Origin of the sequence: Acaryochloris sp. 'Moss Beach', from assembly GCF_021497025.1 — a bacterium.
GTDB lineage: Bacteria > Cyanobacteriota > Cyanobacteriia > Thermosynechococcales > Thermosynechococcaceae > Acaryochloris > Acaryochloris marina_A.
This window is the reverse complement of record NZ_CP071721.1, coordinates 115,343-173,013: the sequence shown is the minus strand read 5'-3', so window position 1 is coordinate 173,013 and position 57,671 is coordinate 115,343. Positions and strand designations below refer to the sequence as shown.

At 45.4% G+C, this 57,671-nt stretch carries 45 protein-coding genes and 1 pseudogene (2 of these 46 running past the window's edge); 34 read left to right on the top strand and 12 right to left on the bottom strand.

Annotated features, from left to right (window positions below):
* Positions 1-1,009, top strand: the 3' end of a protein-coding gene (locus tag HRE53_RS31500) for a hypothetical protein (protein WP_235112337.1). 2,795 nt of this gene lie to the left of the window's left edge; 1,009 of the gene's 3,804 nt are visible here — the last part of the coding sequence; its start codon lies off the left edge, out of view; it ends in the stop codon at positions 1,007-1,009.
* A gap of 1,127 nt (positions 1,010-2,136) precedes the next feature.
* A complete protein-coding gene (locus tag HRE53_RS31495) occupies positions 2,137-3,681 on the top strand; it encodes a peroxidase family protein (protein ID WP_315876835.1) in 1,545 nt (514 codons plus the stop codon).
* A 175-nt stretch (positions 3,682-3,856) separates the two neighbouring features.
* Here HRE53_RS31495 and HRE53_RS31490 read toward each other — a convergent pair whose 3' ends face one another.
* Both HRE53_RS31490 and HRE53_RS31485 read right to left on the bottom strand, forming a co-directional pair.
* The gene (locus tag HRE53_RS31490; RefSeq protein WP_235112335.1) at positions 3,857-4,477 is read right to left on the bottom strand and encodes a hypothetical protein; all 621 of its coding nucleotides are present in this window, start codon (positions 4,475-4,477) and stop codon (positions 3,857-3,859) included.
* Between the two features lie 601 nt (positions 4,478-5,078).
* A complete protein-coding gene (locus HRE53_RS31485) occupies positions 5,079-6,725 on the bottom strand; it encodes a chlorophyllase/cutinase-like alpha/beta fold protein (RefSeq protein ID WP_235112333.1) in 1,647 nt (548 codons plus the stop codon).
* Between the two features lie 408 nt (positions 6,726-7,133).
* On the opposite strand from HRE53_RS31485, the gene HRE53_RS31480 reads away from it, so the two are divergent.
* The 5 genes from HRE53_RS31480 (at position 7,134) to HRE53_RS31460 (ending at position 14,886) form a co-directional block, all read left to right on the top strand.
* Positions 7,134-7,610, top strand: a complete 477-nt coding sequence (locus tag HRE53_RS31480; protein ID WP_235112331.1) for a hypothetical protein — start codon at positions 7,134-7,136, stop codon at positions 7,608-7,610.
* A 103-nt stretch (positions 7,611-7,713) separates the two neighbouring features.
* Positions 7,714-8,358 (top strand): pentapeptide repeat-containing protein, encoded by a 645-nt coding sequence (locus HRE53_RS31475; RefSeq protein WP_235112330.1) that lies wholly within the window; start codon positions 7,714-7,716, stop codon positions 8,356-8,358.
* 226 nt (positions 8,359-8,584) lie between these two features.
* Positions 8,585-10,030 carry an NAD(P)/FAD-dependent oxidoreductase gene (locus HRE53_RS31470; RefSeq protein ID WP_235112329.1) on the top strand — a complete coding sequence of 482 codons (1,446 nt, stop codon included), beginning with the start codon at positions 8,585-8,587 and terminating at the stop codon, positions 10,028-10,030.
* 84 nt (positions 10,031-10,114) lie between these two features.
* Positions 10,115-12,502: a filamentous hemagglutinin N-terminal domain-containing protein gene (locus HRE53_RS31465; protein ID WP_235112328.1), complete on the top strand. Its 2,388-nt coding sequence runs from the start codon at positions 10,115-10,117 to the stop codon at positions 12,500-12,502.
* Complete coding sequence (locus HRE53_RS31460) at positions 12,499-14,886, top strand: CHAT domain-containing protein (RefSeq protein WP_235112327.1); 2,388 nt, start codon at positions 12,499-12,501, stop codon at positions 14,884-14,886. Before HRE53_RS31465 ends, HRE53_RS31460 begins: the two co-directional genes overlap by 4 nt.
* Here HRE53_RS31460 and HRE53_RS31455 read toward each other — a convergent pair.
* The 3 genes from HRE53_RS31455 to HRE53_RS31445 all read right to left on the bottom strand — a co-directional run bounded on the left by HRE53_RS31455 (position 14,850) and on the right by HRE53_RS31445 (position 18,331).
* Positions 14,850-15,638 carry a hypothetical protein gene (locus HRE53_RS31455; RefSeq protein ID WP_235112324.1) on the bottom strand — a complete coding sequence of 263 codons (789 nt, stop codon included), beginning with the start codon at positions 15,636-15,638 and terminating at the stop codon, positions 14,850-14,852. The genes HRE53_RS31460 and HRE53_RS31455 overlap by 37 nt on opposite strands.
* 180 nt (positions 15,639-15,818) lie before the next feature.
* Entirely contained in the window at positions 15,819-17,537 is a 1,719-nt protein-coding gene (locus HRE53_RS31450) for a protein kinase domain-containing protein (protein WP_396133517.1), read from the bottom strand.
* Between the two features lie 2 nt (positions 17,538-17,539).
* Positions 17,540-18,331, bottom strand: coding sequence for a hypothetical protein (locus HRE53_RS31445; protein ID WP_396133516.1), 792 nt, complete (start codon positions 18,329-18,331; stop codon positions 17,540-17,542).
* Positions 18,332-18,390: 59 nt separating this feature from the next.
* Between HRE53_RS31445 and HRE53_RS31440 the strand changes: the two genes are divergently transcribed.
* Positions 18,391-18,555 carry a hypothetical protein gene (locus HRE53_RS31440; RefSeq protein WP_235112476.1) on the top strand — a complete coding sequence of 55 codons (165 nt, stop codon included), beginning with the start codon at positions 18,391-18,393 and terminating at the stop codon, positions 18,553-18,555.
* A 129-nt stretch (positions 18,556-18,684) separates the two neighbouring features.
* Here the strand turns inward: HRE53_RS31440 and HRE53_RS31435 are convergent, their stop codons facing one another.
* Together HRE53_RS31435 and HRE53_RS31430 are read right to left on the bottom strand one after the other, a co-directional pair.
* Positions 18,685-18,897, bottom strand: coding sequence for a hypothetical protein (locus HRE53_RS31435; RefSeq protein ID WP_235112319.1), 213 nt, complete (start codon positions 18,895-18,897; stop codon positions 18,685-18,687).
* A gap of 700 nt (positions 18,898-19,597) precedes the next feature.
* Positions 19,598-19,768 carry a ribbon-helix-helix domain-containing protein gene (locus HRE53_RS31430; RefSeq protein ID WP_235112318.1) on the bottom strand — a complete coding sequence of 57 codons (171 nt, stop codon included), beginning with the start codon at positions 19,766-19,768 and terminating at the stop codon, positions 19,598-19,600.
* 666 nt (positions 19,769-20,434) lie between these two features.
* On the opposite strand from HRE53_RS31430, the gene HRE53_RS31425 reads away from it, so the two are divergent.
* The 19 genes from HRE53_RS31425 (at position 20,435) to HRE53_RS31335 (ending at position 47,474) form a co-directional block, all read left to right on the top strand.
* Positions 20,435-21,781, top strand: coding sequence for a sigma-70 family RNA polymerase sigma factor (locus tag HRE53_RS31425; RefSeq protein ID WP_235112317.1), 1,347 nt, complete (start codon positions 20,435-20,437; stop codon positions 21,779-21,781).
* 494 nt (positions 21,782-22,275) lie between these two features.
* Positions 22,276-25,509 (top strand): plasmid replication protein, CyRepA1 family, encoded by a 3,234-nt coding sequence (locus tag HRE53_RS31420; RefSeq protein ID WP_235112316.1) that lies wholly within the window; start codon positions 22,276-22,278, stop codon positions 25,507-25,509.
* Entirely contained in the window at positions 25,451-26,056 is a 606-nt protein-coding gene (locus HRE53_RS31415) for a hypothetical protein (protein ID WP_235112315.1), read from the top strand. Before HRE53_RS31420 ends, HRE53_RS31415 begins: the two co-directional genes overlap by 59 nt.
* A 238-nt stretch (positions 26,057-26,294) precedes the next feature.
* A complete protein-coding gene (locus tag HRE53_RS31410) occupies positions 26,295-27,458 on the top strand; it encodes a DUF4157 domain-containing protein (RefSeq protein ID WP_235112313.1) in 1,164 nt (387 codons plus the stop codon).
* A 127-nt stretch (positions 27,459-27,585) separates the two neighbouring features.
* The gene (locus HRE53_RS31405) at positions 27,586-28,473 is read left to right on the top strand and encodes a hypothetical protein (protein WP_235112312.1); all 888 of its coding nucleotides are present in this window, start codon (positions 27,586-27,588) and stop codon (positions 28,471-28,473) included.
* 708 nt (positions 28,474-29,181) lie between these two features.
* A complete protein-coding gene (locus HRE53_RS31400) occupies positions 29,182-30,888 on the top strand; it encodes a sigma-70 family RNA polymerase sigma factor (protein ID WP_235112311.1) in 1,707 nt (568 codons plus the stop codon).
* Complete coding sequence (locus HRE53_RS31395) at positions 30,878-31,141, top strand: hypothetical protein (RefSeq protein WP_235112310.1); 264 nt, start codon at positions 30,878-30,880, stop codon at positions 31,139-31,141. The genes HRE53_RS31400 and HRE53_RS31395 overlap by 11 nt, the downstream gene beginning before the upstream one ends.
* Positions 31,134-31,604, top strand: a complete 471-nt coding sequence (locus HRE53_RS31390) for a hypothetical protein (RefSeq protein WP_235112309.1) — start codon at positions 31,134-31,136, stop codon at positions 31,602-31,604. The genes HRE53_RS31395 and HRE53_RS31390 overlap by 8 nt, the downstream gene beginning before the upstream one ends.
* Complete coding sequence (locus HRE53_RS31385; RefSeq protein WP_235112308.1) at positions 31,605-34,790, top strand: hypothetical protein; 3,186 nt, start codon at positions 31,605-31,607, stop codon at positions 34,788-34,790.
* Positions 34,723-36,009, top strand: a complete 1,287-nt coding sequence (locus tag HRE53_RS31380) for a hypothetical protein (RefSeq protein WP_235112307.1) — start codon at positions 34,723-34,725, stop codon at positions 36,007-36,009. The genes HRE53_RS31385 and HRE53_RS31380 overlap by 68 nt, the downstream gene beginning before the upstream one ends.
* A complete protein-coding gene (locus HRE53_RS31375) occupies positions 36,010-37,308 on the top strand; it encodes a hypothetical protein (RefSeq protein WP_235112306.1) in 1,299 nt (432 codons plus the stop codon).
* Positions 37,309-37,343: 35 nt separating this feature from the next.
* Positions 37,344-37,856, top strand: coding sequence for a hypothetical protein (locus HRE53_RS31370; RefSeq protein WP_235112304.1), 513 nt, complete (start codon positions 37,344-37,346; stop codon positions 37,854-37,856).
* Between the two features lie 2 nt (positions 37,857-37,858).
* On the top strand, positions 37,859-38,563 hold the full coding sequence (locus HRE53_RS31365; RefSeq protein ID WP_235112303.1) for a hypothetical protein: 705 nt from the start codon (positions 37,859-37,861) through the stop codon (positions 38,561-38,563).
* Positions 38,560-39,903, top strand: a complete 1,344-nt coding sequence (locus tag HRE53_RS31360) for a hypothetical protein (protein ID WP_235112302.1) — start codon at positions 38,560-38,562, stop codon at positions 39,901-39,903. The genes HRE53_RS31365 and HRE53_RS31360 overlap by 4 nt, the downstream gene beginning before the upstream one ends.
* Before the next feature lie 90 nt (positions 39,904-39,993).
* Entirely contained in the window at positions 39,994-43,278 is a 3,285-nt protein-coding gene (locus HRE53_RS31355; protein ID WP_235112301.1) for a D-alanyl-D-alanine carboxypeptidase family protein, read from the top strand.
* 35 nt (positions 43,279-43,313) lie between these two features.
* Positions 43,314-43,661, top strand: coding sequence for a hypothetical protein (locus HRE53_RS31350; RefSeq protein WP_235112299.1), 348 nt, complete (start codon positions 43,314-43,316; stop codon positions 43,659-43,661).
* A 35-nt stretch (positions 43,662-43,696) separates the two neighbouring features.
* On the top strand, positions 43,697-45,499 hold the full coding sequence (locus HRE53_RS31345; RefSeq protein ID WP_235112294.1) for a type IV secretory system conjugative DNA transfer family protein: 1,803 nt from the start codon (positions 43,697-43,699) through the stop codon (positions 45,497-45,499).
* On the top strand, positions 45,492-46,004 hold the full coding sequence (locus HRE53_RS31340; RefSeq protein WP_235112282.1) for a hypothetical protein: 513 nt from the start codon (positions 45,492-45,494) through the stop codon (positions 46,002-46,004). The genes HRE53_RS31345 and HRE53_RS31340 overlap by 8 nt, the downstream gene beginning before the upstream one ends.
* A 48-nt stretch (positions 46,005-46,052) precedes the next feature.
* Entirely contained in the window at positions 46,053-47,474 is a 1,422-nt protein-coding gene (locus HRE53_RS31335; RefSeq protein ID WP_235112281.1) for a hypothetical protein, read from the top strand.
* A gap of 185 nt (positions 47,475-47,659) precedes the next feature.
* Here the strand turns inward: HRE53_RS31335 and HRE53_RS35440 are convergent, their stop codons facing one another.
* From HRE53_RS35440 to HRE53_RS31320, 4 genes are all read right to left on the bottom strand, one after another.
* The gene (locus tag HRE53_RS35440; protein ID WP_396133515.1) at positions 47,660-47,800 is read right to left on the bottom strand and encodes an alpha/beta fold hydrolase; all 141 of its coding nucleotides are present in this window, start codon (positions 47,798-47,800) and stop codon (positions 47,660-47,662) included.
* 22 nt (positions 47,801-47,822) lie between these two features.
* A complete protein-coding gene (locus tag HRE53_RS31330) occupies positions 47,823-48,509 on the bottom strand; it encodes an alpha/beta hydrolase (protein WP_315876828.1) in 687 nt (228 codons plus the stop codon).
* A 563-nt stretch (positions 48,510-49,072) separates the two neighbouring features.
* Positions 49,073-49,609: a hypothetical protein gene (locus tag HRE53_RS31325; RefSeq protein WP_235112280.1), complete on the bottom strand. Its 537-nt coding sequence runs from the start codon at positions 49,607-49,609 to the stop codon at positions 49,073-49,075.
* Positions 49,554-50,177 carry a hypothetical protein gene (locus HRE53_RS31320; RefSeq protein ID WP_235112279.1) on the bottom strand — a complete coding sequence of 208 codons (624 nt, stop codon included), beginning with the start codon at positions 50,175-50,177 and terminating at the stop codon, positions 49,554-49,556. The genes HRE53_RS31325 and HRE53_RS31320 overlap by 56 nt, the downstream gene beginning before the upstream one ends.
* A 588-nt stretch (positions 50,178-50,765) precedes the next feature.
* Here HRE53_RS31320 and HRE53_RS31315 point away from each other — a divergent pair.
* From HRE53_RS31315 to HRE53_RS31285, 7 genes and pseudogenes are all read left to right on the top strand, one after another.
* Positions 50,766-51,071 (top strand): annotated as a pseudogene (locus HRE53_RS31315) (glycosyltransferase family A protein); the annotation flags it as partial.
* 120 nt (positions 51,072-51,191) lie between these two features.
* Positions 51,192-51,617, top strand: a complete 426-nt coding sequence (locus HRE53_RS31310; RefSeq protein ID WP_235112276.1) for a hypothetical protein — start codon at positions 51,192-51,194, stop codon at positions 51,615-51,617.
* A gap of 4 nt (positions 51,618-51,621) precedes the next feature.
* Positions 51,622-52,110: a hypothetical protein gene (locus tag HRE53_RS31305; RefSeq protein ID WP_235112275.1), complete on the top strand. Its 489-nt coding sequence runs from the start codon at positions 51,622-51,624 to the stop codon at positions 52,108-52,110.
* The gene (locus HRE53_RS31300) at positions 52,100-53,596 is read left to right on the top strand and encodes a bifunctional 5,10-methylenetetrahydrofolate dehydrogenase/5,10-methenyltetrahydrofolate cyclohydrolase (protein WP_235112274.1); all 1,497 of its coding nucleotides are present in this window, start codon (positions 52,100-52,102) and stop codon (positions 53,594-53,596) included. Before HRE53_RS31305 ends, HRE53_RS31300 begins: the two co-directional genes overlap by 11 nt.
* Entirely contained in the window at positions 53,593-53,805 is a 213-nt protein-coding gene (locus HRE53_RS31295) for a hypothetical protein (protein WP_235112273.1), read from the top strand. The genes HRE53_RS31300 and HRE53_RS31295 overlap by 4 nt, the downstream gene beginning before the upstream one ends.
* A 4-nt stretch (positions 53,806-53,809) precedes the next feature.
* A complete protein-coding gene (locus HRE53_RS31290) occupies positions 53,810-54,298 on the top strand; it encodes a hypothetical protein (protein WP_235112272.1) in 489 nt (162 codons plus the stop codon).
* Positions 54,288-55,781: a bifunctional 5,10-methylenetetrahydrofolate dehydrogenase/5,10-methenyltetrahydrofolate cyclohydrolase gene (locus tag HRE53_RS31285; protein ID WP_235112270.1), complete on the top strand. Its 1,494-nt coding sequence runs from the start codon at positions 54,288-54,290 to the stop codon at positions 55,779-55,781. Before HRE53_RS31290 ends, HRE53_RS31285 begins: the two co-directional genes overlap by 11 nt.
* Positions 55,782-55,921: 140 nt before the next feature.
* Here the strand turns inward: HRE53_RS31285 and mobF are convergent, their stop codons facing one another.
* Positions 55,922-57,671, bottom strand: the 3' portion of a protein-coding gene (mobF, locus tag HRE53_RS31280) for a MobF family relaxase (protein ID WP_235112268.1). Its footprint extends 2,063 nt past the window's final position; 1,750 of the gene's 3,813 nt are visible here — the last part of the coding sequence; the start codon falls outside the window, past its right edge — the gene reads right to left on this strand; the stop codon is at positions 55,922-55,924.

Sequence of the window (57,671 nt, the reverse complement as noted above, 5' to 3'; positions counted from 1 at the left end):
CTTGGCACCTTGGCTGGCCCGCTTTGTGAAGCTTTCAGTAAAAGAATTACAGATGATTGCCAATCTCCACTGGATCGTAGCCAGCGGGTTGGCTTCCTTGGCGTTGGTCGCTGGATTAAGTTCTGGCATGGAGGCGTTGTGGATTGGGATGACTACTGGCTTAAGCAGCTATGCCTTTATCCACGGACGTAAGCGCGAGGACTGGATCTACGCGGGTATTCTAGAGGTGAGTGTGGCACTAAGCTATGGGCTTTATCTTACGGTTCCCCTGCTGTTATTGCAGCACTGGGGGGCAGCAATGGCCTGCCTCTTAGCCGCTGGCTTTTATCAACAGCCTTGGTCTATGTGGGGCTGGTCTAAACGACCCTGGCGACGGACGGCCCTAGTCTTACCTCTGGGGGCAACTTTAACCACTGCAAATGCAGTTCTGATTCCCACTCTGCTGACAGTGGGAGCATTTTATGCCTGGATAGCGATGCAGGAACGGCAACCCCGATTCAGCTATATCAGCTTATGCTTGGCGGACTGGGCCATCTGGCGGCTTCTTGGACTTTACCAGTTCCAGGGACCATTTACGATCGCCTGTCTTGTCGGAGGTTCTCTCCTATATCTAGCCCAGCTTGATCCTATCTTTAATGCAGACACTGCCCGCAACCAGCGCCATTCACTGCGGATGCTGGCCACGGGCTTGATGTGCTTAAGTGCGCTATCTGAATCCGATGCTCAATTGCTGTGGGGATTTGCAGCTGCGGGCTTCTTCTTACTGTTGATTTTGGCTGGTCTAATCCTTCGGGTACGAGCTTTTGCCTATGTGGGTAGCTTATTTTTCGTCCTTAAGGTGGTGCGTCAGTTCTGGCTATTCGTTGCCGATCAGTCTTTCTTGCTGTGGGCCATCGGGATTGTTGTGGGGCTGCTGTTTATTTGGGTGGCAGCGACCTTTGAAGCTCGTCGATCTCATATGACAGCACTCCTAAACTATTGGGTTGATGAACTGAGATCATGGGCTTAATGGCTGAGGAGTAGGGGAATTCAACAAACTTATGGTGGAAGGGATGGTATGGTTCAACTCCCAAGAGACCAAGGCAAAATTTCTTAATAAAATAAATCTTTAAAACTATTGTCCTGAATGGATTTCAAGGAATTTTGTAGAACTAATAATGTTGCCCTGGTTTGAACTTTTTTTTACTCGCAGTGATTACTAAATGCTTGGATGTTCCGTTGGCCAAGGTCAGAGAAGCCTGTCTACTTCATCGTAAACAAACCACCTCCGATGCCTACTGGAAAAAGTGGAATCAATTACATCATGGACTTTCTGGAAAATTTCATTCATTGATGGAGGCTATGAAAATCGGTCAGAAGTGAACCGTCAGCCAATTCGGTTACGGCTGATGAGATAGAAGAAGCTGATTCAGCGGGAGTTGACCCAGCTTCAGAAAGTATATTGCTGTAAATAAACTAAGCATCAAGTTTTAGGATAGCGACCAATGACTACTGGTTCTGCCAAAATCGCTCCTCCTCCCATAGAGCAATTACAAGCGCTAGTGCTGTTGGAAAGATGATGTGATGCTGCCATTGAGCTGGAAAGGTAGCATCGAAATAGAGATTCCTCACAAATCTGATGGGGAAATACTGATTTTAATTCTTCGAGTATTGAGGGCAGAAAAAGCCCAAAATATTCGATACACAGATAATAGGGTCAGATTTAGTGGTGGGCAATTTCGATGGGCTCGTAAATCTAATCGGCTAAGAATAATGGAAGCGGTCTAAAACAGAACAACACTTTTTGTTAAGCCAAAATCTTTGGAACACCTTTTAATTTAGCCTTCCAAGAGTTCTTATTAAGATGAAATTGTTACCTAAACAGCTCAGATATTAGACAGTGCAAAATAGACAGACACATCGCCCGCAAATAGCCCTGAATTAAATTTACATATCAATTCATATGCTAAACGGTGACTGTCCCATAAGTTGTTAGATAGAGATGAGAGCAATTACTAAAGAGATTGCCTAAATTTAGTTAGTAAGAATGGGAGAACCGTGTTGAGAAATACCTCCAATGATGGATTTATGAATCGGTTAGAACTTTTCTTGCTAACCAATTTTTCATTGATATGGCGATTAATTCAGCGCTGTCCAGTGCTTACACGTTGGGTTAATCGTTTTTTAACCAATCTCACCGTATATAAAGTTGCGACCCGGCCCTATCCGTTTAGTCTAATGACTCTGGAGGAATATATTCCAGGTACATTTGAATATGATCCATCCACAAAAGAACTAATTCCAGATATCCCAGAAAGACCCAAAAAGATAGACACTTATACGTCTTGGGATTCGTTAAGCGATCGCACTTATAGCAGCCGCCACCTCCGACCTGAACCCGAGTTCAATCGAGATCCAGCTTTACCCACCCCAGAAGATCTCTCTGATCTCTTTCGCAAACAAGACGGCCAAACGATTCTCTCAGAGAAGTCAACGCTTTTGTTTCCCTACTGGGCACAGTGGTTTACCGATGGCTTTTTACGAACCGATCGAAGGAATCGCTTAAAAAATACTTCTAACCACCTGATTGATCTCGCACCAGTTTACGGGTTGAATCGAAAAACAACTCATTTATTGAGGAAGTTTGAAGGGGGTAAGCTCAAAAGCCAGTGGATAAACAACGAAGAATATCCTCTCTTTGTCTATGAAGATGCGAAAAATAACATCTTTAAAAAAGAATTTGAGGGTCTATATAAACCACTAAATCAGGAGCTTAATCAGCCTAAGGAACTAAAAGAAAAGATGTTTGCCATGGGCGTAGAAAGGGCCAACGTGCAAATTGGCTACGTCATGCTCAACGTTATTTGTTTACGGGAGCACAACCGAATCTGTGACCAGCTAATGAAAGCCTGTCCTAGCTGGGATGATGAAAGACTGTTTCAAACAGCGAGAAACATCTTAATCGTGACGATTATGAAAATCGTCATCGAAGATTATGTAAACCACATTACGCCGTACCATTTCAATGTGATTCTCGATCCACAAGCATTTCCCAATGAGAAATGGTACCGTCAAAACTGGATGTCGATTGAGTTTAACTTTGTGTATCGCTGGCACAGCTCCCTGCCAGAGACCATACAGTACAATGGCGCACCTATCGGCACTAAAGAAACACTCTGGAATAATCAGTTGATTCTAGATAGTGACATCGGGACGCTCTTACAGGAAACATCTGCCCAGCCCGCTAGCAAAATAGGCCTGTTTAATACACCTGACTTTTTGATTGAACCGGCTGAAGTCCCAACCATTGAGCTTAGCCGTAAAGTGCAACTGGCGAGCTACAACGACTATCGAGAAGCCTACCAGTTTCCCAGAGTGACACAATTTGATCAAATCACAGGGAACCCCCGAACACAGGAACGATTGCAACAGCTGTACGGAGATGTAAATAAAGTAGAGCTATACGTGGGGCTCTTCGCAGAAGATACGCCCAGTAATTCACTATTAGGGCCACTGGCGACCCGAGTCATTGCGATAGATGCCCTAACCCACGTACTCACCAGTCCACTGCTGGCTGAGAATGTATACAATGAGCACACTTTCTCTCCCGTCGGCTGGAAGATTATTCATGAAACCAAAACGCTTTCAGACTTAGTCAACCGCAACGTCTCATCAAAAGGTAATATTAGCTTCTATCTTTAACACTGGATATTGGGTTGTTAGATATCCACAACAATGCGGCCACTGCCTGATACGCTTCATCAACAGTCCCCCATCTGCAACTGAATCACATACCTTCAATCCTAAACCGAAGGAAATATTTCTTTCGGTAGAAATCTAAATAGAAAAGACTTACCTAATCTTGAATACAGCTCACTCACCCCCAAGCCCTACTCACCCGTTCCCTCTCCAACCACACCCCGATCATCTCCTCGATCCGCTCAATGGTCTCCCCTGGCCGTAGACTCAACACCTGCAACACATCGAACGTTTCCTCTAATTCCAGCGCACACTCGAAACAGAACTCAGGAGTTGCAAACGAAATTCTGATAAATGGTATACCGCTGCCTTCGATGGTGATCCAAAACTTCCCTGAGCCGCTTTTGGAAACCGTCAGATACTCTAGCTGACCCTTTTGCTTGGTCTGCTCAATCAGATTCTTTTGACGCTTCTCAAGTGCGTGGAATTTGGACTCAAAATCTCTGGATACTCTGGGGGGTCGGACTCTTCCTGGTGCTTGCCGAGCTGAATACCCTCGCTGAGTTCTCCGTGTGTCGGTGGGTTCTCTGCGGTCGTATTTGGGGGTGGGTTCAGTGGTGCGATCATCGTCTTCAGGCTGTGGAGTCGCCTTGCGCTTCACTGGCAGATCATCTTTCCGGTCGATAGTCGGGAATAATGACTTATCTGGGTATGCAGGGGTTGCTTCGGTGTTTGTCGAGGGTTTCACCGGGAGGTCGGCTGGTGGCTTGGGCTTCAGGGAAATGAGTTGGGGAGGCATTGCAGATATCCAGTGCTAAGGCTGGTTTAGTGTAGCTTTTGGGGATATGGTCTGGGGGGATTTCAGGGGAAAGCTTAATTTTGGGATGGGGGGTTGTTCTTCGGTTAAATTGATTGGAAGAACCTCGCTAGGCGTAATTTTCCAAGTATTATATATTCAGTGAAGGTATCACAAAAAACTAGATTATTAATTATCATCAGCGAAGATAATCAGGTATGAAATTATTTGTTCTGGGGGATTGGATTTAGCCTTGTCTTTATCCCACTACTCTCTGACTTTGCCCATACTAAGCCTCAACTCTCACCGATTGAGACTAATCGGTTAAGGAGGGATGCGGCTAGCACTTTGAGATTCCCTAAAGAACGTGAGCAGCTAGAGTTTTACAATCCACCAAGTGAGCCAGTATTAACGATTATCCCAGCCGAGCCAGATTCTTATAAATGCACGACCAAGACTGGTTACACTGGCTATAGCTATAGCATTAAAAACGATGACGGGACTCAAGGAACTAAATGTATTTCCCGCCAGGAAAACTACGAATTACTTTTGAAACAGATAAAAAAAGAAGCAGTAATAGAAAACAAAATTCATCATCTGTACTTTAAGGTACAACAGTATCTAAAATACTCGATTGATCAGGCATGAAAAGATTTGAAGAATAATCAGTGATTACATCAACATTAGTATCGATCTGATCACCCGCTCCACTAAAGACAAAATCAATGGCTACCGGATCTGCCAACACAGTTGCCCTCAAAAATAGTGCGCTCCATGTACCTATTGTGTCAATCGAAATATGTTGAGGAATAGTTTGAGCGATGGGATCTTGAATGATTGGCGGAACATCTGCAGGAGTACTTGCAGGATTGTTAGGCATATTGATATCAGTGATACCAAAATGATTGGCTCCTGCAACAGAAACAAGTGCTTTAGGAGGATTCACAATCTGTTCGTAGGTCGAAATTGTATTAACAGGTAAGGCTCGACCATCATTTTTACCGAGGATCAATCCTGTGGGGATGGTCCCGTTATCAATTGGAGAGAAGGAGCCATCGAAAAAATTTCTGAGGTTGGTGCCATAAAAAACAGCTCCTACTAATTCTTCTGGTTGTTCAAATTCTCCAAAAGGACAGGGATCGGTGCAGCCCCCTTGGACTGCATTTAGTCCTGCCTGTCCCCCAAGCGAATGGCCTAACAACACCAGTTGTTCTGGATTAACCACTTCTGCGGCGGGAGAGGCAACAGGATCTTGAATGAAGTCCAACACTTCATTGATTTGTTGCAATTCCGAGAAATAGCCTGTGATAGTAGGTGCGGGCGGCGGCGGCGTGAACGAATTTAAATTGTTAGGAACTACGACTACAAAACCGTAACTAGCAACAACTTCGGCATATTTTTCGTAGTTTGATTTATCGACATTAGCTCCCTGAAGGAACAAAGCCACAGGTAAAGACTTGGCAGGTGGAGATGAAGGTGATCTAACGGGGACAAAAACATCAACAACGTCCCCACTAGATGGAATCACGGTTTCTATCTGCTCAACTTCTGAGAACAGGGGAGCAGGCAGGTAGGAAAGGGTATCTACGGCAACTTGCTGACCTGAAAACTCTAAGTACTCGATCCCTTTGAGGATATGAGTCTCACTAGCACCAATCACCTGAAACTGATCGGGGTTTCCTTTTAAGATGAAATCGCTGAGTGATCCCTGATACTGGACTGTATCATCGCCCGAACCTCCCACGATTGTGTCTGCGCCCGGACTGGCTATAAAGACATCATTTCCTAATCCACCAAAGATCCAATCATCTCCATTGCCTCCATAAATTATGTCTGCTCCTCTTCCCCCAAGTAGAGAGTCGTGATCGTCTCCACCATCCAGGGTGTCATCGCCCGCATTGCCCAATATAAGATCTGCACCTTCATCTCCACTCAGGAAGTCATTTCCCCAGTTACCAGATAGTCGATCATCTCCAGCTCCACCATCCAGGGTGTCATCGCCACTATTGCCAAAAAGCTTATCCTGGCCTTGCCCGCCATTAATGCGATCGCTGCCAGCAAGGCCAAAGATGGTATCGTTTCCAGCTAGACCATCTATGTCGTCTGCTGCCTTGGTTCCAAATAGAAGATCTCGATCAGGAGTTCCTAAAATATCATTGAAAGCAGGCTGAGGAATATCGCCTGTTAAGGTTTCGGAAAGATTATCCCCACGTATGTAGAAGTTCTTTAAATCAACAAGGGACATGCTCATTGCTATCTCTCTGAATAGTTTTTTAGTAGTACGAGAAATCGATTTGAATAAAATCTGAAGAAATTAATATTCGTGAAAAATTAATGGGTTTCTAGAAATTCATTGAATAAAGTCCAATTCCTTTACTAAGCTACCAACTTAAGGTAAGAAAGATAGGCCATTCAATTCATGAAAAATATCGCTGTAGTACATACCAGTTTGGAGCCTGTGGCTATTAGTACTAAAATTTTGAGTCTATGAACTTAACCAGCTTAAGCCAACATCCCCTCATCAAGAAAGTACATTGAAGATTGGGATTGCATCCAGTAAAACGAAGTATTCAGAAATATAGTGCGTAAATGATATCAATTTCTTGTAGTTGTAGAGAAGTACTTTTAGCGTTTTGAGCAGATGCCCAAGAAAAATAGATTGACTACCCCTCTCTTCATCCTTCTAGCAACACTCCTGTCAATTGGCTATGGTTTTGGCGTTCAAGGTCAAGCCTTACCCTTCACTACTGAGATGGATTTTAGTGCAATTCAATTGCAATTCCTACGAGGGTGGCTAATTTTAGCCTGGATTACCGGAATTTTACTGCCAATTATTTTGCTCATTCAGGCTCGAAAGCAAGCTCAATCAAGGGCATTTTGGGGGGTATACCTAGCAGTTTTATTTATTCAGATATTCTCTGAAGGTTTCCTGCGTCGATGGTTGGTGCCGAGTGTTGTTGTCCCTATTGGCTTTTTCTACTCAGCTTTTCGATTGTGGCAACTCTTTGATGCTTTTGGTAGGTTAACTTTGACTCGCTTCACAAAGCTTGCCTTTCGTATTGTGGCGTTGTTCTGGGCCGCTAATTTAGTAATGCTCTCAGTTTTGTCTTTTCCGACAATCTTTAAGGGGTTCTAAGTAATTCAAAAACTCCGATTTATAGTGATTATGGTGGCTAGATGCGGAAATTTGCCTATGAGAGTTTGCATTGCTGGATTAGAGAGAAGTCAAAGGTCAATCTATGGATTTTAACGTATTAGAGATTTTGCAATCTGGGCCAGATGATTGGAATCAATGGCGAAAAAGCCATCCTAGCTCTTTAGTAGAACTTATCGGTGCTGATCTAAGAAATGCTGATCTCTGCTACATAGAGCTTGAGGCTGCTGATCTCAGCTTTGCAAACTTCAGTGATGCAAACCTCAGCTTTGCAAACTTCTCAAACGCAAACCTACGCCTAGCCAGCCTTAAAGATGCCCAACTCATTAGTACTAACTTCATTGGGGCTGACCTTAGCGGGGCTGATCTTAAGGGAGCAAATTTAACTAAGACCAATATTTCTGAATCTACCAAGATGGATCCAAAGTGGAGACTGGTTTATCAAATTGTGAATCGTGGAGGCCAAGAGAGCAACATGAGTGGTGCTGATCTTGCTGGTGCCAATCTGATTGATGCAAACCTCAGTCAAGCCAACCTCAGTAATTCAAGTTTGATAGGTGCCAATCTTTGCGGTGCCAACCTGATTGATGCCAATCTATCTGGTGCGTTACTTATCGGTGCCGATCTGACGGGTACGGATCTTACAAATGCAGACCTTACAAATGCCAAGCTCAGAAATGCCACGATCACGAAGGCGACAAAGATTGATATGCAATGGCTTCGGGCTTAAATCTAAAAACTTGACCTCATCAGTAGCAATAAATGGGTACAAGTTTAAAACTAGAAATCTCATTAAGACAGAGGAAATACAGGATCTCAATATCGATCCCTAAAAGATGGTAAGGTACACCATACATGAGGTTTAAGGATTTTTGCTAATATCTCTGGCTCAATTAGCAACTCCTGATTTTATATCGTTTTTCGAGAATTCCCCCTAAAAATTTAATTGGACAACCATGACAGCAAGTAGTGGTTCAAATTCTGCACGGAAAATTTATGATGTTGTGATCGTAGGGGCGGGTCCAGTGGGCTTAGCTGCTGCAGTCGGCCTCCAAAAGAGAGGCGTCAACAATATCCTAATTCTTGAGCAGGCCCGAGAATTTCGGAAGGTTGGGCAAGTGATTGATGTGCTACCCAACGGATTAAGAGCTATAAAGTATATTGATTCTGAAGCTTACACGAAAATCAAAGACATTGCAGTCAATGTCATTAAACCCAGTGAAGAACCCGAAAATTCCTCACCTCCAAGTCGTTGGAGACAACTAAATCTAAAGGGTGAAACCACCCGTTCCACCCCCACTGATTATCAAAGCTGGTTAGATCGCTATGGTGAGGGACGAGCAGCAGTGCTTTGGTTTGGCCTGCAAACGGCACTAAGAAGCCTACTCCCCAAGAATCTTGTCCAAATTAATCATCGCTGTGTTTGTGTTGAAGAAGAAATAGGATGCGTCAGGATTGACACACTTTCTGATACCAGGTTTTCAGCCAATCCCTTTGCATTTTGGGATATGGCACCATCAAATGGAAATACTGATAAATCGACTCAAGAACATCACGGATCAGATTGCAAATCCATCTACGCCAAGTTAGTTATTGCCGCAGATGGTATCAATTCAGCGATTCGCCCAGTTCTATACAAGAAAATTGGATTAAGTAAATGGGGGAAACCTCAATATTCTGGTTTTTTAGCTCTTGGATCAGAGATTGAAAATGTTCCAAGTTCTATTCTTGATGAATTAGTTAGCACCTATATCCAAGGAGATCATTTTGTCACAGTTAATAACAACTCTAAGGAGAATGATTTATCTGCATCGAAAATGCTGCGTATAATCTTAATTCGTCGATCAAAAAATTCGATTAGCTATCTATTTTTTGCTCCAATAAGAGAAGAAAATTGGCAAGATAAGTCACCGACTGAAATTCTTAAGACAGGGATCGAAGCGCTTGAAAGTGCTGAATTTCCATCTGTGTTTACAGAGCTATTAAGTTTGACAAACGTTGAGAAACTAACTCATCGCCCGCTTTTTATCTACCCCACTTGCCATGATGACATTCAACTGCCTTGGAGTAATGGGCGCATTGTTTTAGCTGGGGATGCTGCTCATGCGATGCCTCCCTTTGTCGCACAAGGAGTTAACCAAGGATTTGAGGATGTGGCTGTCCTCGTGACGTTCATAGATCGATTGATAAAAGAGCATGGCTTGGAGGACGAACATGAGATCGATAAGGTTTTTGCAAATTATGGGCAACTTCGCAGATCTTTTGTTCAACAGATCCAAGCAGCAGCAATGGACAATAATCAATGGTCTCAACAGCAATGGGATGAATTTAATACTGTTGTTTATGGCCGCAAATATCCCTCTGCAGTTACTCTCGGTGAGCAAGAAGCGCTTGCAGTTTAGTTCCGTGATTGAGCGAGATATTTTAATGCTGAAGTAGGTATCACACAAAGAATGTTAAATCAGTTGATCCGAAGAACTAGCCCTTTGGCTCTATCTCTAAGTTTGTTTAATGCATCATTGGCATTTGCTCAAGTTAATCCAGATAGGACAGTTAATTCTCAAGCTGTTATCCAAGGAAATACCATCAAAATTGATGGAGGAAAGGCTAAAGGCAAAAACCTCTTTCACAGCTTCCAAAATTTTTCTGTTTCTACGGGTAAGACAGCATTCTTTAATAATCAAACGAGTATCGCCAATATTATCAGTCGTGTGACGGGTAATTCTGCTTCAGTCATTGACGGCACCTTCAAGACGAATGGTGAAGCCAATCTATTTTTTCTCAACCCTAATGGGATAGTTTTTGGAAAGAATGCTCGATTAGATATCGGTGGCTCATTCTTGGGGACTACAGCCGAAAGTATTGAGTTTGCTGATGGTTCTCGATTTAGTGCAACTACTCCGCAAAGCTCCAACCTATTAACGATATCAGCGCCGATTGGGATTGAACTCGGCCAGAATTCAGGCGAGATCCGTGTAAATAACAGCGGCCATCAAATCTCTTCTGCATTTTTTACACCCACATCTAAAGATGGCAATCCGGTTGGCCTTGAAGTTAAACCCGGAAAAACTTTGGCTTTAATAGGTAGTGAAGTTTCCCTTGATGGCGGGATAGTCTCTGCCCCTAGCGGTCGATTAGAGGTTGGAAGCGTTCAGCAAGGCCAGGTTTCTTTTAATATCAGCCGCCCTCAATGGACATTTGATTACAATCCAGTTACTACCTTTGGCGACATTACTTTAACAAACCATTCATTGTTGGATGCTAGCGGGCAAGGTGGAGCGTCCTTGGGCATATTTGGAAGACGTATTCTGTTTCAAAACCATTCATTGGCTTTAATACTGAATCAAGGTGTAATCCCTGACAAAGAAATAAGAGTGGAAGCTTCAGAATCAATCATTGTTAGAGATGTTTCATTGCTTAACAAGATACCAACAGGAATCTATTCTGCGACACTTAATTTTGGTTCAGGCGCACCATTAACCCTCATTGCTCCGTCCATACTCATTAGAGATGGAGGACTCATAGATACACTGACCTTTTCTCCAGGAGAAGGAGGGAGCATAACGGTTGAAACGAGTGACTTGCTCCAGGTTGATGGAACGTCACCCGTCAACCCCCAAAGTATGACATCAATCAACTCGATCTCTTTTGGCCCAGGAGCAGCAGGTAATGTTGACGTTAGCACCTCTAAATTAGCCATAAGCAATGCAGGTCGTTTATCTTCCATTACTTTTGGGGAGGGTGCGGGTGGAGATCTCTCAATCAAGGCAGATTCCATAGAACTCTTTGGCTTTGAGCCGATATTTCAGCAAGGGTCTGTACTTCAGGCAAGTACGCTCGGGAGCGGAAATGCTGGAAGTCTGACCATAGATACATCCACGCTAGTTATTACTGATAGTGGTGCAGTTAGCGTGACTACGCTTAATGCTGGAAACGGTGGCAATTTGACTATAAATGCCAGAGATTATATTGAAATCGATGGGGATGGGCCAGATACGAGGAGAGAAACTATTATTACTGCAGAAGCCTTTCAAATTGACCCGTTAATTCAACCTTTTTTCGGTATACCCTCTGTCCCAAGTGGAGATGCCGGGAGTATAACCATTAAAACGCCTCGTCTATCTCTTAAAAATGATGCTCAGGTGTCCGTTCGTAACGAGGGGACGGGCAATGCCGGAGAACTAAAAATTTTTGCTAACACTATCAGCCTTGAAAACAAGAGTTCGATTACCGCCACGACCTTGGGTGGTGATGGGGGAAATATTGTGTTCGATTCGGATTTTATTCTGCTGAGGGACAGTGTAATAACGGCCTCAGCGTCACAAAAAGGCACAGGAGGGAATATCATTGCCCAAACGGATTTATTTGTCGCTCTGGGAGAAAGTACTCTGACGGCAGAAGCTGAACAAAATCTCGGCGGCAATATTTTTATCACATCTAAGGCCGTTTTCTTTGGCCCAGAGGTTGACCTCAGTGTGTCCTCTGATGCAGGTCTACAACTAGACGGCAATATCAGGATTGAAGTTGAGGAAACGAATATAGGGGATACCGCTGATCTAGAGACTGATATTGAGACATCCCCTGAACTCGTCTCAGCTTGCAACCCAAGCCAAGGGCGCAGCTCCTTTGTGGTCCTGGGGCCAGGAAACCTAAAGGCAAAAGCTCATCATCTCGCTACCACTGATGTACTGTGGAATGCTTCTCAGATGGAGTTGGCGTCTAACTCCGAGGACAGTCAGACCGATCCAGATCTCCCCATCCTGCAAGAGGCTATCGGCTGGGAAAAGATTGATGGAAAGATTGTCCTAATCGCGGAACATCAAGACCAAACGACTCAAATTGCATCCCAACCTGCAACCTGTAACAAGACATGAAACTCAACACTTATCTCAGTCTGCTTTTATTGATTCTTGTTCCATCACAAGCCACCGCTGTCACCTCCTCCCCTAGAATCCAGCAAGGAGACAGTCTTGTTCAAGAAGGATTGCAATATCTCAATACCAATCAACCTCAAAAAGCTTTACAGCGTTTTCAGGATGCAGAATCAGTCTATGAAGATGCCCAGCACCCCAACGGCTTTAACGGTGCTGTGATCAACCAAGGCATTGCTCTAAAGCGGCTGGGACAATATTACCGGGCTTGTTCCGTTCTAACTGAAGTCCTAACCTTAAACCGCGAAATTTGCCAGAGACAGCCAAGTAACTCCCTCTCCATTCCAGACTTGGATGAGCTAGGCTTGGCACCAGAACAACAACTTGCTGCCCTTCAAAACTTGGGCAACAATCTTCAACTGCTTGGACAGCTTGAGTCCTCCGTTACGGTTCTCAAGCAGGCTACAACCGTAGATCCAACCCACCCTGATATTATCCTCAGTCTCGCCAATAGCTACCAATCCCAATACAAAGATGCGATCAATAAACTGTCGATATCCATTGATCCAACCAGTGAAGCGACGGCCACTAATACGGCCCAGGAAAAGGCTTTAGAAGCGATTTCCTTATACACAAGCCTTGACTCTAGACCGTCTCATCGGGTTCATGCTCAACTGAATAGCCTGCAACTGATTCAACATCTCGGCAAAATAAATTCGTCTAGTTTACGCCCTGTTTATCAGCAATCCCAACACCTCATCAAGCCGTACATTAGTAATCTAACCTCAACTGATTTCGGCCAATTTCATGAGGTGGATGCGGTCAATCTTGAACTTAAATTGAGTGGCTTACTGAACGACCTAGGAATGACTGGAGAGGCATTTCATCATGCTAGATCAGCCCTTGCTAAAGCCAATATCTTGCAAGATTCCAGTTTGAGATCCCAAGCGTTTGGAACTCTCGGGAAAATTTATCTGGGAGTCGATCAGCTCAAAGACGCAAAGAAAGTATTTAGTAAAGCACTGAAACTTGCTCAATCTTCCAATGACGATAGCCTTGCCTATCAATGGTCTTGGCAACTCGCGCAGATATACCAACAATCGGGCCAGAGAACTCATGCGATCGCAGCTTACGATACAACAATCACACACCTGAATCAGGTGCGAACGATGTTGATCTCCGCGAGTTCAGATCTTCAGTTCAGCTATAAGAGCAGCGTTGAACCCGTCTACCAGGAATACATTAAGCTCCTGTTGTCTTCACCTTCGCCAAATTTGCAGCTTGTCTTGGATGCTCACCAACAGCTTCAAGTCGCTGAGCTGGAGAACTATCTCAAATGCGGGAAGCTCGTAGCTCAGTCTAGTGAACAGCAGGCGTCCTATACTGCCACAATCCATATTTTGGATCTCAATGGTCAAATTGAAATCATTGCTCAAACTCCAGAGGGCATCTTTCGTCACCAACCTGATTCAAGCATCGTTCAGCAGGAGTTATTTAAACTCCTAACCCTCTTTGATGGGGATTCCGTAGAAGAAATTTCTGAAGCCCATTTTTTGAGGAATGCACAGATCCTCTACAGTGAGCTAATTGCTCCCCTCAGTGAACATCTACCCCCTACAGGTGATTTACTCTTTGTCCTCGATAGCAGGTTTCAAAATCTACCCTTAAGTCTGCTACATGATGGTCAGGGGTATTTAATCCAGAATTACAGCGTCACGAACTCCCTAAATACCTATCTCCAAACAAGTCAACCCAGGAGCATAGATTCACTCAAAGTTTTGTTTGCAGGGCTTTCTCAAGACGCTCCTAGCCTAAACAAGCCAAATGTTCCAAGTGGTCTGCCCGCATTACCTGAAGTGGAAGATGAGCTGCGGGAAGTTCAAAAGCTCTCTCAAAAGGTCACTTCCTTAATCAACAGTGATTTCACAACAGATCGTTTGAAAACAGCGATCAACCAAGAGACACCCATCGTCCATATTGCTAGCCATGGACAATTTAGCTCAGATCCCCAGAAAACCTTTCTTTTGGCCTACGACGAACCGATTAATGCTCAAAGGCTTCACGATTTAATCAACCAGAAAAGTGAACTAGGGCAAGCCACACTAGAATTACTCATTCTCAGTGCTTGCGAGACCGCTAAGGGGGATAGGCGATCTGCACTGGGTATTACTGGTTTAGCTATTCAAGCGGGTTCAAAAAACACCCTAGCGTCTCTTTGGTTAGCGGAGTCACGAGCAACGACTGAACTGATTACAGCGTTTTATCAGGGCCTGAAGGAGGGGCGATCTAAAGCTCAAGCACTGCAACAAGCTCAGTTAAAACTATTGGAGTCCAACGATTACTGGCACCCTTATTTTTGGGGTAACTTCATACTGGTAGGGAGTTGAGCCTCGTCCGCTCTGGGTGCCAGCTCAGGTTGTCCGACTTGGGTATAGCGATCAACGAGCAATCGATTAAGTTGGTAGTTACTCTGTCCCCTGTCTCGTAAGCTTTGTAGAATCCCAATCGATTCACCCAGTAGTTTGTACGACATATAAACAGCATCTAACTCTTTCGCTGCCTCGACTGGAGATAGGGAAAGTTGGTGAATTGCCGTAACTGCTTCATATACTAGGCTGATTTCTTCTTCATACAGGAGATTGAGTTTTGCCCGATCTGAACCAATGATTTTCCCGTTCTGATAAGCGTAAACCGTCACATAATAAGCTTTGCCATACTCTAATGCAGGCCAGCTTTTTGGATAGTTTAGACGGTGCCCTGAACTCACCCTCTGCTTCCAATTGCCGTTAGGGCCTTTAAGGGTCACTTCATAGTGGGTGCTTCCCTTCACTGGTTTCCATGCAAAATTAGGGCGAAGTTGCATGATCATGGTCCCTAAAGGCTGGACAATGCTTAATTTCCCTTCTTTGTCCGTTGTTCCCCGTGACTTTAAGTATTTTAAGCGGCCTTTACGCTGAAGTCTTTTCGGCCCTGAAGAACAGAGACGGCCTACTTCCCCCTCTTTACCCTTTGAAAGGGATTTGCCATTGTGGCATACAACAAGCGGTTGTTCGCCTGCAATCGGGCGAACCTGATCACCAGGGCAGAGCAAACGTCCCTTAGCATGGCGTTGATCACCGGAAGAGATGATGCGTGCCACCGTTGTAAGGCATCGGTTCGCCTGGGACGGAGTTTCCCCAGTTTCGGCATGAGAAGTTTCAGATATTCTACAAAAAGAGAATAATATGAAAAAATGCTATGAAGGTTTTTTTAAAATGCACTCATTTAATATAAAAAGTTTTTAAATAAATTTTTATACATCTTGCTGAATTTAATATTATCATTCCAGGCGATCAACGAATTCTTGTTTCCAAGTCCAAACTTCTGGTAATTCAGAACTTAAGAACAAACACAATTGTAAATTCGATTTAGATGGCAAATTCAATTGATTCTTAGCCTTAGCGAGTAGACATTGGGTGCTAGCTTCATTTGCCTCTATTTCAACGCTATTTTCTAGGTTGAAGACCGCTTTATTGTATTGTTCCAGTTGGAAATATGCCCATCCTAGGTTTTTGTACAAGGATGCTTTATTCTGAATATTCTCGACTTTTTTGAGTGCTGGAGAGATACTTTTTACAGCTTGCTGTGGTTGATCGTCTAGAATATCTAACCTTGCCACGTTGTTAATAGCAGCGACAAATTCTCCCTGGCTAACCTCAATTGATTTCTGATAATAGAAACGCGCTTCCGTGAAGTCTTGAGCATCATCATAGATGCTGGCTATGTTATAAAAAATTACTTCATTGTTCGGCTCAATCTTGAGCGCTTTTTTGAAGTTTTCAATAGCGCAAGGGTATTTTTTCAATACTTGACAGACTGCTGCCAGGTTGTTGTAGGCCGCATAATCGCCGGGATCAAACTTGATTGCCAGTTCATAGTTCTGCTGTGCTGCCTCTAGATTATTCGCCCCTTCGCTTTCACCAGCTATCCTGAAAAAATATCTGGATAGACCTATCCTCCCTCCTTGAAATACACCAGCAACAAATAGAACTGCCAGTACCACCGCACTGATCTTGAATGGAACAGATTTGACACGGCGATACCATTTGATCCTTTTAGGAAGCTGATCAAGTTGATCTAATATATCTCCCGTTGTTTTTGGCCGTTTCTTGGGTGAAAGAGCCATCAATTTATCAATAAAGTCGGCTAAGGGGGGATCAATATGGGGGGCTTTCCCCCTCCAAAGCAGCCTCTTGTTTTCCCCATCTAGAGGAATATCGAATAAATCTAGTCCCGTAACTAGGGTTACAAATGTGCGGCCCACCGCATAGAAGTCAGATTGCGGAATAGCACGTCCATTAACCTGTTCAGGAGGAGAGAACATCGGAGTACGAACGATTGTGATTTCATGTTCCTTGTCAAAGCCTGTTGGCTCACCCGTACCAGAGAGCTTTGCTAGATAAGTTTCCGTTACTTCTCTAACACCACCAAAATCAATCAGTGCTAGTGTCCCATCATCCTTGAGAAGAATGTTAGACGGCTTGATATCTCGATGAAAGAAACCACAATCATGCACCTGATGCAAAAGCACAAACAACTGCTTCAGCCAATCTAAGGCTTTGTCTTGAGAGATTCGTCCATTCTCTTGGATCCACTTATCGAGATCTTGACCCTCTAGCTTGGTCATTAAGATGCAGTACAGCGGAAACCCATTACTCGGTTGAAATTCAAAAAAATCACCCAAGTCTGCTTTTGGAAAACCAGGGGAATTGAGCATCTGAAGCGCTCTGATTTCCCGCTCCAGCATCTCAACTCGTTTATCATCAACTGTTCTCAGTGTTTTGAGAACTCTTCGGCCAGGAGGAATCGCGTAAGATCCTTTTAGATCCTCCACCTCAAAGACCTCTGACTCTGATGGCATTAAATCTGTGACTTCCCTCAAGGGATGCAGCAATCGGATCCGATCATTGATCAGCAACGGTGTTCCGCAAGACTGGCAGATTTCTTCTTCGTCTGGATTTTTGCGTTGGGAACACCAGGGGCTAATACAGAAGCTCATTATTACGCAGGTTGAGACTGAGAGACGAAAGTATTAAGAGAACTCCGCATCAGCACCTTACGAGTAGCTGGGGGAAGAATAAAAGTTGCCTCACCCGTATTCGGGTCTTCGTCAGATTCAATCAAGGACATCCCCTCCCACTTCTCCAAAGCCTCAATCAATTCTGACATTGAAGCCGTCTCGCCATCAGAAGATAGTCTCGCCATTAATTCACTGAATGCAATCCACTTTGGGCTATCTTGATCTGACTGAATTAATATATCTAGTATTCTAAGCTCACACAGACTGAGCTGTTTCATCCTGTATTCCTGAATCACCCGCCTGACGTAATCACTAGCAAAAGAAGTTTTGTGCAGCATGAAGGATTCAAGCTTACCGCCGCAGAACCGTTTGATTCGCTCTGCGGCAAGTAGTAGCAGTTGAGGGTTTCCTCGATAAGAGTCAATTAATTTCTTGCAATCAGATTCACCTTGAATCCCCTGAGCTTTTAAAATTTTGAGGGCATCTTGATCGACTAATCCACTTAGCTTGATTGTTGTCGCTGGTCTTTGGATTCTAGCGAGTTGCTGAACAGTTTTTACGGTATTGCGACTAAGGATCAACAGAGAGCTTTCATGCCTTCCAACACAGAATTGCTGAGCTATTGTCTGAAAGCCTCTATCCTCTTGTAGTTCAATAGAGCCACAGTCGATTACAAACAGAGATCGTTTTTCTTGGATCAGGGTTGAAAATTCCTGATCCTTAAGATGAGACTCCAATAGTTCGCCTACTGTTTGGCCGTAATGAAGAGACATCCATATGATTGTCTGAAAATCAGGTTGATGTTTTGAGTCAGTGTTCTGTACATACATAGATGCCAAAGCACTTTTTCCAATACCAGCAGCACCAATTAAAGCTACAAAACTATTCTGGGTTAAGGTGGCAGATAAATTTAGGAGGTCATCATCTCTCCCGTAAAAGTGGGGAACGCTCGGGGGTTGATGGCCTAGAGCAGGAGCATTGGATATTGAGTGACTAACTTGCTGTGAAAATGCTCGCTGAAGGGGAATTACTGAAGGGGAATTGCTGGAGCTTAGTTTACCCTGCTGATCTAGTTTCTCAAATACCAGCCGCAAATTTTTTCTTTTTTATTTCTATATCTAGCTCTTTAGATAAAAAATTTCCAGATATCTGGACCCACTTTGCACGAAATATACCCACGACTGGATGGATCTCCACAAGGATGATTGTCAATCGCTTGAGCGACCGTAATATCTTCCCAAGCTGCTTGGATGGCTATTTCTCCAGGAACACTTAACTTCTTCCCCTTCTCGATCAGATACAACTCATTAATGTAGTTTTTAGCTTTCTCGAAATTCATTTGTCGCCTAACGAAATGATTTAAGGGACCAAGCACATCTAAGTTTACACTTCACTTATATAAATTCCTATGGTTTATTGCATTTACTTATCCTTCCGGTTTACTAAATTACATATGTTTACATCAAGAATTTGATAGTGGCATGAATATGGTGTATAAACATCGATGAAATATAAATTTTTTAAGTCATAAGTTTACTCATATTTCAAGCCACTCTAGCTTTGTATATGTTTTAAGTATAAAATCATCAAAACTTACAAAATCAATCCCCCCACTATTCATGGCTTGATATCTAACTTTGCAATAGAAACAAATAGCTCTCCAATGGCTGTACGAAAGCCTTAGAGAGCTAGCGATAAACCTATAACGGAGGTTTACATCAAAATGATAGGCACCATCACTCTAAACAGACAAACCATATTCCTAAAACCAGTCCTAGACCTAATTAAGGTCATATTCTTGAGCTGGACTGCCCAACAAATATCACAGCCTTGCATATATATGAATTATTCTCGGTGCAACTGTAGCCTAATACCGAGATGCAGCATCAGTCATAGCTCAGGATTACTTTTAAAGTATTTTCTAGTCAAAACTATCAGAGTCTTGTTGCCGCAATTGCCGCCACGAGCAAGTCCCACATCCTGACAAACGTTTATCGGTAGAAGTCTTTGATGATGCAAGACATTTCAGTCAGCCAAAGTTAATCATCGAACTTCACTTTTCCTTCTGACTCAGCTCTTTCTACTGCTTCCTCAATTAATACCGCTATCCAGTTACTAAGAGATCTGCTCTCAGACTCAGCAACAATCTCAGCTTTAGCCTTCAACTGCTCCGAAATATAAGCCCCTACTCTAGGCTTGTTTGTCGGCATACTTCTAGATTTCATAGACCCTGTGAGCATACTAATCGCTTTCTTATAGATTCAGATCAAAGTGGTTCTACTGTAATACTACTTCTGTTAGTATAAGTAGATGCACAGTAGTACTACTAATAGATAGCTTACCTCCTAAACAAAAGCGACCCCCTAATCCGCCACCAAAACGAGATTAGAGAGCCTAGAACCCATCAAAAGGTCATATATCAATGATAGGCAACACGACCTCTAAGCCCAAAATCCCCATAACCCAACAGCATTTCAGCGACATACACTGGGCAAGGATCCCCTCACAATATTTCTTCAACGTGATTCTGGCTTGGTTTTCTCCCACCAAACGAACTGATCACCAACCAAGTCCAACAAAGATAAAGATCGGCAACAACCAACAGAGTAGACCTAGGAAATACCCAAGTTCACTCCTAAAAAAGAATTTATCCGTCAAACGATTATTTAGAAGTCTTTTAGCCAGATTACCCACAATTCCCTCCTGCTCTCTAACCACCTTCTAAAACGCTCAGAGAGCCACTGACCTCAGAAACCCAACAGTGCTTCAGCGCAATTCTAAATTTCATAATCAATGTGGCTCTCTAACCACCTTCTAAAACGCTTAGAGAGCCACTAACCTCAGAAACCGAAAAAGAATCTATTGAGGTTAAGCCTATGGTAGGCGTTACTTCGCGCAACCTGCAATCACAAAAACCCGAACTTCTTACCCGTGATGAAGAATACGATCTGATTCTGAGAATCAAGGCTGGGGACGAGCGGGCATCACGTCAGCTTATTCGTAAAAACAAAGGACTGATCACCAAAGAGGTCAAGCGCTATGGTTTTCAAGTGGATCACAGAATCTTAAACTCTGCTGGAGAGATGGCTGTCGTCCTAGCTGCAAGAGGATTTAAATTGTCTACTGGCAATAAATTCTCAACTTATTTGGTGCCAACTCTTTGGTCTGAAGTTCGAGACTGCTTCTGTAGAGAGGCAGGGATTAGTCGCAATACACTAACCAATCTTCGCAAAATATCAAAAGTCTCAACCGCTCTTAGTCAAGAGTTAGGCAGAGAGCCAGCCCTAGAAGAGATTGCAGAGCGCAGTGGATTATCTCAGAAGCAAATCTTGACTACCTGGCAACATAAGGCTTTTGTTCAGCCCCTGAGCTTTAACCAAAGGTTTGACGATGATTGTCCTGAATGGCTAGATTTTCAGATCGATGAAACTGTTGATCCTTGGCGCACCTCAGAAGAGGCCGAAATTCTAACCACTCTTGATCAACTCCAAGGTGAGGGTCACTTGGAAGATCGCCAGGTCTCAATGCTGATTGCTAAACACCAAGGCTATAACAACCGAGAAATCGGGAAACGGCTAGGGATATCCAGAGAGCGAGTACGCCAGTTGGTTAAAGGAGCAAAGGAAACTTTGTCAGCACTGGCAACAGGAACCCTGAAGACAATTACTCCCGTATCCACCCCCCACAATATTGAGCCAGTTGGCGAGGGTGATCAGTTACCTCTCGACCTACCTGCACCTAAAGAAGTCAGAGAACCTGCCATAAAACGAGTTGACGCCTCACGACTAGGCGGGAGAATCGGCAAAGCCATTCAACAGATTTTCAATCAGACACAGGAGGAATTTATTCATGAACCTGGAGAACTAACCCATGCTCAGAAACACATTTTGGTTTTTCGTCGGCGTAGCAATCACGGGGCTGCTGATGTCGCGGGGCATCGACTTACCCCAGAGAATCAGCGATGCCGTCAACTGGAGAGAACTCAAGACGATTGGAGAGGATATCTGGGATTCAGCCCAGTAATTCTCCGTATATTTTTGCTGTCATTAGCGCTTATATCTCATGCTATTAGAGGATTTCAGCACAATGATAAACCGAAAGAACGGAGGTCAATAATGTCGTTCTTCACTACAGGTGTAATGCAAGATGTTGGGATTGGATACAGGAGAGAACACCCTCGACCGCCGAATGATTCTCCAGATTTCAATGAAAGTTTGCCCTGAACCAACAACGAATTACTTCATTCTTATCCGAGGAATTGACCCATTTCTTCCTTATCGAATCATGCTGCCTCAGATCCTGAAACCCTTGATGATCTTTTGTTTTAAAGCCTTTGCGTATTGAGGGCTGAAGCGTAGTATGGTTCACTAAGAATCCCTATATTTTTCCCCGGAGGTGACAATGACCTAAAAAAAAAGGAATCCCAGCTACGCAAATAGCTAGGGATCCAGGAAAAAACTAAATATTTTTTCGAGATGGCGGGATCTAACTGAAAGTTTTAGCGGACAAACGTTAGTGACCCACGGGGTGTGTTCTAATTCTAGTGCAGCCTAGTTTGTGCTGCAAGAATTTTGTAATTGAACTTTACTTACCACACCTCTCTATCTCGCTACTGACAAACGATAGAGGGACTTTTCATGGTTTCTATATTTTTATTCCCCGAGCCGCTAATGGCTTGGGAATCGACCTTTACACCTATGCATCAAGGAGGCAACCCATGACCTCCACTCTCATAGATCTCAATTCAACTCAACTCGGCTTTGGCTCCTCAACGAGAAGCACCTCGAAGCTGACCCCTTTCAAAAGAAGTAACCATTGCCCAATCTGTGACTCTAATGATGGACGATGCAGTAAAGGCGACGAAATCATCCTTTGCCTCAACGAAACCTATGATGTCGGTATAATCAACGGCTATCAGTTCCGCAAGCTATCGAAAGATAACACCTGGGGTATTTGGGCACCCCACACAGGCAAAGACTACAACTCTATTGACTGGAAAGCCCGCAAAGCCATCCGCGATCAGAAGGCCGATGAAGAACGTCGCCAACGCATTGCTAGGGAACTGCCCCCCCCACTCCGAGATCAGCAGTACCGAAAGTTACTCTCTGATCTATCTCTTTGCTCAATGGATCAAGGAGACTTGGATCGGCGGGGCATGTCCCAGGCTGAAATCAAGGGTTTCGATGCCGTCTCCGTGGGCCAGTTCCAAAGAGTTAAAAACTTATCCTCAGATCTACCCGGTGTTCTCCCCGGTGGCATCCTCAACTCTCAAGGGGGCTATCTCTGGCCTCTCTATGATGTTCACGGTCAAATCGTGGCCTTGCAATTGCGGAAGCGGAATGTTCATCAGGACAGCCGCTATATCTGGCTATCCAGCTCAACTCGTCGCCATCCTGACGGCAATGGTCCTCACGTTAATGGTGAGATTCCCTTAGCCGTCTACAAGTCCTTTGGTCCCTATTCGCGGATTGCCCTTGTGGAAGGAACTGGGGTTAAGCCCTATCTCCTCTCTCAACGATTACAGCTCCCCACCATTGGTGCAGCAGGGGGCATGTGGGCCTCATCTCCTGAAACCTTGAAGGAATCTTTATCAGTCCTATCCAAAGAAGCATCCCAACCCCCGATCATCACTCTCTATCCTGATGCTGGGGCTGTCCGTAACCTCAATGTCTTTCGCCAGTATCAACGGGTCATTCGACTGATGGAAGAGTGGGGCTATGAGGTGGAAGTGGCCTGGTGGGGTCAGAACTATAAAGATAACGCTGTTGATATCGATGAACTATCTCCAGTGGAACTATCTCAGATTGTGTTCAAGCCCACTTGGTTTTTCAACAGCCTGGGGTTGGAATATGAGCTGGGTCAGCTGTTTATGAAGCTGAATGGTCTAACGGATACCCCCACGACCACTATCAACAAGCAATACATTGAACTCTCAGATCTTGGCACGATTGATCCAGGGTCTGTCATCGCCATTGCTTCCATGTGTGGCACGGGCAAGACGGAGATGCTGAAGTCTCTGGTGCAGGGAGTCAAGGGCCAGGTGATTATGCCGGGTTACCGAAACAATCTGCTCTACAACACGGAGGAACGATTCACGTCTAAAGATGCCTATGGTAATACCCTCTACAATCTCATTCACCTATTCCGATTACAGAAGGAATACAAAGGCAATATCAGCATGGGGTTTCGGTCTGAGCGGTCTATCCTGCTCTGCTTCGATAGCCTACTCAAGATTGATGTCGATGATATTGAACCGGATAGCTGCATTATCTTGGATGAAGCCGATGCTGCTCTCTTTCATGTTCTCAGTGGTCAGACTCTGGGGGATCGGCAAAATCAGATCTTGGAGCATTTTCATGCCATTGCCAACCGGGTCCTTGAAACCCGAGGTAATATCATTCTGTTGGAAGATTCCCTGTCTCAAATTCCCATTGACTATATCAAGGGCATTACAGGGGGGAAATACAACACTAAGATTGTCGTCAATGAGTTTCAACCTGCTGATAACTTTCCTACGAAGGTGTTCTCCGGACAGACTTCTCAGTTTCTAGAGAGAATCCTAACGGCTGTGGCTGACAATGAGCGGTTTATCGTCGTCGCCACTTCCCAGGAATTTCTTGAGAAATTGGAGCGGATGATTGCTGATGTGAACCCGGAGTTTGCCAAGGGGATTCTGCGCCATGACCGCAAAACCTCAGAACGACCCGAGAACAAAATCTTTCAGGCCAATCCCACTCAGTTTGTGGAGGAGTATCAGCCCACGGCATTATTCCTCAGTCCAACCGCTGAAAGTGGGGTCAGTATTGATGAACCTAGACTCATTCCTTATTTCAGCAGAGTATTCTGTTATGCCTCATCCAATCATGCCCGCAGTGTCTATCAGCAGCTCTGGCGATATCGGGCCAAGGTCTGTAGAGAAATCTATGTAACTCGGAAGGCTCATATCCCTGATATTCCTTCGATTAAGTCGGTAGAGCAGTGCATTATGCTTCAGTCCAAGTATGGACAGGATGTTGCAGCTTCCATTGACTTAGAACAGCAGTTGATTCATGACCAATCCCCAGAAACGGCTCAGCAGTTGGCGGCACTGAAGGCATATCAGCAGAATCCGAATAACTGTCACAACGTCAGCTTTGCCCGGTATCAGACTCGCTCAATTGCTTCACTGTTAGCCCTTAGAGAGTCCTTGATGCTGTTGTTGAAAGATCATGGACATCCCATTGAGATGGAGGAGCTAAGAGAACGCAATGCCGATATCGTCGAGTCTTTCAGCAAAGTGCGGAAGCAGATGGAGGTGGAAACTGCGGTGATGCTGGGGACGGCAGACGGGGAGCGGTTCACGGTGGAGCAGGCCATACGAGTTATGGGCAGTTCATCAGCCACCTATGCAGATACCTTAGATGCTAAGAAATCCTTGTTGCAGGATGAGTTGCCAGGGGTTGAACTGACCGATGAGTTTATTCACCAAGTCTGTGTGGAGCATCGAGGACGGTTGAAGAGTGCGACTAAGTTGCATTGGATGTCTTATCACCCTGAAGTTGCTGAGGAACTAGACCGGAGGAATTTTATGAAACAGCTTAATAGTAAATTCGTGTTGACCCATCGGTTATCCAATAATCGAATCCAGGTGCAGTTGCTTCGTGATATCGGCGTATTTGATCTAGTGGACAAGTTCAACGTCACCAGTGCTGATTATGAAGCCTACGATAAGGCATTGGAGAAGGGTCGCCAGGTGCAACGGCAACGGCAGTCCTTGAGGTTGGAGGTCAAGGGTTTAGCTGGGCAGATCAGGGAAATTGTTCAGGAGCAGAAGGTCATCCAAGCTAAACTGACCGGGTTGGGCAGGAAGGCCCATCCGAGGAAGAAGACTCTGAAGGGGGGAACTGGAGCAGTTGGAGCAGCAGAAGCAGGCGCTGAAGGACCAGAAGCAGGGTTTGGTGGAGAGAATTGAGCAGAAGACTCAGGCGTTTACCCAGGCTCGATATGAGCAGGTTGAGGCTCGGATGCGGATGGAGATTATGGTCTTTTCGGAGGTGGATCAGCGGCTGGAGGATATCAAGGTGAAGGCGTTGGAATATCGCTATCAGATCTATCGACATTTTCGGAATGTGGTTTGTGAGGGGCAGAGTGCTGTTGCGATCGCCAATAAGCTCATTAAGCGAGTCGCCCATGAGCTGGTGAAGGTGGGCAGTGAGGAATTCGTGAGTCTGTATGTGATTCGCTATTCGGGGAATGAAGTGTACAAAGACCAGATGCTGAAGGCATTTCAGGCGAAGTGGGATCAGAGATTGGAGAAAAATCGACCAAGTTGTGAAATCTGTAAGAAAGATAGTGATCTAATTACAGAAACTAAAAAGCAAGCTGAAATCGATGGATTTGGTCAAGAAAATGCTCAGGAAATCGGGCAATTGGAGGTGGGAAATGATGGATTCTCGGTGGAATCTAAAGTGATTTTGGATGGTGGTGATGGCTCGGGTGCTGATCTGAGTGCAAAATAAATAACTTTGTACAGAAAATATAATTCTGTGCCTTTTTTTCAATTGATTTGTCTACTGAAATATAAATACTGTTGTAATTGAATACATTTGAACTCTAATTTTTTAGGTGTTTAGCAGATAGAGCTATATGCAAAAAAATATAACTCTGGATTGACATGTTTATATTAATATCGATAGCTGAAACGAAAAAAAAAGAATAACAGAATTTAAGTAACCTACATAAACTAGGAACTTTGTTATGGGCAGCTACCAACGCACAACGAAACAAAATGCTGCTCAATCTTCTCAACAACATGCTCCTCCTACTGTTGTTCCCCAACCTCCTCAAGTCCAACAACAGACGATTCAGGCAAAGTCGAATGAAGAGGGCTTAGCTGAACACGCTGAGCGGTTGAGGAAGTTTCAGCGGTTGGGTAATTCTATGATGCAAATGGGTCCACCTAGATTTGATAACGATAAGACCAGTCCATTACAACTGACACCCTTAGTACAAAAGAAGATGGCGATTGGTGAGCCAGGGGGTAAGTATGAACAAGAGGCAGATCGGGTTGCCTTTCAAGTAGTGCAAACCATTAACGCCCCTACTTCTATAGAAAAAAATAATCTAAGGCAGTCGATTCAGCGCGAGAAAGACTTAGAAGGGGTAATGTGCGCGAGAGGTTTTCAAGCTGCCATCCAGCGAAAGCAAGCAATAACAGGTGGAGAAGCATCACCTGATTTAGAGTCTGCTATCAATAGTGCGAGGGGCGGTGGACAGCCATTGGACGCTGAATTGCAGCAGTCAATGGGTCAGGCGATGGGTGCAGATTTTAGTGAAGTGAAAGTGCATATGGATGCCCAGTCAGACCAGTTGAATCAATCGATTCAGGCGAGGGCATTTACGACAGGTCAGGATGTTTTCTTTCGGAAGGGGGCATATCAACCAGGGAGTCGAGAAGGCCAGGAGCTGATTGCCCATGAGTTGACCCATGTAGTTCAGCAAGAGACAACTTCAAGCAAAAAGGAAATAACAAAGTTCCAAGACGATCATGCTGCCTTTCGTAAAGAAATTGCAAATAATAGTATGGAAATAGCAAAGGGTATATGGCCAAAAAGGGGCTCGCGAATGTCTCTCTCTTACATCCAAAGGAGGATACACAAATGGGATGGCTCAGCATGGACCCCAGGTAAGAAGAACCGAGAGGGTAGTAAACCATTTCCGAAAGAGGTCATGGGCGAGGCAATCTATTTTAATGATGTAACAGGCAAGACTGGTGAAACAGAAAAATCTGCTTCAGAGGAGCTAAAAGAATTAGCAATGAAGCCTGGATCATTATCAGAGAATGAGGAACTGGGAGGCCAGGAATGGGAGAAATTGGCAGCGACCTTAGAGGCAGAACTAAATCCAAAAAAATTCGACTGACGATATATCACATAACCTAGGCTATTTCACTTTTTCTAATAAAAATGAAAAATGGAAGTGGGAACGAGGCGGAGACGAATATGATGGCAAATCTGCATCTGAAATAGCTGCCTTTCTTAAGAAATTTATGATAGGCATAGGGCAGCTTGACTATATTCGATCTCGTGATTGGTACAAAGATGGAAAATACGGGGTCGAAATCGATGTGAACTACTACGTCAACCGTCCGTTTGGTACCTCCCCTTTGTATTGGCATAAAGATACGGGAGGAGGGAATATTTTTGTCAACCTGATTTTCAATAACCCTGATGTGATAGTAGGTACAGAATGGACAGCCGACACGCAGCCAATGACCAAAGAGAAACTTGAAACGTTGGAAGCGAATATGCCGGAGGAACAAATAAAAGAAATACGTGAAGTGCGTGAAGCAAAAACCCTTAAGGGTCGTGATGAGATATTGACTTCACTGCTGAAAAAATATGGATATGTCTCTTGGGTAGATGAGTTGATGTGGCATTCTAGTCCCTTTATGACAAATAGAAAGAAGTGGGACAAGGATTTAGCAACAAAGGTGATGCAAAAGAAAGTTGAACCAGAGCCATTTATGAAAATGGAGACGGCGACATCTTACGAAGCAATGGTAATCATTAATGAAAATCAAGATACTGTGCTCTACAATTCGCAACGTGAAGCTGGTCCTCTTGATGCCGACAAAGCAGATGGATGGTGGAACCAAGGGTACAACTTAAATGGAAAGTATAAAAAATATGTACTTCAAGACGTTGAAAAGGTAAAGTGGCCCAATTGGAAAGTAAATGAAGCGTTTGGCCACGCGCAAGATGCTGGAGACCCACGGGTGAATAAGCCGAAAGAAATCTTGTCTCCAGCGGGATTGAAGGGGAGAAAACGTGCATTGAGTGATGCAAAGAAACAAAAGGAATTTGCAAAATATGCTGAAAAGGAGACTGGACGAAATTTTCTCCGTACATGGGTGCGAGTAAAGCCATTAGATTAAGAACCCAACAGAGTACATGCAAAAAATAAGAAGTCTATGGCGAAAAGCACAGGCAAGCCCTTCACCAGAATTTCGTTTGAAACGCCTGAGTTCTGTTTCGAGTGTGCCTTGGCTTAGAAGTCCATCTTGCTTACCCTTCCTATGTAGCCCATCGGCCACACAGAGAATGCTCAACACCACGTTATTGTCATGGATCTGATCAGAAAATCGAGGATGTTGGAATCCAGACAGAAACTGAGATGATTTTTGGAGATGGTGATGGATCGGGTGCTGTTATGAGCGCTGTTTAGCCTTCTAATTTGCACCTCAAAGGTCATCCTGCCTATGTTTCCTGTGTAGCTCATCGGCCACACAGGAAATGCTCAACACCACGTTATTGTCAGCGGGTCTGTTGCTGATCCCATCCGTGTCAGCCCTCGCCAATCCTGACACCTCAAACGCGGCGTATCCATTGAAAAAGTCTTGCGCTGGTCCCGACTCCCTCAAAAGACCTTCGATGACCTCCTAGGTTAGTGTCGTCGGTTGCTGAAACCCCTACCGTTAAAGCAAATTTGCACCTCAAGGGCCATTCTGCCTATGTTTCCTATGTAGCTCATCGGCCACATAGAAAATGTTTAGAACAACATTGTCAGCTTTAAGCCTGGTTGTATTAACAGCGCTTCCTGTTTTGGCAAACCCATTAACTAACGCTAGTTAAAGGGGGTCCCCATGCAGCGTATAGCCACAAAACCATTTAGTACTGAACATCAGTACGAACTGATTCAGCGTTATCAATCGGGAGACGAGCGGGCATTCAATCAGCTCCTAGAAGAGAACCAGAAGCTGATCCATAAACAAGCTCAGCATTATTCTCGTTCTCCCGTGCCCTACGAGTATATTTTCCAGGCTGGGGTACAAGGCCTTATGAAAGCTGCCCGCAAGTTTAAGACAGATCGTCGTAAACGCTTTTCTAGCTATGCCGTTCGAGCGATTCGTTCAGCTATGAGGGATGAGCGCTGCAGGCACACAGGCGTTACTCGGACCCATAGAGAGCGAACCGTCAAGATCGGGAACTCTGCTGAGCGGCTATCAAAGAGTCTGGGGAGACGCCCAACCCTCGAAGAGATTGGGGCTGACACAGGCGTATCAACCCATTTGATTGAGGATTCACTTCAAAAAGGGAAGATCGCCGACCCGTTCACCTTGGATCAGTCCTTCTATGAGGATGGTGATTCTTGGCTTACATCTGTCCCGGCTGACGAATCGCCTTCAATGGATGATTTAGACCTCGATCTTTCCTTGATGGTAGAGCGCGGGGAACTCTCCGCTATCCAGGCACAAATGATCTATATGACCTTGGAGGGGTTCACCAAAAAGGATATTTCCTCTCACTTACAGCTAGGTCACACAGAGGCTAAGACCCACTGGAGCGACATTAAAGACGCTCTCGGTCCTCTCCTTGGCATAAATCCCCCCTCAGATGTTCAAGCACCAGCAGTCCAGCAAGACAGCTTTAGTCATGAACCAAAAATAACTATCCCCGACAATTTTGGAGGTATTCAGTTGAAACACGTTCCTTTATCTTTGGTCCCTTTGTTGGCGGTCTTGTCCACTGGAACCGCCCTAGCTGCTTCAATCCCTATCGAGGCAGCAATTCAGGACTCTACGACTATCAAAGTTTCTGACAAAGGAGAGCTACTGAGTTTTGAGCAGACCGATTACCGGGTAGTGGGCGCTTATCCTAACAATCCTAGAGTTATTCGCGTTCTAACATACCCAGACGATGACGGTAAAAACGTTCGCCTGATGTGGACACCGGGCAGTAAAGGGGATGCCTCTGTAGTTCTGTCCCTTCAAGATCTAAACGGACAGAGCAAGAAGTTGGCAATCGATGTCAGACGATCGAAGGATGGCACTGTTAAGACGGCGTTTATCTCTCGTCCCGTCGAGGTCGCTAAGGCACCAGAACCTGAACCCCAACCCCGGCTGAAGTTGAAGCCTACGCCGAAGCGTAAGGTAAACGCAAAACCCAAGCCTGTACAAATCGCCGAAGCGCCCTCATCCCCCATCTCGGCACATATGACCCCGGACGGGAAGTTCATACGGCCTGACTGGCCCGAACATTCACCGCCTTTGACTAAGCCGATCACTATCGCGGTTAAATCCCCATCACGCGCTCCATCGTCGGCCAAAAGTCAGCGAGTTTTCTTAGACAAGAGTTCCTTGAATAACTATCAGCTTGCTCACCACCTACTCAAAGGCTTGCACAAGGCGAAGAACAAAAGACATATCAACAACTGGCATCCCAACTATTTGAAAGCCCAAACGATGGCAGCTCTCCTAAATAAAAAGTACTCAGTATCCAAGGCCTTAGCGATTTCTGGCCTATCAGATCTGACTTTTAACAACCTGCTGGGATACGCAGATGTCAAGTGAGCCTAATATCTGTTTTGGAAAATTGGAGGTCACCCATTTGAAGCTTTCAAAAGTAAATGCGCTAAGGAAACGGTTTTTCCAGGTCAAGCCTAAACACGTTGTCTATTTTTCCCTCGTAGAGCTAGCAGCGGGTATCGCCCTGGAAAACACCACGCTGATCGCAGCGGGTGTGGCGATGGTGGTCGGCGCACTGTTTCTAATCGCTCGGGAAAAACCTACACGGAAGGATATTCAGGAAAACGTAAATGACTAAAACCTTACAGGTGAGACGTTCTGCATCGCCCATTAAACAATTCTTCTCCTCTGCCCTTGCAGCGGTAGCCATTGTCTCAGCGTCACAGACTATTTATCAAGAGTCAGCCCATGCTCAGTTCACGGGCCAGACTCAGGCCAGCCAGTGCGATACCTCTAGCTTTATGGTTGGAGACGTAAACGCAGCGATTGACGCTCGATTTTCCGACATCCCCTTTATTTCCGGTCCTCTATGTTCCTTGATGGATAAAGCGGTGCTGGTGACGGTGCTAATTGGCTTCGTGATCCTGATCGTGGCTGGATTTGACAGTCAGCGCAACGAGAAAAAGTTCATGACCGCCCTGTCACCATTTTTCGGGCTTATCTTTGCGTTCTTTTTCGCCTGGATATGGATCGGCTTGTATTCCATTAATACCCAAGGCGGCAACGCTGCGCCCCCTGGAGTCCAAGGAGGCCAACCCTAAATGGACTCTTTCGACACAGAGCAGGATCGCCATAACGAAATTTTGCGTTTTGGCCGTGTCAATACGTGTGTCGGTTCATTGCAACTCCGGGATTTTTCGCCACAGCAGGCTTTCGGAGCTGCAATTTTACTGATCACAGCCACTCTTTTGTGCTTCTTTTTCGGGGTTTCCCTAGTCAACGCAGGAATATTTTTCGCAATCGCTTTTGTGATTTTCCTGATCTGGGGCGGGTCCGATTACACAGAAGAATTGGAGAAATGGTACAAGCCGCAATCGTACTACTCAGAGGGAGTAGCAGCTAACGAAGATAGAGCAATCCCCACCCCCGCATACAAAGGGGAGCGGTACACGGGCGACAAAAAGAATCGTTCCTACAAATGGGAGCGTGAGCTCGGTCTAAGAGGCTTGGTCTCCTATGAGCGCGATCCGTCTATGCCGGGGGTTTATATCGTTGAGAAGCCCTCAGTCCAAAAGCTGGTCAAAGGCGGCAAAAAAGACCATCTAGGTAAGGTGGTCAAAATGGTTTATGGGCTTGAATTGCCCGGTATCTCGCCAACGATGACAGACGGTGAATCCATGACAACCCTCTATCAGATAGAGGATCTGTTTAAGGCATTACCGGACGTGGCTTTTAAGTTCTATTGGGACTCTCAGCCTACGGCTAAAGGATACAAGCAGCAACAACTAGATCTCCTCAACAGTAAAGACCATGACCCGCTATCCAAAAAGATCATTATTGGTCGAGGGAAGCGGGCATCTCGTCTAGAGAAAAAAGGCCTCATTGCTCAAACCTCTTTGCGCCTGTACGTCAGTAAAGAAATCGTATTGGGTGCAGATTACACAGAGGCCCAAGGCTGGAAAGATAAGGCCATGAAACGGGTCTGGCCGATGGTTCAGTCCTTTTCAAAAATGTTTTCCTCTGCGGACACTAAGGAAGCTGAAGTTACCGATCAGACTTGGTTAGAAGCGTTAGACGCTGGGTTTAATACCTGCTATTTACCCGTGCTGAATATGCTGTCTGGCAACACTGGCATGGGGATGGATGCTAAGGCGTTAACCGCCCATCAGCTGTTTGCCTTGGACTGGTCGGATAACCACGCCACTGAACCGCCGAAGTGCCCCCGGTTCAGCCGAGCCACAAACAGAGGTCTGCAGTACGTTAAGACCGATCGCTCTGATCAACATCTAATGTCTATCTTGTTCACCCCAGAACAAGTAGAGGGTAAGTTTGTCCCCACTGTGCCCTTGTTTTCCCAGACATCGGTATACCTTCCCCATCATAAAAAGTGGGCGGGCTGCATTCGGCTTGATCAACAGATATCGTACCCATCCGAAAACGACGGCAGTCACTCTAGAGGCCATTTGCGGTTCCTGGCTAACCAGATGGAGGGGGTTACAGATTTCCGGTTAATCACAGAGATCGTCTCAGTTGATCCGGTGGCTAAAACCAAAGAGATTAAGCGAGGTGTAAAAAACCGCAAAAGACGCATGAATGAAGCGGCTGTAAGAGAGCAGACGGTTGATTTCTCCTCAGACGAGGATCTGCAAGATCTGATTGAAGCGGGTAAAGCGATCAAGTCAGGTGAACACAGCCTTAATGTTGGCACTCTGGTCTGGCTGTACCGAGATACGGAGGAGGAGCTAGACGAGGCCCTTAGAAGCCTATCCAGTAAAAACTTCCCCGGAAAAACCTCTAAGATTTGTCAGTCTCTTCTTAAGCAACGCTACATCGACGGCCTTCCCTATTCCTGGGGTAACGTCCTGTGTAATCCGTACATACGACGATTGCAGTATTTGAGATCCCAGGCAATCCCTTTAATGCCTTTTACTCAGCCTCAAAAGTTAGACGATGAAGGGATCCTTTTTACGGGCAAAAAATCTCACACCGCTTTTTTCCTGGACTTCTTTAACAAAAAGAACCATACGGGCTTGTTTGCTAAGAGCGGCGGTGGTAAATCCATGCTTCTGTTTGAGATCATCGTAGAAGCAGTTATGCGGGACATCCCTGCCCTTATCCTGGATTCACCTAGAGGCATGGGTCTAAGCACCTACACGCCCTTATTGAACCTCTTAAACAGGCTGGGAGTGTCCTGTGCTTATCACAATATCCGGGATGCCTTTTTCAATGTCTTAGACTTCACCCCTGGCCCTTCCTTGGATTTGGAAACAGCTCAAAATCACCTCGGCTTGCTCAATGCGATTGTAGTTGGCACGAGAACAGACAATCCCTTGGCCGATACGATTGATTCACTCTTGGGACAGGCCCATGATGCATTCTTTAAGACGGTGGACACACAAAACGACAAGCCGATTCTTGGGGACTTCGTAGAGTTCTTCCTAGAGTGGTCTGAATGGTACAAGGCCAATGAAAATCCTGAACGTAAAGAATTAGACGCCCTATCCGATATCAAACTGCAGCTCAAAGGATGCCTTGCCCAACCTTGGGGCAAACGCATTAATGCTCCCACGTCCTTTAGCTCTGATGTAAAGGTCCTCTGTATTGGTCTAACTAATGCTACTGAGGACTCTAAAGAGACGCTAGTTTATGCACTAGCGGGTGCAAACATCATCGATCGTCTGAAGGCAGCGCATGATAGAGCGCTGTTTATTGTCGATGAAGGCTCGACAACGATCCGGTATGAGGCTGTAGCTAAGAAGTTTGTTCGTACCTTCTCTGAGGGACGTAAAGAGGGCTGTAATGGCATCTTTGCCGCGACTGAGATGGAAAATCTATGGCAATCTCCCTACGGACAGGCCATGATATCCAACTTCGATAATGTTCTGTGCGGACTAACAAACGAGCAGTATAGAGAGAAATTTGTCCAGCGAATGGGCTTTAAGTCCAATATTCTCGCTTTCTATCGCAACAAGCCTGATTTACGTAAGATGACATCCTCTTGGTATCTCAAGAGAGAGGACGGCGATCAACATGTCGAGCTGGAATACGGCACCACCCCTTTAATGCTGGCTATCGGAGCGACAGAACCCGCCGAAACAGCCGCAAAGAAACGAGTGATGGCGAACTATGAGGATGAATTAGAAGGATTTGAGGCATTTGCAAAGGAATTAGTCAAAGCATATTCCAAAGGACTTCCAGCAACAACTATCGGTCAAGACCATGGAAAAAAGACAAGCAATCCTACTGTCAGTGATTCTCACCGCATCCCAGCCAGCGCTGCCCGCTAAGGCCCAGATCAGCGGCTTAGACTCATTGTTTACCATCGGGCAGAATATTTTCGGGGGCAACACTGCGCCCCCAGGCAACGAGAAAGACGGGACTTTCCAGCAGCAAACGCCCATTGATACCGGGTCTATCCAGGGCACCAGTCCAGACATTGCGCTACCCACAGGGGGCAATGTGCCCACGACTCAGGCCCCCTCTGCTGACAACGCCTCTTATAGCACTGGGACTGACTTCGACCCGCCTAAATCTAGTTTCTTGAAAGATATTTTCTTAGGGGCTGATCCTACAGGTCAAAGAGAGATATCCCCCACCACTATCAAGTTTTACGACATCTTAGGCAAGGTTAATACGGGGTATCAGACCTATAAGGCGGCAAAAGGGGTTTATCGAGCTGTTCAGGGGAAGAACGTCAATGGCGTTGTGGGAGGTATTGAGAGTATTCTCGCCCTGTACGGCCTGATTGATCCAAATGCAGCAGCGGCAGCGGTAGCGACTCGCACGGGGTCTAGGACCATTCGGACCATTTACAGCCCCCAAACACAACCGGGCCAGCCTTCAAGGATCAAGGAAGTGGCCGCAAAATCAGAACCTCAAACGGCCTATGGTGCGTATTACCGGGGTCGCAACAACAAGGTAGTTAGATCGACAGCGGCTCAACAGTCCTCTGAGATGGTCTTTTCCAAGTCTGGACAAGAACTGATTGCAGCTCAAGAAAAACTGGCTAGTGAAACCGTTGATTTAACCAATGAGGCCATTGCTGATGCTGGGATCTCATCCACGACCGTTCGCCAATATGCTGCAGCATCGGGTGCTTTGACTGGAGCAGCTTATGAGGAATCCGGTAAGGCTCAATCAGCGAATTCAAGCCAACGGGTCTTAAAACATAATTCCCGAATCCTGGGCATTGCCACTCAGCAAAGTGCGGTCTTGAGTAGTCAGCTAACGGAGATTAACGATAACCAAGTGCGACAAATGACAGCCACGGGTAATCTAGTGGCCTTGAAAGGGGTAGAGCTGGACAAATTGACGACTCTACAGGCCATCGGTGCGTCCCAGTTAGTTGAAACAGGTTCTTTGCTGTCTGAGATTCGCTACAACAACGACTCTAATCGCAAGATGGAGATCCGGGAAATGGCAAAAAGTACCAAAAGCTTTGGCAATATTTACGTCCCAATTCCCGACGACCCTAATATCAGCTCGACACAAGCACGGCAAAACTAAATGTTTTACTATTCACTACTTGCTGAGCTGCCCGGTCAGGCATTGGACGCAGCGGCGGTTAAAACGGAGGACCATCTAAAGTTCTGGGCGACGTTTAGATCCTTTATGATCAACGCTGGTGATACCCCCTCTGGGGGGTTTTCGCCTAGTTTGATCGAGCCTATCGTCAGCGCTGTTGTGCTGATTGGCGTCCTTCTATCCGCTGCACAGATTTTTATGGGTGCGGCCCATAAAGATGCAGATATCCTTTCTACGCTTCAAAAGAATTTGCCTCGTCTGCTACTCCTGGGGTTAGTCATCTTCTTTCTTCAAAACAACTATGCCAACGCATACGGTTTTGTGGATGGGCTTTGGAAGTATCGCAACAATATAACGGCTCAAACGGCCCGATATAGAAAGCAGTCTATTACGATAGCCCAGGCGATTGATAATCAGATCTTTGATGCCCGTTTTGGGTCTGAACTGCGGCTACAGCTAGGAATTTGCAACCAGAAACCCAGGCCAGCAGTCTATCTGCCAAACCCGAACCGTCCCGGTCCTGATGCAAATCCACAACCGACTCAACAACAATCTCAGGTATACGATTACCTGGAGTGTCTAGATTTAACTATGGTCCGCATGGAACAGCGGTTGGCCCAGTTAGGGCAAGAATGCCGAGTCCAGAACGGGAATAAATGCGCTCTCGCTATGGCTAAATCTCAAGGCTTAAGAATTAAGGCTATCAATCAGACGAGAGCTGTCCGAAACTTTTACCACGAAGATATCAAGGAACTCCTCTCAGCCGCCGATGGTCGGTTTAAGCCCTTTGAAGAGATTCCCGATGTGGATCTAGGGTTTGTTGCTTTTGATGGCGATGAGCCATTTTTGAAGTCGGTCAGGGCGGGTAACTGGCTATTCCTTAGTTACCTTGAGACGGGCTGGTCTTTAGCGGGTGGCTTTTTCCCCATTACGATCGCTGTTGCGCTTATTCCTGGTCTTTTTAAGGTGCTGGCTGATTGGTTTGTTACGGCCTTGAGTCTGCTGATCGGTGAGAATGTTTACCTGGCCCTGATTGGGTTTGTGGCGATTGCAGCCCAAAGTCCAGAGCTTGAAGATTTTGGGTCACAAATCTTTCTACAGTTCCTGGGTGCAATTGGCCCTCTTGCGGCTACAGCGTTCGGCCTAGGCAGTGGATGGGCGATGGCTAGACAGTACAGAGGATCGGCGACAGGAATTGCCGTGGGTGTTACCTCTCTCGTGACGGGGGGAGGGTTAGCAATTTCTCAGGCTGTGTCCCAGCGCAAGCGTTTACGCCGATGAGCCTAGTATTTGTGTAAGTCAAACAAGGTCGAACGATGGATACTCAACAAATAACTTTAATCGCTACTATTTTCGGCATAGTCGCTCTGTCGTCTGCTGCCCACCGGAAAGTACGCAAAACTAAACTAAGCTGGTTTGTCTACTCGGGTGGCGCAACGATTGTCTGTGCGCTTTTTCCTTTTATTCAGCAAGCTCATTTTGCCTCTAGATGGGGTTTGAGCTGGGTACTGGATAGCTACTCGTATAGCATAGAGCCTAACTTTTTCCTTGGCCCGGTGGGTTTACTAGTTGCGCTAGCCCTGGCAAACAGGTTTTTGCCTAACTTTGGATCTAGCGAGATGGTCGATCTGTTTCAGGTCTGGGCAATACAGACGATCTTGTACTGGATCTTCTGTGTAGTGCTTTTCTATATCCCATTTGCCATTTACTTCTACGGGATTATCTTGGGGATCATTTCGCCGATGGGTCTTGTTGTTCTCTTGATTGCAAGTCAGCCCGATCCCTTCAGATACGAGTCTTCAAGCCGTTCACCTTATCGGAGGTGGTAGAGATGCCAAAACTACTTAAAGCGCTGTTAAACAGCCCGGTCTTCAAGAAATATCTAAACACCGGGATTTTAGTTTTGATCCTGTTCTTCTCATGGGGAACTTGGGTAAATGCTAAGGCCCCTGTAACGGCTCAAGGTCGCATCTATGTTCAAACGGTCGGCGGCAAAACGGTCGAAGCCCTTGCCGCCAATGAGATGCACCGAGAAAAACCCGTTGTTTCCCGGTTTGCAAAGGATTTTGTTTTAAAGTCCTTTCAATGGCAAGCCTCTATTAAGGGCCAGGTCGAGGAGAACGTTACCTATCCCAGTGCATTTCACGCCTATAGCTGGAAAATGGATGAGGAGATTAGGCCTCAGTGGCTCTACTCTCAAGGGCGCAAGTATGAGCAGACTCGATACCCCTTTGCAAAATTCTTTAATGGCAATATCAACGCCATTCCTAGAAGTGCGATGGAACCCGTTGTTAAGGAGCTGGCACCGGGTAAATGGTCAGCGGAAGTTAAGGCCAGTCGTCATTTTTATGACAAAAAAGGCAAAGGGCTGCACTCTGAAATTTTGCACTTTGAACTGATCATCGTAGCCAAAACCCCGGACGTTACCTATCGATGGGGCAGTCCTGAAACCCTGATGGGGCAAGCCTTGAATGAGGCCCAACTAGACGGCCTCAAAATTATTCAAATCAACGATTATTCAAAGGGGATCGCATGACGACTGATCTAAACGTATTCGATGATGATGGCTCCTTTGATGAATATTCGGCAGAGCCTAAGCCTTGGGAAGTAGAGCGGCCTGTTGATCGGATTGAAGTCGAGGCCGAACCCAAGCGTAAGACTTTACCGATCCATATGTCTTCAAAGCTCCAACTCGGTCTCATTGGTGTGGGTGCAGCAGTGGCGTTGCTGACCATTGCCTGGACATTGGGCCTCTTTGATGCGAAAGCTGAGACCGTTTACACACCTGAAGAACAGTCCCGCATGGATCATCTAGAGACAGAAAATAAGCGGCTGCGGGAAGAGAAGGGGGTCGATCAAAGTGCGATGGGGGATAAGACTCTAGCTGCTAATATTGCGGAGTTCCAAGGGCAGCACAAAACCCCAGCCAAAACAATCTATGGCAACGTAAAGCTACCCAATAAGCCCAAACCAGCGACACCGCCCCCCGTTCCTCGACCCAAGCCTGTGAGATCTCAGAACACCGTAAGGGTCCCTCAAAGGCGCAACTACGCACGGTATACGCCCCCTGCTACCAGGGCAGTCCCAGCGGCCAGACCCACTAGGCCAGTGGTTCAAAAGCCATCAGGACCCAGCCTAAACGAGTGCGTGGGTTACCTCGATAGCAATGTGAATGTACCGGGTTGTAGTCAGTACAAGCTATCTAAGAAGCCCGTTGCACCTATCACAAACACACCCCCCAGCTCGCCACCACAGAAGATTCTGCCTAAACCCGTCGCTCAACCTGTCAAGCTTGCCTATGCATCCAAGCCATCGGCACCCAAAAAGTCTAGCTATGAGGTCAATTACCTAGCAGGGGAAATGCAGACACATGAGCAGTTTATAGAAGAGTTCTACGGGTCCGGTGCTTCGTCTAAGCCTACGGCATCCCAGCCGATTGAAGCAAAGGTGATTGATAAGGTGGAATGGTTGGGTGAGCAGGATGCCCAACAGATGATCATCCCCCTCAAAATCACTAAAGGCGATCGCAAAGGTCAAACCGCCGAAGCCAAGATTATCAGCATGAATGGGACTCAGTTTGTGGCCCATGTCACTTCTTTGAATGGTTCCCCGGTCCAGCCTGGGACGATGGAGCTGCGAAACCAAGGCACAAAGTATCTAATGGCAAAAGTCAAAACTCAAGGTGGCTCTAGCTTTGGGAATCGGCTTTTAGGGACTGCCCTAGCCATTGGAGGGGAGGCTGTGTCTGATCAAGTTGGCAACTTTAGAGGTGGCAATCATATTAATCGCCTACTGCCCAGTCAGCAAAGGTCTCAGCGAGGGGGGCAATACTTTGAATTCAAAGGAAACGTTCAAATTGTTTCAGTTTCCCCTTAGCCCCTCCCAGCCCGCAAGCCTAAAATCCCCCCTTGTTAACCAATAGCAGGGGGTTTAGTTTTGCCTCGTATTCCCAAAAGACTTCTATACTTGGCCTCGGCCCTTTTGCTCAGTCAGCCAGTCGTACCCGCTTACGCCCAATCTCAACAAGCAGCGGCGGCATCCTCACAGCAATTGTCTAAGCTGGGCTTGATCTATGATCCACTGCCTCAGCACTTGGCCCCTACGTTCAATCAGTTACCCGGTGCCACGGGTCCGGGGAATGTGACCTTTTCTCAGGATGTCGGATACAACGCCAGTCGTGCTTGGCCTACGGGGGCCTCTTTAGATCAAGTCATCAAAATTGGCGACCTTCAGAATAACCCCCAATTAGCAGGCTTCTCAAAGCTCAAGATTAAAGACTTTTCACAGAACATCGGCACAGATATCGGGGGAGTACCCCTGAAAGATATTGAATTGCTGAATGGCGTTAACTTGCAACAGCTTAATAAGCTCTACAAGCTAGACAACATAAAGGTTAAAGATGCTTTGCCAGCGGTCCAGTTGTTTGTGTCAGCGGTTTTCGATCCACAAGGATCCTTAAAACAGGTAAGAAAAAATGCCCTCAGTACGGGGGCTAAAGTCCTGGTTAAGAAGCTTCAGAAGAACCCAGCCCTTAAAGATGTACCCTTTGAGCGGATCTTAGCGGGGGATTGGCGAGGTTCGATTCTAGAGGGCGAAAAGGTTTTACTTAAGGAAGTAGGGGATAAGATACCCGATCACCTTAGACGGCTTCCCATCGGATCTCTAACGGTCGATATTATCGAGCAAGACTTTACCAGTCTCCAGAATACGGCCATCAACTATGGAGTTAATGAGCTGCAAGAGCTGACCCTAAATGAATTATTGACGGAGTTCCCAGAGATTCAAGACGTACCGTTGTCTGTGGTCTCCAGCCTTGCCAATCAACCCTTAAGTCAGTCCCTACCTAAGTTAGCTGACGCCACCATAGAAGAATTGGGAGTCCAAGATAAGCTGCTCTCTTCTATCCCTGGCCTAGGTGATAGTCCAGTGAGTGCCGTATTGGGGGATCTGATTTTTAGTATTCTTGCTGGTGACGTGTTTGCCAAAATGGATATTGCCTACAGCGGGCAAGATGGGTCTGAATTCCATAATGGCAGGCCCTTGTCAGGTGGAACTAGGAACCAGAAATTTAAGCCCGAACCGGGAATACGATCTCCTACCAGTAAAACAAAAAGCACTAAGGGGATGCCCCGAATTGAAGTTAAACCCGCTGAGGGTGGCTCTACCGTGTTGGGTGGAACTCCTTTGTTGGGTAAAGAATGGATGACTCGGGATCAGAAAGTACCAGGCTGCAAGGGTATACTCTGCACGTTTGGAAAATGGGAGCCTGCAGGGATCAAGCCCGTAAGTAGTTCTTGGGTTAAGTTCTCCATTGGCGATTTAAAGGAGTACGGCGATAAGGCCTTTACAGCGAGAGTCTATGTTGATACCCAGGTCTGTATAAATATCTTGTTTACAACGCATTGCACAGCGCACCTTGTCTCTGTTCCAACGCCTTGGAAGTTAACCCGAAACTCACTTTTTCCCGTGCTGTCAAAGCGGAGAGTTCAGGATCTATTCCCCGGAATTAATGAACAGGGACAGATTAGTAATTTCTGCACTAATGGCAATTTCGGAAATCAGCCAACTGCTAGCAGTAGTCCCCCACAGGGCAATAAATATGGGCACTTAGCCTATGCCGAAACATCAGGGGACCTGGCTCAAGTTACCTCTGTGGATGGGGTGACCAATACCTTAGCCCCGGATGCAGCACAGGCCTTTGAGAATATGGTCGCTGCGGCTAAGGCCCAAGGTCTGGATATTCAAGCGGTATCGGGTTTTCGTTCCGTTGATTTGCAGCAACAATTATGGGATGCCAAGGTTGCAAAGGTAGGATCTGAACAGGAAGCGGCTAAAACCTCAGCTCCCCCTGGACATTCAGAGCATCACACGGGTTATGCGGTAGATGTGGGTAACGCCCGGAATCCATACTTAAATACGGACTGGGCGAAAACCCCTGAATATGCTTGGATGCAGGCTAATGCAGGTCAGTTTGGTTTTGAGCTGAGTTTTCCCCAAGGTAATAGCCAAGGGGTTAGCTTTGAGCCTTGGCACTGGCGATACACCGAATCATCGGCAGCTAAGCAAGCGTTTTCTAATGTGAATAGCTCGACTGCTCAGCAATCCGGTTCAGCCCCCAACCTGGCAAGCCAGCCATCAGGATCGACTTTGGCTCCCAATTTGACAGCGCTTAAAAATGTTCCAGGCATTAGCAATACATCTCAGCAATCAGGATCAACTTTGGCCCCTAATTTAACTGGGCTTAAAAATGTTCCAGGCATTAGCAATACATCTCAGCAAGCGGGTTCAGCACCTAAGAAGAATGACCCGCAGCGCAACATTAGACAGTACCTTGCCCGTATTGCCTTGGGTGAAAGTAGCGGAGGAACAAATATTGGCCCTCACCCCGATACAGGGGCATACGGTGAGTATCAGTTTATCCCTGAGACTCGTAGAACTATTCTCAATCGGTATGGGGTAGATGCATGGTCAACCAATAAAGCAGAGCGAGACCAGGCAACTTTGGCCTTAATCCGCGACTTCTCGGGCCAGGTGGGGACAGATATCATGGGTCTGATTGAAGCGGGGGATTTTGCTGCTGCTGATCTACTGCTAGGTCGCCCCGTGCCTGGCAAAACCAAATACGGCCAGTTTACGAGCCTGCCGGGGGGAGCAGAGGCTTCTAAGTATTGGAATGATCCTGCAACCTTGGCCCAATACGGACCAAGCGGAGATGCAGGCACAAACGCCCCATTGCTGGCTAGTAATTCGATTAATTGCAACCCTGCTTTGCTAGCCAGTAATGGGGCTATCAATTTTCAACAGGGATCGGGCATATCCACGGGCCAGTTTGTTGCCCCCACATCAGGATCACTAACCAGCGATTATGGCTGGAGAATTCACCCTCGCTATGGGGTTCGGTCCTGGCATTCTGGGATCGATTATGGTGCGTCGGTTGGTACCCCGATCCTTGCGTCGGATGGTGGTGAGGTTGTGGATGTGCAATTTGATTGTGTTGTAGGGGATGACGGCTGTGCGGGGGGGTACGGCAACTTTGTGAGAATTCGGCACAACAACGGACTTGAGACGGTTTACGCCCATGCTCATACTGTTAATGTAAGAAAAGGGATGACTGTAGATCAAGGTCAAACAATCGCCACCGTAGGGAATACTGGAGTCTCGACAGGCCCTCATCTTCACTTCGAGGTAAGGCGGGGGCCAGGTTGGGGAGGGCGAACAAATGATTTAAATCCGTTTAATTTCTTGAGGTGAAGCCATGCTTAAATTTTTTTACTGCAATCGGTTTTTTGCTGCTGTTTCCCGTGCCAGCTTTGGCAGAAAGCGAAGCGGTTGATTTCCTTAATCCGTGCATCCAGAAACTCAACACACGGACAACCCCAGCCAGTTCGTTCCGAATTGACGCTCTCTATGAAGGCAGCGACGGTATTACTTATGCCTATGTGATCGCTATTCCAGACGAAGGGGTAAGTTGGCCCGCCGTTGTATCGGGCAATAGCACAGGCTGCGAGATTAATGCTAGAGATCCCATGGGCGACCTCGTAGATCTTACGGCCAAGCTCCCTAAAGAAGCATCTGAAAATCTACGTTTGCGGATACAAGAAGCAATTGAAAGATCTGCTCAGGAGAGACGATAAGCCTAATATGTGGCGCGTAGATATTCCCTACGCTTATGTCAAAACATATCGAACAGCCAGCGTCACCCCCACCCAAGCCTGTGCAACCCAGGCAGTCTTTTTGGTCTATCCAGACTATCGCCATCATGGGGGTGTTATTGCTGGCCTTTTTATTCTTCTCGCACACAGGTACATCCAAGACTAAAACCAAGATTCCCAAAGGGATGCCTGATGCCAGGGTTGCCACTAAAAAAGAGATCGCAGAAGGGATTGCCTGGGGGAGACGCCAACGGGCAGCGGGTGTAATTGGCGAGAAAGCAGTACGCCTTAATCGCGAAACCGGGTTAGTTCTGGCTGATGTTGCACCGGGCGGTGTTATCCCTGGCGCATCCAACATGGGTAAAACCGCGAATGGCATTGGTCCGGTTATTGAATCCCATGCAGAGGATGGGGATACGCTGATAATCGGCGACATCAAAGGCGATCTACTGAAGAATACAGCCCCCTATCTGAGATCGCTGGGCTACAAGATTTTTGTGATTACACCGGGTATCGACTACCCAAATAAACTGGGCGGCACGGAGCCGATCCAGATCAGCAATGGTTTGAATCTGACTGATTTTCTTAAAGACGGTGAGGACGCCGAGGGTGTCTTACAAATCAGCCGCGCACTCAACCTAAATACCACTAAGGATCCAGAAAAGAGGCATCAATATTTTGGCCCTCAAGGGGATGCAGCTCAAGAATTCTCGTTAATGCTTGCTAAGAGCGGCGTTTATGCTGATCTGTTGATGTCATGGGAAATCTTAGGCCTTGATCAGTTAGCTGAACGACTACAAGCCGCTTATGAAGCGGGGGCGATGGATGGGGAGGAACTGCCCTACTATGCATCTCACCGATCACGGGGTATGCGGACCATTGCCAAGGACAAAGGGCAATCCAATCCTGGCCCCACGATCCAATCAACGGCATCTCAAATGCTGGGCAAGTTCATTGGCCCCAGTATCGCCAAGTGTTTACTTAAAACCACCATACCTTTGGACCTGGAAGGCAAAACGGCAGTTTACTTTCGGATCGATGAAGACAATATAGAAGCTTCTGCCCCCCTCGTTGCAACCATGATGCACATGCTGATTCGTAGGAATATCAGCAATCGCAGACAACGAGAGAATCATTTGGCCGTAGTTTTGGACGAGGCTAGCACCTGTCCTTTGCCCTCTCTACATAAGTGGGTGGCACTAAACCGATCTAACGGCCTTGTTGTCTGGTTGGCATATCAGCAAGAAGCCCAAATGCGGCTTATTTATGGGGATAAATGGGAGGTCATCAGATCGAACCTCAGAACGGTTATCGCCTTTAACCAAGGGGGCAGACCGAAAGCTGGGAACGATGTTATTTCAGAGAGCTTAGGTAAACAAACCATCGTCAGTAAGCGCAAAGGTAATAGTAACTCTGATGGTAAAAACACCAATAGCAGTAATGACAATTTCGAGCAGATACCCTTGCTGTCAGCGGATGAAATAGGCCGAATGAATGAAAAAGGTTGCTGCATCATCATCAATCCGGGCTTCAGCTCTCGCCCCTTAATCTATAAAGACAAACCACTCCCCTATGCTTTAGACGGCCCGATCCATGAGGAAAGGCAGCGGCTAAAAAAGGTCTGGGAAGAAGAAATGATCCAGGCTTTGCAAGAACAGCACCAAGCCGACTTTGAAGGGATAGACGTGAAACGAGCGATTGAAGCCCGGACAGAATTGGCTGAGCTGATTTTACCGGAGCCTGAGTCATACGAAGACGATGAAGATATCCAAGAAGTAGCCAAATCCGACCAAGCAATGGAGGCCTTGAGTAATGTCTAATCCTGAAGATCAGCAGATGGACCGAGACGCCGAACGCTTGCAGGGTGGCGTCAAGGAGGTAGCTGAAAACTCTCTTAAGATACTAGCTGAACTCAGTCACCTGGCGGGTTTTAAGAAAACAATAAAAGTAGAGATGTCAGAAGGGCCTCAGAAGGATGTGCATAACGTCGCTGAACTACTTAAGAAAGATCCCCAAGCTACCCCTCAGCAAATACGAGAGACGATCCTTAATGGGCCAGCTATCCAAAATCAGAAGAGCATGGGTTTTGGTCAGTCCAAACAGGAAACCGTAAAAACCTTACGGGGTTATGAACAGCGGATCGCCAAACGGGCGGCAATTAAAGTCATGGATGAGAAGTTAAAGGAAAAATACGGCCAAAATTATCTGCAAGAGTACCGTAACTTAAAGACTAAAACCTCCCAATCCCAAAGCCAACGGCACAGACCCAAGCAAGGACCAAAACAGGGGCCAGAACAGGGGCCGAAGCCAGGACCATCTTACTGATCGGAGCAAGCCTAATATCAATCTCGTAACCTAGCTAGGTTTTGATTTATGCCAAATTTCGACTCTTTTTATGGGGCGATGAGGGAGACAGAGAATACTTTGTTTGCCTTATCTCCTGTCCCTTTGGGGGTAGTTAAAGCGGGGGTTCAACAGGTGGCGGTCCCGTTGGCCGTTACTGCCGCAGCTTCCCACGCTCCCCTAGTTGGCCCATTGGTCGGCACAACTATCAAATATGGGGCTGATGCCTTCCAAGGTGGCACCCATCACTTAGCCTTAGAGGCCATGTCTAGCTTCGGTCAGTCCGTTGTTGAATCAATACCATCCGGTATCGGCTTACAGTCTGGGTTTAATGCCATATCCGGGGCTATGTCCGACGCAACCCTGGCAGGCCAAGATCTAGCCACTCAGGCGATTGGAGCTGTGGGAACGGCTGTCATGTTAGGCCGAACCGCCCAGAATGCCGCAGTTCTAGCGTTTAAGAATGTTCAGGACATGACGATCAATGAATTCCTTGATCGAGGTCGCTTGGATATTCAGAAAACCCAGCTATTCCTACAGAACACAGCGACTTACGTTCGTCGTCAAGGTATTAAAGCTGAACTCGCTGTTGAGCAAGGTCTAGCAAAATACACCCCCTATCAACCCAAAAAACAATCAGAGGATCAAAAACAGATGGCTGATCAGAATAACGTCATGGGCACCCCAGACCAAGAACCAGAAACCCTGAACAATTCCCCAGGCAAACCGGGTCAGGAAGAACCCCAGGCTTACACAACCTCTAAGTCCTCGGAAGACTCAGCAGAACCCATTAAGACAGCGGCAACAGAGCAGTCATCAGAACAAGCTGAAGATTATGTACTGCGGAACTTGGTAGACAAGCTTAAGCAGAACCGGATTGAAGCGGATCGGTTTGTCCTGACTCTCAACGGTGAACAGATCTTTAAGATGAACGGCTCAGAGGTGGACAAATCCACGCATATGACCGAAGCCCATCAAAAGATGCTGCAACAGGCCCTAGAAGATCCCGCTGCATTCGGGGGTAATCTCAAGATCACCGTTGAGGGTAAAACCCTGCTACACATCAAGGATGGGCGCTTGCTCGACAATTCAATGGGTCTTGCTAAAGACTCCGTTAAAGTCGCTATGGACACACCTAATGCAGCACCTGAGAATGTCAGTCAGGGCCTCTGGGATAAGTATGGGGCTGGTCAGCCTAATGATGTGTTGGGACTGTCTACAGCGGCTAAATTAGCGGCTAAGGAGGGTATCAAGCAAGCTGACATTCGGGGGATGCTGAGGCAGTCAATCTTCTATAAGGAACAAGCGGCAGAGAATCAGAAGACGGCTGACAATCTGGTGAAGCGAACCGCTAAAAATGCGATAAGTCAGGCTAATAAGCAAAGTCAGAAAGCTAGTCAGCAACAGGACCAAAAGCAGGAGCAAAAACAGGCGGTGGCCCAGGCTCTTTAGTAACCCGATCCAACGTCAGCCGCAATTTGCTCACTCTATTACAGAGTGGGCCTTTCTTTTGACTTAAATCACCTATCAGAAAAAGTCATCCACCGTGACATAAGTGGTTGTTCAAAAAGTCTTTGGAAACCTTTATTCTTTAACCCTAACTAGTTAAAAATTCTTGAATATCTTGGTTAACCACTTTAGGGGGCTGTGAAGGGCAACCAATGCCCACCGTCAGGAATATATTTTAGCTTAAGGGATGGAACTAACTCATCCATATTATTTGTTAATTCCTTGCCAAAATATGGATCTTTCTCTCCACATAGAAGCAAAGTAGGCATCGGTAACTGGCCCCAATCTTGCTTAAATAATCCTTTGGGTCCTTTTCCAAAAAAATTTCGGCTCAAATATATTTCTATAATAGTTTATCATCGCATTTAGCGAGCCTGGTTTAGCTATGGAATCTATGAATAGCTGAATGTCGCTGTTAGTAAATGCACCATTATTAGTCTCGTGGGTAAATAAATCACGAACATTTTTATAGTCATTTGATAACAACAATTTTTCAGGAATTTTATCTATTTGAAATGCAAAAAAGTAGTAAGTACGAATAAGTTGTGGTGGATATCTTATCGCTTTTGCTAACAATTTTGGATGCGGCATATTTAGAACTACTAATTTTTGAACTAAATTTGGATGGGCATTAGCAACACTCCAGGCTAAACCTCCACCCCAATCATGCCCCAATAGTATGCATTGCTCATAATCTAACGTTTGAATAACCTCTACAATATCTTGGATTAGTACTTTGATATGATACGCAGATTTTGACTCTGGTTTATCGCTATCGTTATAGCCACGTAAATCAAGAGCCACCACCTTATAGTCTTGAGAAAATTCTTCTATCTGATACTTCCATGAGTACCAAAAGGAAGGAAAGCCGTGAAGCATTAGCATCAAAGGGCCATCCCCTTTTGTTACATAGTGGAGTTTTATACTGTTAACCGTAATATATTTATTTTCCCAAGAGGGATTGGATAGTGTGCTCATGAAGTAGTTTCTCAACTAGTTATTAAGTGATTTAATAAGCCATAGATTGATATTTTAAAAAGTAACAGCTTTAAAGCACTTACAGGTGTTTAAAAAACATCACTAAGCGATAGTAAGTCTACAATAGGTGCTTAGCCATGCTTAATTTGATGAATTTTAAAGATGTAATTAGTAATTTTGTTTGAATCACCAATAATACAACAGAATATACTTCATATTATTGGTGATTTCTTGCTATGTATTAGAAATTAAATCACAATCACTTGATTTATTAAGTGTAAAGATTAGTCATTTATTCCCAATCTTGTGGTGGGTTTAAAACATTTCTTCTAAGCCAAGGATTAAGTACTAGGTGCCTTAGTACAAAATTAGTCGCTGGCAGACCTGGTAATGTTAAAGTAAAAGAATTAAGAAATTCTTCATTCACAAAGTTGACTAAGAAGGTAAAACGCGTTCTTATAAGACTGCAAATAACTTTTCTTTTCTCAATGTCAACATAATGCATTAAGCGATGAAATTCTTTAAGCTGATTCCTAGTTCCGGTTTCTGAATCAATAATATCTTTAGCTAATAACTCTAGTTCTTTTTTTGTTAATGAAATTGATAGGCTTTCGATTATACTCTTCATCTAGTTCGCCTTTGATCAATCCATCTTTATTTGCTTTGAGTAACTGTTTGCGAGCTTCAAATCTGCCCATATCATAGTCATAATGCCTAAACTTCTCATCAAGAAATCCAGAAAAGGCAGAAAATACATCACCGATGAGTTTATTGTCTTCTGAAGTAATTGTGAAAAGAGGAGATTCGATACCCTCCATGATGAAGTCTTGGAACTGTGCTTGTTGGAGGATAGCATTCAATAATGCAATTGCATTAGAAAATATATTTTGAAATTTATTTAGAAATGGATCTTCTGGAGTCTCACGAGGTCCAGGTTTTATAAGAAGGTAATAGCGTGGGCTATCATTTACACCAGCTAGCGCTTTGGCCATTCCAACTGGCTCATTCTCAAACACCCCACCGTCTGTATATAGAAAATTTCCTTTATGGATGGATTTTGGATAATTTTTTTTGCTTTTTTTTAGAGTCTCTTTCAGCAAATTTACCAAATCCTTTTCTTTTAATACTTCTAAGAGGAAATGCTAGAGGGAATGCACCAGAAGATATACCTGCATTTCTTATATCAGACCATGTTGTTGGCTCAGCATCAATCCATAAATTATTCTCATTGAGTTGCTTTTCTAGTAATTCTGATTGTTCTCCTTTTCCAGTTTTCTTAATGCTGCAGATGAATTGATCTTTATAACGAGTATATCCAAACTTTTGTTGGGTTTTAGTTTTTATGTTGTAGCTAAATCCACTCAAGTTAGACATCGCTACACCAATTTTGACTTCAGAGCTTACAGCAGGGTGCTTGTGAAGTATTCCGGAATTTTCTTTGCTTTTTAGCTCTAGTTTTTTTTCGTCAAGAAGATATTTATTTGCAATATCCTCAACAACCTTAATATTTAGGAGAGATTTCTTCTGGTCATCCTCGTTGGAATTAAAATCTAGTAATTTAACAATATCTACTTCCTTAACCCAGGCATTATATAAGGGATTATCATATGCCTTTGTCAGGGAATTGCCATTATAAAGTAGGTTTTGTGCAAGCAGGCAAGCTGTCATCCCACCTGCAGAAGCACCAGTGATAATATCTATTTCTATATTATCTGCCTCTTGTGAATTTTTTATTATTAAAAGCTATTGCCTCTAATACCTCATATATAACACCCGCTTCATAACTACCTAGCGAAACTGCACCACTGATGACAACAGCTAATTTTTTTAGTCATTAACTTCCCCCTTGATATTTGAAATAAAGATCAGATTTGTATATTGCAAATTGATAGTGTTGAGCCTAGTGAAAAAAACTAGATAAATTTTCAACTAAATTTAATTTTATTCAGCGCTCACATAAACATATAGTTCTATATCTCTAATCTCTTTTGAACTTATGCAATTCGTTACAATTAGTAATGATTTCCGCTTTCATAAATCGATATAGGTCAATTCTCCTAAGACTTTAGAAAAGTAGATTTACCCTGGCCTTTACCTGATAGGTTATCTCGATATGACGGGAAGGATACCTTGTTGCAAACAGTAGGGAGGCAAGAGCTATTTTCTCAACTATCGCTTGAACCTGTAGCAGACATCCTAGACAGGATTTCAGTTGACCGTTCATGAGCTAATAAGAGTATTTTGCGCTAACATCGAATCACAACTAGCGTTGGAGAAAGATCATTCAAGCTATCAATCATCACCGCCACACATCACCGCGCCTCAATTCTTCGAGATAATGCTCTCGCTAGCTTACTTCAACAGACTGATCTAGATTTTGAGTGGGTCATTATCAATGATGGCAAAGATGTAGCCACTCGTAAGTTAATCCAATCGACTGAACTCCCCTTTCCAAATCAATATCTAGAGATAGACCATCCTCAAGAAGGCTTTGGCCTCTGTATCGCCCGTAATCTGGGAATTGAATCTGCCACTGGGGAATATGTTTGCTATCTGGATGATGACAACAGCCTTCGCCCTAATTTTGTCGCCACCCTCATCAATTGGATTGAACAACAGCCACAGTGTAGGTTCTTCCTCCCCCAACAGTGGCGTCGTCGAGATGTACTTAAGGATGGTCAGGTGATCAGACAGGGAACGCCCTTTGTTTCACCCAACCCTGAAACCACCTGCGAAGATCTCATCACTCAGCGATCGCTTTTTGACAGTAATGGCTTTACCCACCAAAGTCTGGAGTCACCTCAATGGGATCCACGTTATCGGATTTTCTGTGATTATCAGTTTTTCCTTCAGTGCGCCGATCAGTGCAATTGTGCTTGGGGAAAAGACCTTATCTTCAACCCTGAAATATTAGTGAACTATATCCAGACTACAGGCGGCATTATCGGACAATCAGGTTATGGTGAATGGGCGAGGGAGTTGCAACAGCTTTATGATGAACGCCTAGTCTTTGGAGGAATAAAGGCAGAGTGGGCCGATTGGATGCCCCAGGTGATTGAGACTTATCAGCAAAAATCTCAGGTTCCCTTACCAGCGTTTGCGAGGTAACGACATGATCAGCAAAGAAGTTATTGCAACCCAGCAACTCAGCCCTGTAGTGGAAACTATCTTTCACTGGCGTGCCGATGAGCCAAGTCATTGCTTGCTACGAATTTTTATCAATGACCAGACTCAGCAAGCTTATGTGGTGGCATCAGAGCTTTATAGCAATAATCAGAACGAGAAGCATGTTTCTAGACACTTTGAAGAGTTAGCCAAATCTGTCTTTGAACAATACCCTACACTAATCAATGTTTCTGATCTCAAGAAAGTAAACTGGATTACCCACTACGGTAAATTCTCAGTGGTACATTCGTTCGAAAACTTGACAACACCAGATCGATTTACGCAAGTGGATTTACCCTGGCCTTTGCCAACTGAATTGACTCCGTTAACTTCACATCGACAGGTGATTGAGTATGCAGAGGTCCAAGAGCTTAGCAATAGCGTTCTACTTGAACAAGTGGCAGACATCTTAAATAGGTTTGCTAGTGGCCACTGAAGTTAGAGGTGGTCTTAATCTAAGAGAGACTAAAGCTAGACTCAGCAATTTTTCTGAGGATTTTACGAATCAACAGGTATCAATCATCCGGTTTTCTCCACCAAAAGGAGAAGTAGATCCTGATGAACTAGCAAAATATGAAGCAGCAAGATACTCAACAGAACACAAAGTAAAAACGTTCTCCGATCTAGGTTGTGTGGTTAGAGATTTATATCTCGATAACTCTATCTCAGAACTAGAATTCCTATCTTTGTTGGAGAAGGCGAATGAGCAATCAATAGCTGTAATCGTTCAAAATCCTTACCCTGGCGTATTCAAAGAATACTTGTCAGCCATCTCTTACGAAAAAGACATAGATGGTTTGCGAGAGGACAACCCTTTATTTCCCGTTTCAGCCACCTCAGAAACGATTTTCCGTATAGTTGAGCCTTTTGTTCAAGAGAATGATGTTGTTGCTGTTGTTGGTGCAAAAGGCTTTGTAGGTAGGGGTGTGACTCAACTCCTAGAAGAAGCTGGAATCAAACCTCTAGCTCTAGATGCTGGAGATGACTTAACCAGAGTTCGACAAGCAAACATTGTTGTTTCAGCGACAGGTAAATCTAACCTACTGGATGAGCAACATATCGTGCCTGAGCATCGGTTAATCGTTGATGCTGGCTTTATTCCCCAGGGTGGCTCCAAAAAGCCTCTTGGTGATGTCAACCGATCAGCCTATGACATCCCCCAGAACATCACACCTGTTCCTGGTGGGGTTGGCCCCTTCCAAATGGCGACATTGATGGAGCGATTAATCATTCAAGTCACGGGGCAACAGATAGAAAAGTGGCAATATAGACCTCCCTTGGTAGAGCAACAGCAAACTGAACTCCAAGTAAAACCCAGACTAGAGAACTGGCCTAAATATGCATCCGCATTGGAGCGATCAGAGGTCCGTTCACAATGGATCAAGGATGTCTTGGAAACCCATCAATCAGGGAGTGTCTTGCCATCGCAAGCCCGGAGATTGTTTCAGAAGGATTTTGCAAAATTCTTACGGGGCTTGGCCTCCATTAAGACATGGCGTTCAAATGCCCAACAACTAAAATCGCCCATTGATATTCTGCAAACCATCGAGAAAGTAGAGCAAGGGTATCTCAACGGCCAGCCTTTGACTAAAGAAGTGAAAACGACGATGAAGGAAATGGCTAATCAGGCTGCCTATCACCGTTGTTCAGTTGAATTAAACCCTGAAGATCCTTCATTTCTGAAGCAGGTTGTTGTTAATGCCGCTAAAGCTGGCTTAAATAAGCAGCAAATTCTGGGAGCACTTTCAATGAGTCCTCAGATTCAATCAATTCGAGCGAAACGAGGCGAGCAGGAAAGTATGGATGAAGCAATCAAGATAATGAGAGCAAGCTTACCAAGAATTAAGCAACAGCAGCGAAAACCCAATCCTCGGCAACAGAATACTCAAGACGTTGATAATGGTCCAAAGATGGATCTTTGACCACTAAAGTCTTAGTAAATTACATTCAAACCACTGACGGCATTATCGGACAATCAGGTTATGGTGAATGGGCGAGGGAGTTGCAACAGCTTTATGACGATCGCTTAGTCTATTTCGGCATGAGTGAAGGGTGGGCAGATTGGATGCCCCAGGCGATTCAAGAATATCAGAAGAAATCTCAGGTTCCCCTACCAGCGTTTGCGAGGTGATGTCATGATCAGTAAAGAAGTCATTGCAACCCAACAACTCAGACCAGTGGTGGAAACCATCTTCCACTGGCAGGCTGATGATCCGAGCCATTGTTTACTCAGGATTTTTGTCGATGAGCAAGTTCAGCAAGCTTATGTAGTGGCGTCAGAACCACACAGTAACAAATTGCTGGACAAACATGTGTCTACTGACTTTGACACATTAGCGATTTCCATCAGCAAACAGTATACGTCGCTGTTTGAAAAATCCAAGATTAAACAGGTCATTTGGATTGCCCATTTTGGTCAGTTCTCAGATGTCCATAGCTTCGAGAATATGCATACTACTGAAAGTTTTTTGACAGTTGACCTACCCTGGCCATTACCTACACGAATTTCTTCATTAGAGGGTTGCTGGACTTTTTTATCTGCTGCTGCAGTAGAAGAACTCAACACCAAGGTATCTTTGGTCCCAGTACTCGACGTTCTCGCAAGAATGCCCTGTGACAGATGAGTTAAGAGGCGGGAAAATCCTGAAGCACACTAAAAAGGTGCTGGCTGATTTCTCAGAATCTTGTTCAAGTCAACGAGTAACAATTATCCGTTTTTCCCCGCCAGCGGAGGAACAAGATCCCATCAAACTAGCCAAATATGAGGCAGCAAGATTCTCCACTGAGCATAAGGTGAAAACCTTTGCGGCGCTGGGCTGTGAAGTCATACAACCTCACCTCAATTTCTCTACAACCCCCGATCAGTTCAATAAACTCTTGCAAGATGCAGTAACGACATCTGTGGGCCTTATAGTTCAAAACCCAATCCCTAAACATCTAGAGCCATTCATTCGAGAAATTCCTTTTGAAAAAGACTTAGATGGAATGCGTCTAGACAATCCATATTTCCCTGTATCGGCTACTTCAGAAACGATCTTCCGATTAGTTGAACCATTTGTTCAAGATAACGATGTCGTTGCTGTGGTGGGTGCGAAAGGCTTTGTTGGTGGCGGGGTCGTTCAGCTACTGGAAGAACAGGGAATAAACACGCTTGGTCTCGATTATGGTGATGACTTGCTCCAAACTCGTCAAGCCAACATAGTTGTCTCTGCCACAGGCGTTCCAGAATTACTCGACGAGAGACATATCACTCCTGAACATCGATTAGTTGTAGATTCAGGCTTTATTCCCCTCGCTGACTCCCAAATCCTGGGAGATGTCAACCGATCAGCCTATGACATCCCCCAGAACATCACACCTGTTCCTGGTGGGGTTGGCCCCTTCCAAATGGCGACATTGATGGAGCGATTAATCATTCAAGTCACGGGGCAACAGATAGAAAAGTGGCAATATAGACCTCCCTTGGTAGAGCAACAGCAAACTGAACTCCAAGTAAAACCCAGACTAGAGAACTGGCCTAAATATGCATCCGCATTGGAGCGATCAGAGGTCCGTTCACAATGGATCAAGGATGTCTTGGAAACCCATCAATCAGGGAGTGTCTTGCCATCGCAAGCCCGGGGATTGTTTCAGAAGGATTTTGCAAAATTCTTACGGGGCTTGGCCTCCATTAAGACATGGCGTTCAAATGCCCAACAACTAAAGTCGCCCATTGATATTCTTCAAACCATCGAGAAAGTAGAGCAAGGGTATCTCAACGGTCAGCCTTTGACTAAAGAAGTGAAAACGACGATGAAGGAAATGGCTAATCAGGCTGCCTATCACCGTTGTTCAGTGGAATTAAACCCTGAAGATCCTTTATTTCTTAATCAGGTTGTTGTTAATGCCGCTAAAGCTGGCTTAAATAAGCAGCAAATTCTGGGAGCACTTTCAATGAGTCCCCAGATTCAATCTATTCGGGCGAAACGAGGTGAGCAGGATAGTGTGGATGAAGCAATCAAGATAATGAGAGCAAGCTTACCAAAAATTAAGCGACAGCAGCGAAAACCCCATCCTCGGCAACAAAATACTCAAGACGAAGATAATAGACCGAATATGGATCTTTGACGTTTTAATAGCCAACTGAGTAATTGTTTGACTGGATTGTGGTCTGCTCTACTTTGAGTAGGCCTTTTCTTCTGAGTTCGTCATCTTCCTGTTTCTTGATCGACCGATTAACCAATTGCGTTGTCAGCTTATTGGCCCGTTTATCCGCTGAGATGTCCTGATAGATTCCGTGATTTTTTGTGAATGGCTAACAAATATCGTTTACGGTCCCCAGGTTCAGCAGCTCTCATATGATCGGACGCTGAAAGGAACCGATGAGCGTCATTGATGGTTGCGCCGTTATCAGGCGATAAGCAATAGCTGTAGACTTCCATGTCCAGCCTTTCTTTAGGCATATCGCCGAAACGCTCTACAGCCCGCTTGGTAATAGCGTTGTACTGGGTTCTATAGCGACGCTTAATCTCTGCATCAGGCCTCACAGCATTTGCGATCGCAAGGTTATAGGCTTTCGGGCCAGCTTTCACAATTAGATCGTCCAGGCCTTTCCCTAGCTCTGGCTTCCATTGGGCAATCTTGCAGACAACGCTCCTAGTCTGCATTAGCTCGATTGTTCTCACCAAATCTCGACGCACATTTAGGATGCTCGATACCTTTGTGTCTTGGTCAAAGGCAAAAGTGATTTGCCTACCCGGTTTAGCTAGTGCCTCACCATACTCTGTTAGTTCACGTTGGGGCAGTCGTTTGTCATACTCATTCTTAGCCCGGTACAAGGCAGTTACACCGGGCAAGCCTACGGTTAGATGCCCTTGGCTCAGGGATGCCCATGTCTTTTTCAGGCCCTCTGTGATGACGATCGGTAGGTTATATTTGTCAGCTACATACCAAACCCCCTTAGACCGCTCCTCAGCAGTTGGACTGATGCCATTACGCTGATAAATTCGTTCCTCGATTGCCAAAGGTATCTCAGGTAGAAAGACTTGTTGACCGGGTACTTTAGGCGTCTCGTATTTTATGATGTCGCCGTCTTTGTCTAAGCGGGGGGTCTTAGGTTTCACTTGGCAATACTGGGATGGTTGAGGATTGCCCTCGATGACAGAGAGTAAATCAGTGCCACCATAGCCGATCCAACCTCCCACCTCGGCAATGTGGCTGTACGCTTTCTCGGAGTCATACTGGGTATGACCGTCAACGATGGAAGCTCGGTATAGAAAGCCTTTCATCTTCCCTGTAACCTCTTGTCCAGCCCCATACTTAGATTTAGTGAATTCGGCTTCTAGTAGGGCGGCAACCAAAGGATTGTCACGAATAGATCCATAAGGATCGGGGTTCTCACTTCGGAGGTGGTTCGAGGTCAATAGATCGGGGTGAATACCGCTACCCTTCATTTCCTTCCATGTATCCTCATCCAACCCATAGGGCCGTTCTTCTTTGTCATAAGTTGGACTCCAGCCCACATGAGGGTCAAACAGTATCTCTAATGCATTTTCCTGTGCATAGGATTGTCCGACCCACTCTTGGAGCTTACTCAGGTCCTCAGTGAACACAGTCAGATATTTGGTCTTGTTCCTGGAGATACCCACATAGAAGGATTCTTTGGCTGAGGTAGGATTAAGGCTAGCAATGTAGAGGGTTTCTGAGTTGGTACTACCTTGTGATCGATAGGTAGTCGTGGCCCAGTCATGATCTATCTGTAGGGGCTTGGTGAGGTCTAAGTGATGCACTCGGCCATGCTTATCTTTGACCGTTGCGATCTGATCTTTGATATCGGTACAGGTTAAAAAAGCATTGGTATGGATATCCTTTTTCATGTTGGTTGAAGTGAACCGGAGCTTATCACCAACAGCAATCTGATTGCGCCTCGTCGTATAGACCTGAGTTAACTTATGCTCTGCAGGATTGATGGTGAAATGCCGACCGCCCGGTGACTGGACCTTGAGGTTTTTGCCCTCA

Excerpts from the sequence above, each read along its gene's own strand:
- HRE53_RS31490 (WP_235112335.1), bottom strand. The coding sequence starts at position 4,477 with ATGCCTCCCCAACTCATTTCCCTGAAGCCCAAGCCACCAGCCGACCTC.
- HRE53_RS31485 (WP_235112333.1), bottom strand. The coding sequence starts at position 6,725 with ATGAGCATGTCCCTTGTTGATTTAAAGAACTTCTACATACGTGGGGAT.
- HRE53_RS31475 (WP_235112330.1), top strand. The coding sequence starts at position 7,714 with ATGGATTTTAACGTATTAGAGATTTTGCAATCTGGGCCAGATGATTGG.
- HRE53_RS31470 (WP_235112329.1), top strand. The coding sequence starts at position 8,585 with ATGACAGCAAGTAGTGGTTCAAATTCTGCACGGAAAATTTATGATGTT.
- HRE53_RS31460 (WP_235112327.1), top strand. The coding sequence starts at position 12,499 with ATGAAACTCAACACTTATCTCAGTCTGCTTTTATTGATTCTTGTTCCA.
- HRE53_RS31450 (WP_396133517.1), bottom strand. The coding sequence starts at position 17,537 with ATGAGCTTCTGTATTAGCCCCTGGTGTTCCCAACGCAAAAATCCAGAC.
- HRE53_RS31445 (WP_396133516.1), bottom strand. The coding sequence starts at position 18,331 with ATGTCTCTTCATTACGGCCAAACAGTAGGCGAACTATTGGAGTCTCAT.
- HRE53_RS31440 (WP_235112476.1), top strand. The coding sequence starts at position 18,391 with ATGCCAAAGCACTTTTTCCAATACCAGCAGCACCAATTAAAGCTACAA.
- HRE53_RS31435 (WP_235112319.1), bottom strand. The coding sequence starts at position 18,897 with ATGAATTTCGAGAAAGCTAAAAACTACATTAATGAGTTGTATCTGATC.
- HRE53_RS31430 (WP_235112318.1), bottom strand. The coding sequence starts at position 19,768 with ATGCCGACAAACAAGCCTAGAGTAGGGGCTTATATTTCGGAGCAGTTG.
- HRE53_RS31425 (WP_235112317.1), top strand. The coding sequence starts at position 20,435 with ATGGTAGGCGTTACTTCGCGCAACCTGCAATCACAAAAACCCGAACTT.
- HRE53_RS31420 (WP_235112316.1), top strand. The coding sequence starts at position 22,276 with ATGACCTCCACTCTCATAGATCTCAATTCAACTCAACTCGGCTTTGGC.
- HRE53_RS31410 (WP_235112313.1), top strand. The coding sequence starts at position 26,295 with ATGGGCAGCTACCAACGCACAACGAAACAAAATGCTGCTCAATCTTCT.
- HRE53_RS31405 (WP_235112312.1), top strand. The coding sequence starts at position 27,586 with ATGATAGGCATAGGGCAGCTTGACTATATTCGATCTCGTGATTGGTAC.
- HRE53_RS31400 (WP_235112311.1), top strand. The coding sequence starts at position 29,182 with ATGCAGCGTATAGCCACAAAACCATTTAGTACTGAACATCAGTACGAA.
- HRE53_RS31395 (WP_235112310.1), top strand. The coding sequence starts at position 30,878 with ATGTCAAGTGAGCCTAATATCTGTTTTGGAAAATTGGAGGTCACCCAT.
- HRE53_RS31390 (WP_235112309.1), top strand. The coding sequence starts at position 31,134 with ATGACTAAAACCTTACAGGTGAGACGTTCTGCATCGCCCATTAAACAA.
- HRE53_RS31385 (WP_235112308.1), top strand. The coding sequence starts at position 31,605 with ATGGACTCTTTCGACACAGAGCAGGATCGCCATAACGAAATTTTGCGT.
- HRE53_RS31380 (WP_235112307.1), top strand. The coding sequence starts at position 34,723 with ATGGAAAAAAGACAAGCAATCCTACTGTCAGTGATTCTCACCGCATCC.
- HRE53_RS31375 (WP_235112306.1), top strand. The coding sequence starts at position 36,010 with ATGTTTTACTATTCACTACTTGCTGAGCTGCCCGGTCAGGCATTGGAC.
- HRE53_RS31370 (WP_235112304.1), top strand. The coding sequence starts at position 37,344 with ATGGATACTCAACAAATAACTTTAATCGCTACTATTTTCGGCATAGTC.
- HRE53_RS31365 (WP_235112303.1), top strand. The coding sequence starts at position 37,859 with ATGCCAAAACTACTTAAAGCGCTGTTAAACAGCCCGGTCTTCAAGAAA.
- HRE53_RS31360 (WP_235112302.1), top strand. The coding sequence starts at position 38,560 with ATGACGACTGATCTAAACGTATTCGATGATGATGGCTCCTTTGATGAA.
- HRE53_RS31345 (WP_235112294.1), top strand. The coding sequence starts at position 43,697 with ATGTCAAAACATATCGAACAGCCAGCGTCACCCCCACCCAAGCCTGTG.
- HRE53_RS31340 (WP_235112282.1), top strand. The coding sequence starts at position 45,492 with ATGTCTAATCCTGAAGATCAGCAGATGGACCGAGACGCCGAACGCTTG.
- HRE53_RS31335 (WP_235112281.1), top strand. The coding sequence starts at position 46,053 with ATGCCAAATTTCGACTCTTTTTATGGGGCGATGAGGGAGACAGAGAAT.
- HRE53_RS35440 (WP_396133515.1), bottom strand. The coding sequence starts at position 47,800 with ATGCCTACTTTGCTTCTATGTGGAGAGAAAGATCCATATTTTGGCAAG.
- HRE53_RS31330 (WP_315876828.1), bottom strand. The coding sequence starts at position 48,509 with ATGAGCACACTATCCAATCCCTCTTGGGAAAATAAATATATTACGGTT.
- HRE53_RS31320 (WP_235112279.1), bottom strand. The coding sequence starts at position 50,177 with ATGACAGCTTGCCTGCTTGCACAAAACCTACTTTATAATGGCAATTCC.
- HRE53_RS31305 (WP_235112275.1), top strand. The coding sequence starts at position 51,622 with ATGATCAGCAAAGAAGTTATTGCAACCCAGCAACTCAGCCCTGTAGTG.
- HRE53_RS31290 (WP_235112272.1), top strand. The coding sequence starts at position 53,810 with ATGATCAGTAAAGAAGTCATTGCAACCCAACAACTCAGACCAGTGGTG.